Annotated in this window: 57 protein-coding genes and 1 tRNA gene (2 of these 58 only partly in view); 23 read left to right on the top strand and 35 right to left on the bottom strand. The window is 63.7% G+C overall.

Annotation, left to right across the window (positions count from 1 at the left end):
- The 9 genes from GEV01_RS17535 to GEV01_RS17495 all read right to left on the bottom strand — a co-directional run.
- Positions 1-525, bottom strand: the beginning of a protein-coding gene (locus GEV01_RS17535; RefSeq protein ID WP_152806713.1) for a hypothetical protein. It extends 603 nt beyond the left edge of the window; 525 of the gene's 1,128 nt are visible here — the first part of the coding sequence; the start codon lies at positions 523-525; its stop codon lies beyond the left edge, outside the window.
- A gap of 6 nt (positions 526-531) precedes the next feature.
- A complete protein-coding gene (locus GEV01_RS30935; protein ID WP_217428429.1) occupies positions 532-3,069 on the bottom strand; it encodes a hypothetical protein in 2,538 nt (845 codons plus the stop codon).
- Between the two features lie 118 nt (positions 3,070-3,187).
- Positions 3,188-4,135, bottom strand: a complete 948-nt coding sequence (locus GEV01_RS17525; RefSeq protein WP_328595540.1) for a M48 family metallopeptidase — start codon at positions 4,133-4,135, stop codon at positions 3,188-3,190.
- A 17-nt stretch (positions 4,136-4,152) separates the two neighbouring features.
- A complete protein-coding gene (locus GEV01_RS17520; protein ID WP_373994840.1) occupies positions 4,153-4,845 on the bottom strand; it encodes a lysophospholipid acyltransferase family protein in 693 nt (230 codons plus the stop codon).
- Positions 4,846-4,912: 67 nt separating this feature from the next.
- Complete coding sequence (gene gmhB / locus GEV01_RS17515) at positions 4,913-5,479, bottom strand: D-glycero-beta-D-manno-heptose 1,7-bisphosphate 7-phosphatase (RefSeq protein ID WP_008451987.1); 567 nt, start codon at positions 5,477-5,479, stop codon at positions 4,913-4,915.
- Positions 5,480-5,494: 15 nt separating this feature from the next.
- A complete protein-coding gene (gene glyS / locus GEV01_RS17510) occupies positions 5,495-7,603 on the bottom strand; it encodes a glycine--tRNA ligase subunit beta (protein ID WP_152806711.1) in 2,109 nt (702 codons plus the stop codon).
- 14 nt (positions 7,604-7,617) lie between these two features.
- Positions 7,618-8,532 carry a glycine--tRNA ligase subunit alpha gene (gene glyQ / locus GEV01_RS17505; RefSeq protein WP_152806709.1) on the bottom strand — a complete coding sequence of 305 codons (915 nt, stop codon included), beginning with the start codon at positions 8,530-8,532 and terminating at the stop codon, positions 7,618-7,620.
- 91 nt (positions 8,533-8,623) lie between these two features.
- Entirely contained in the window at positions 8,624-10,195 is a 1,572-nt protein-coding gene (gene lnt, locus GEV01_RS17500; RefSeq protein ID WP_152806707.1) for an apolipoprotein N-acyltransferase, read from the bottom strand.
- Positions 10,195-11,079 carry an HlyC/CorC family transporter gene (locus tag GEV01_RS17495; protein WP_008451979.1) on the bottom strand — a complete coding sequence of 295 codons (885 nt, stop codon included), beginning with the start codon at positions 11,077-11,079 and terminating at the stop codon, positions 10,195-10,197. Before GEV01_RS17495 ends, lnt begins: the two co-directional genes overlap by 1 nt.
- A gap of 215 nt (positions 11,080-11,294) precedes the next feature.
- On the opposite strand from GEV01_RS17495, the gene GEV01_RS31540 reads away from it, so the two are divergent.
- Positions 11,295-11,672 (top strand): toxin glutamine deamidase domain-containing protein, encoded by a 378-nt coding sequence (locus tag GEV01_RS31540; RefSeq protein ID WP_217428427.1) that lies wholly within the window; start codon positions 11,295-11,297, stop codon positions 11,670-11,672.
- Positions 11,672-11,974: a YrhB domain-containing protein gene (locus tag GEV01_RS17485; RefSeq protein ID WP_152806704.1), complete on the top strand. Its 303-nt coding sequence runs from the start codon at positions 11,672-11,674 to the stop codon at positions 11,972-11,974. Before GEV01_RS31540 ends, GEV01_RS17485 begins: the two co-directional genes overlap by 1 nt.
- Before the next feature lie 10 nt (positions 11,975-11,984).
- Here the strand turns inward: GEV01_RS17485 and GEV01_RS17480 are convergent, their stop codons facing one another.
- From GEV01_RS17480 to GEV01_RS17470, 3 genes are read right to left on the bottom strand one after another with little or no spacing between them, the layout of a single operon-like run.
- On the bottom strand, positions 11,985-12,725 hold the full coding sequence (locus tag GEV01_RS17480; RefSeq protein WP_152806702.1) for a hypothetical protein: 741 nt from the start codon (positions 12,723-12,725) through the stop codon (positions 11,985-11,987).
- On the bottom strand, positions 12,715-13,179 hold the full coding sequence (gene ybeY / locus GEV01_RS17475; RefSeq protein WP_152806700.1) for an rRNA maturation RNase YbeY: 465 nt from the start codon (positions 13,177-13,179) through the stop codon (positions 12,715-12,717). The genes GEV01_RS17480 and ybeY overlap by 11 nt, the downstream gene beginning before the upstream one ends.
- On the bottom strand, positions 13,163-14,242 hold the full coding sequence (locus tag GEV01_RS17470) for a PhoH family protein (protein ID WP_008451974.1): 1,080 nt from the start codon (positions 14,240-14,242) through the stop codon (positions 13,163-13,165). The genes ybeY and GEV01_RS17470 overlap by 17 nt, the downstream gene beginning before the upstream one ends.
- Positions 14,243-14,392: 150 nt before the next feature.
- On the opposite strand from GEV01_RS17470, the gene GEV01_RS17465 reads away from it, so the two are divergent.
- The gene (locus tag GEV01_RS17465) at positions 14,393-14,731 is read left to right on the top strand and encodes a hypothetical protein (RefSeq protein ID WP_152806698.1); all 339 of its coding nucleotides are present in this window, start codon (positions 14,393-14,395) and stop codon (positions 14,729-14,731) included.
- Positions 14,732-15,077: 346 nt separating this feature from the next.
- On the top strand, positions 15,078-15,410 hold the full coding sequence (locus tag GEV01_RS17460) for a hypothetical protein (protein ID WP_008451968.1): 333 nt from the start codon (positions 15,078-15,080) through the stop codon (positions 15,408-15,410).
- Between the two features lie 71 nt (positions 15,411-15,481).
- On the opposite strand, the gene GEV01_RS17455 is transcribed toward GEV01_RS17460, so the two are convergent.
- The gene (locus GEV01_RS17455) at positions 15,482-16,327 is read right to left on the bottom strand and encodes an HDOD domain-containing protein (RefSeq protein ID WP_152806696.1); all 846 of its coding nucleotides are present in this window, start codon (positions 16,325-16,327) and stop codon (positions 15,482-15,484) included.
- On the bottom strand, positions 16,320-16,667 hold the full coding sequence (locus GEV01_RS17450) for a hypothetical protein (protein ID WP_152806694.1): 348 nt from the start codon (positions 16,665-16,667) through the stop codon (positions 16,320-16,322). The genes GEV01_RS17455 and GEV01_RS17450 overlap by 8 nt, the downstream gene beginning before the upstream one ends.
- A gap of 155 nt (positions 16,668-16,822) precedes the next feature.
- Between GEV01_RS17450 and GEV01_RS17445 the strand changes: the two genes are divergently transcribed.
- The 3 genes from GEV01_RS17445 to GEV01_RS30770 are packed head-to-tail and all read left to right on the top strand — an operon-like array spanning position 16,823 to position 19,020.
- On the top strand, positions 16,823-18,406 hold the full coding sequence (locus tag GEV01_RS17445; protein ID WP_070270766.1) for a sensor histidine kinase: 1,584 nt from the start codon (positions 16,823-16,825) through the stop codon (positions 18,404-18,406).
- A gap of 10 nt (positions 18,407-18,416) precedes the next feature.
- Positions 18,417-18,821 carry a DUF3224 domain-containing protein gene (locus GEV01_RS17440; RefSeq protein WP_152806692.1) on the top strand — a complete coding sequence of 135 codons (405 nt, stop codon included), beginning with the start codon at positions 18,417-18,419 and terminating at the stop codon, positions 18,819-18,821.
- A 28-nt stretch (positions 18,822-18,849) separates the two neighbouring features.
- Complete coding sequence (locus GEV01_RS30770; RefSeq protein WP_175023097.1) at positions 18,850-19,020, top strand: hypothetical protein; 171 nt, start codon at positions 18,850-18,852, stop codon at positions 19,018-19,020.
- Positions 19,021-19,095: 75 nt separating this feature from the next.
- On the opposite strand, the gene GEV01_RS17435 is transcribed toward GEV01_RS30770, so the two are convergent.
- Positions 19,096-19,452: a PEP-CTERM sorting domain-containing protein gene (locus GEV01_RS17435; protein WP_328595539.1), complete on the bottom strand. Its 357-nt coding sequence runs from the start codon at positions 19,450-19,452 to the stop codon at positions 19,096-19,098.
- 256 nt (positions 19,453-19,708) lie between these two features.
- Between GEV01_RS17435 and GEV01_RS17430 the strand changes: the two genes are divergently transcribed.
- The 5 genes from GEV01_RS17430 to GEV01_RS17410 all read left to right on the top strand — a co-directional run bounded on the left by GEV01_RS17430 (position 19,709) and on the right by GEV01_RS17410 (position 24,947).
- Positions 19,709-20,569, top strand: a complete 861-nt coding sequence (locus tag GEV01_RS17430) for a ChaN family lipoprotein (RefSeq protein WP_152806688.1) — start codon at positions 19,709-19,711, stop codon at positions 20,567-20,569.
- 1 nt (position 20,570) lies between these two features.
- Complete coding sequence (locus tag GEV01_RS17425) at positions 20,571-20,891, top strand: thioredoxin family protein (protein WP_152806686.1); 321 nt, start codon at positions 20,571-20,573, stop codon at positions 20,889-20,891.
- A gap of 80 nt (positions 20,892-20,971) precedes the next feature.
- Positions 20,972-22,267: an MFS transporter gene (locus GEV01_RS17420; RefSeq protein WP_152806684.1), complete on the top strand. Its 1,296-nt coding sequence runs from the start codon at positions 20,972-20,974 to the stop codon at positions 22,265-22,267.
- 191 nt (positions 22,268-22,458) lie between these two features.
- Entirely contained in the window at positions 22,459-23,856 is a 1,398-nt protein-coding gene (locus GEV01_RS17415; RefSeq protein WP_152806682.1) for an MFS transporter, read from the top strand.
- A gap of 95 nt (positions 23,857-23,951) precedes the next feature.
- Entirely contained in the window at positions 23,952-24,947 is a 996-nt protein-coding gene (locus GEV01_RS17410) for a LacI family DNA-binding transcriptional regulator (protein WP_152806680.1), read from the top strand.
- On the opposite strand, the gene GEV01_RS17405 is transcribed toward GEV01_RS17410, so the two are convergent.
- From GEV01_RS17405 to GEV01_RS17385, 5 genes are read right to left on the bottom strand one after another with little or no spacing between them, the layout of a single operon-like run.
- Positions 24,944-25,855, bottom strand: coding sequence for a dihydrodipicolinate synthase family protein (locus GEV01_RS17405; RefSeq protein ID WP_008451949.1), 912 nt, complete (start codon positions 25,853-25,855; stop codon positions 24,944-24,946). The genes GEV01_RS17410 and GEV01_RS17405 overlap by 4 nt on opposite strands.
- A 33-nt stretch (positions 25,856-25,888) precedes the next feature.
- Positions 25,889-27,151, bottom strand: a complete 1,263-nt coding sequence (locus GEV01_RS17400) for an NAD(P)/FAD-dependent oxidoreductase (RefSeq protein WP_152806678.1) — start codon at positions 27,149-27,151, stop codon at positions 25,889-25,891.
- Positions 27,148-27,402 carry a 2Fe-2S iron-sulfur cluster-binding protein gene (locus GEV01_RS17395; protein ID WP_070360736.1) on the bottom strand — a complete coding sequence of 85 codons (255 nt, stop codon included), beginning with the start codon at positions 27,400-27,402 and terminating at the stop codon, positions 27,148-27,150. Before GEV01_RS17395 ends, GEV01_RS17400 begins: the two co-directional genes overlap by 4 nt.
- Positions 27,395-28,513 carry an NAD(P)/FAD-dependent oxidoreductase gene (locus GEV01_RS17390; protein ID WP_152806676.1) on the bottom strand — a complete coding sequence of 373 codons (1,119 nt, stop codon included), beginning with the start codon at positions 28,511-28,513 and terminating at the stop codon, positions 27,395-27,397. The genes GEV01_RS17395 and GEV01_RS17390 overlap by 8 nt, the downstream gene beginning before the upstream one ends.
- On the bottom strand, positions 28,498-29,430 hold the full coding sequence (locus GEV01_RS17385) for a 4-hydroxyproline epimerase (protein ID WP_152806674.1): 933 nt from the start codon (positions 29,428-29,430) through the stop codon (positions 28,498-28,500). Before GEV01_RS17385 ends, GEV01_RS17390 begins: the two co-directional genes overlap by 16 nt.
- A 48-nt stretch (positions 29,431-29,478) precedes the next feature.
- Between GEV01_RS17385 and GEV01_RS17380 the strand changes: the two genes are divergently transcribed.
- Positions 29,479-30,324, top strand: coding sequence for an AraC family transcriptional regulator (locus GEV01_RS17380; protein WP_152806672.1), 846 nt, complete (start codon positions 29,479-29,481; stop codon positions 30,322-30,324).
- On the opposite strand, the gene GEV01_RS17375 is transcribed toward GEV01_RS17380, so the two are convergent.
- Positions 30,321-31,385: an alkane 1-monooxygenase gene (locus GEV01_RS17375; protein WP_152806670.1), complete on the bottom strand. Its 1,065-nt coding sequence runs from the start codon at positions 31,383-31,385 to the stop codon at positions 30,321-30,323. The genes GEV01_RS17380 and GEV01_RS17375 overlap by 4 nt on opposite strands.
- A 124-nt stretch (positions 31,386-31,509) precedes the next feature.
- Here GEV01_RS17375 and GEV01_RS17370 point away from each other — a divergent pair, with 124 nt between their 5' ends.
- A complete protein-coding gene (locus GEV01_RS17370) occupies positions 31,510-32,508 on the top strand; it encodes an AraC family transcriptional regulator (RefSeq protein WP_152806668.1) in 999 nt (332 codons plus the stop codon).
- A gap of 44 nt (positions 32,509-32,552) precedes the next feature.
- A complete protein-coding gene (locus GEV01_RS17365) occupies positions 32,553-32,978 on the top strand; it encodes a PaaI family thioesterase (protein ID WP_152806666.1) in 426 nt (141 codons plus the stop codon).
- Between the two features lie 57 nt (positions 32,979-33,035).
- Here GEV01_RS17365 and GEV01_RS17360 read toward each other — a convergent pair.
- The 4 genes from GEV01_RS17360 to GEV01_RS17345 all read right to left on the bottom strand — a co-directional run bounded on the left by GEV01_RS17360 (position 33,036) and on the right by GEV01_RS17345 (position 37,100).
- A tRNA-Met gene (locus tag GEV01_RS17360) sits at positions 33,036-33,112 on the bottom strand.
- 101 nt (positions 33,113-33,213) lie between these two features.
- Positions 33,214-34,173, bottom strand: coding sequence for a tRNA (adenosine(37)-N6)-dimethylallyltransferase MiaA (gene miaA / locus GEV01_RS17355; protein ID WP_152806663.1), 960 nt, complete (start codon positions 34,171-34,173; stop codon positions 33,214-33,216).
- A 1-nt stretch (position 34,174) separates the two neighbouring features.
- The gene (gene mutL, locus GEV01_RS17350; RefSeq protein ID WP_152806661.1) at positions 34,175-36,130 is read right to left on the bottom strand and encodes a DNA mismatch repair endonuclease MutL; all 1,956 of its coding nucleotides are present in this window, start codon (positions 36,128-36,130) and stop codon (positions 34,175-34,177) included.
- A gap of 43 nt (positions 36,131-36,173) precedes the next feature.
- The gene (locus GEV01_RS17345; protein ID WP_152806658.1) at positions 36,174-37,100 is read right to left on the bottom strand and encodes a peptidylprolyl isomerase; all 927 of its coding nucleotides are present in this window, start codon (positions 37,098-37,100) and stop codon (positions 36,174-36,176) included.
- A gap of 136 nt (positions 37,101-37,236) precedes the next feature.
- On the opposite strand from GEV01_RS17345, the gene GEV01_RS17340 reads away from it, so the two are divergent.
- Together GEV01_RS17340 and GEV01_RS17335 are read left to right on the top strand one after the other, a co-directional pair.
- Complete coding sequence (locus GEV01_RS17340; RefSeq protein ID WP_152806656.1) at positions 37,237-37,881, top strand: VTT domain-containing protein; 645 nt, start codon at positions 37,237-37,239, stop codon at positions 37,879-37,881.
- A 104-nt stretch (positions 37,882-37,985) separates the two neighbouring features.
- Complete coding sequence (locus GEV01_RS17335) at positions 37,986-39,017, top strand: carbonic anhydrase (protein ID WP_152806654.1); 1,032 nt, start codon at positions 37,986-37,988, stop codon at positions 39,015-39,017.
- Here GEV01_RS17335 and GEV01_RS17330 read toward each other — a convergent pair.
- The 3 genes from GEV01_RS17330 to tsaE are packed head-to-tail and all read right to left on the bottom strand — an operon-like array spanning position 39,014 to position 41,781.
- On the bottom strand, positions 39,014-39,856 hold the full coding sequence (locus GEV01_RS17330; protein ID WP_152806652.1) for a D-hexose-6-phosphate mutarotase: 843 nt from the start codon (positions 39,854-39,856) through the stop codon (positions 39,014-39,016). The genes GEV01_RS17335 and GEV01_RS17330 overlap by 4 nt on opposite strands.
- A 15-nt stretch (positions 39,857-39,871) precedes the next feature.
- Complete coding sequence (locus tag GEV01_RS17325) at positions 39,872-41,332, bottom strand: N-acetylmuramoyl-L-alanine amidase (protein ID WP_152806650.1); 1,461 nt, start codon at positions 41,330-41,332, stop codon at positions 39,872-39,874.
- Positions 41,296-41,781: a tRNA (adenosine(37)-N6)-threonylcarbamoyltransferase complex ATPase subunit type 1 TsaE gene (gene tsaE, locus GEV01_RS17320; protein WP_008451921.1), complete on the bottom strand. Its 486-nt coding sequence runs from the start codon at positions 41,779-41,781 to the stop codon at positions 41,296-41,298. The genes GEV01_RS17325 and tsaE overlap by 37 nt, the downstream gene beginning before the upstream one ends.
- Positions 41,782-41,838: 57 nt before the next feature.
- Between tsaE and queG the strand changes: the two genes are divergently transcribed.
- The 3 genes from queG (at position 41,839) to GEV01_RS17305 (ending at position 45,649) form a co-directional block, all read left to right on the top strand.
- Positions 41,839-42,939 (top strand): tRNA epoxyqueuosine(34) reductase QueG, encoded by a 1,101-nt coding sequence (queG, locus tag GEV01_RS17315; RefSeq protein WP_152806648.1) that lies wholly within the window; start codon positions 41,839-41,841, stop codon positions 42,937-42,939.
- Positions 42,940-42,981: 42 nt separating this feature from the next.
- The gene (locus GEV01_RS17310) at positions 42,982-44,742 is read left to right on the top strand and encodes a DUF885 domain-containing protein (protein WP_152806646.1); all 1,761 of its coding nucleotides are present in this window, start codon (positions 42,982-42,984) and stop codon (positions 44,740-44,742) included.
- 139 nt (positions 44,743-44,881) lie between these two features.
- The gene (locus GEV01_RS17305; RefSeq protein ID WP_152806644.1) at positions 44,882-45,649 is read left to right on the top strand and encodes a hypothetical protein; all 768 of its coding nucleotides are present in this window, start codon (positions 44,882-44,884) and stop codon (positions 45,647-45,649) included.
- A 216-nt stretch (positions 45,650-45,865) separates the two neighbouring features.
- Here the strand turns inward: GEV01_RS17305 and GEV01_RS17300 are convergent, their stop codons facing one another.
- The 5 genes from GEV01_RS17300 to GEV01_RS17285 all read right to left on the bottom strand — a co-directional run bounded on the left by GEV01_RS17300 (position 45,866) and on the right by GEV01_RS17285 (position 49,424).
- The gene (locus tag GEV01_RS17300; RefSeq protein ID WP_152806642.1) at positions 45,866-46,234 is read right to left on the bottom strand and encodes a hypothetical protein; all 369 of its coding nucleotides are present in this window, start codon (positions 46,232-46,234) and stop codon (positions 45,866-45,868) included.
- A gap of 64 nt (positions 46,235-46,298) precedes the next feature.
- Entirely contained in the window at positions 46,299-46,505 is a 207-nt protein-coding gene (locus tag GEV01_RS30765) for a hypothetical protein (RefSeq protein ID WP_175023073.1), read from the bottom strand.
- Positions 46,468-46,740 (bottom strand): BrnT family toxin, encoded by a 273-nt coding sequence (locus GEV01_RS31535; RefSeq protein WP_152806640.1) that lies wholly within the window; start codon positions 46,738-46,740, stop codon positions 46,468-46,470. Before GEV01_RS31535 ends, GEV01_RS30765 begins: the two co-directional genes overlap by 38 nt.
- A gap of 65 nt (positions 46,741-46,805) precedes the next feature.
- Entirely contained in the window at positions 46,806-47,393 is a 588-nt protein-coding gene (locus GEV01_RS17290) for a response regulator transcription factor (RefSeq protein WP_152806638.1), read from the bottom strand.
- A 3-nt stretch (positions 47,394-47,396) separates the two neighbouring features.
- Positions 47,397-49,424: a PAS domain S-box protein gene (locus tag GEV01_RS17285; protein ID WP_152806636.1), complete on the bottom strand. Its 2,028-nt coding sequence runs from the start codon at positions 49,422-49,424 to the stop codon at positions 47,397-47,399.
- Positions 49,425-49,553: 129 nt separating this feature from the next.
- Here GEV01_RS17285 and GEV01_RS17280 point away from each other — a divergent pair, with 129 nt between their 5' ends.
- A complete protein-coding gene (locus GEV01_RS17280) occupies positions 49,554-50,540 on the top strand; it encodes a TRAP transporter substrate-binding protein (protein WP_008451911.1) in 987 nt (328 codons plus the stop codon).
- A gap of 51 nt (positions 50,541-50,591) precedes the next feature.
- Here the strand turns inward: GEV01_RS17280 and GEV01_RS17275 are convergent, their stop codons facing one another.
- Together GEV01_RS17275 and GEV01_RS17270 are read right to left on the bottom strand one after the other, a co-directional pair.
- The gene (locus GEV01_RS17275; protein WP_152806634.1) at positions 50,592-51,980 is read right to left on the bottom strand and encodes a TRAP transporter large permease; all 1,389 of its coding nucleotides are present in this window, start codon (positions 51,978-51,980) and stop codon (positions 50,592-50,594) included.
- Positions 51,977-52,630 carry a TRAP transporter small permease gene (locus GEV01_RS17270; protein ID WP_152806632.1) on the bottom strand — a complete coding sequence of 218 codons (654 nt, stop codon included), beginning with the start codon at positions 52,628-52,630 and terminating at the stop codon, positions 51,977-51,979. The genes GEV01_RS17275 and GEV01_RS17270 overlap by 4 nt, the downstream gene beginning before the upstream one ends.
- 594 nt (positions 52,631-53,224) lie before the next feature.
- Here GEV01_RS17270 and GEV01_RS17265 point away from each other — a divergent pair.
- Both GEV01_RS17265 and xerD read left to right on the top strand, forming a co-directional pair.
- Positions 53,225-53,746, top strand: a complete 522-nt coding sequence (locus GEV01_RS17265) for a methylated-DNA--[protein]-cysteine S-methyltransferase (RefSeq protein ID WP_070270712.1) — start codon at positions 53,225-53,227, stop codon at positions 53,744-53,746.
- A protein-coding gene (gene xerD / locus GEV01_RS17260; RefSeq protein ID WP_152806630.1) for a site-specific tyrosine recombinase XerD crosses the window boundary here: on the top strand, positions 53,722-54,043 show its beginning. 584 nt of this gene lie beyond the right edge of the window; 322 of the gene's 906 nt are visible here — the first part of the coding sequence; it begins with the start codon at positions 53,722-53,724; its stop codon lies beyond the right edge, outside the window. The genes GEV01_RS17265 and xerD overlap by 25 nt, the downstream gene beginning before the upstream one ends.

Raw genomic sequence — 54,043 nt, 5'->3', positions numbered from 1 at the left:
GGATGCGCTGCTGTCGTGATTGCGGGCGTGCCCGTACACGGCGGCCGACACCATCAGCAGGGGATCGCCCGCGCCGAGGTTGGGCAGGACGAAGGTGCGGCCTACGCGCGCGCCCGCCGCCGCCCATTGCTTCGAATGGGCGTCCGCGGCGAAATCGCGGGCCTTGTCGGGCGTCTTGTGGCTTTGGTAGACGTGGTACAGGTCGGTCGTGTCGCGGTTCGTCTCCAGCGACAGTTCCAGCCTGTACTCCGCACCGATGCGCCAGCCGTTTTTCTCCACGCCGAATTCCACGCGGTCCCGCTGCAGGAAGACGTTGCGGCCGTTGCGCGGGGCGTAGCTATTGCCCCAGTCGCGGCCCAGTTCGCGGATCGGCACGGCGTCGTAGGTCGCCCAGCCCTGCGCTTTGGCATACGGTTGCCAGGCGGCGCTGGGGGCGTGCAGTGCGATGTCGCTGTCGGCGACGGACGTTTGCGCGGCGGCCCCGCTTGCCGCAAGCAGGGCGCCCAGTAAGGAAATCAAACGCATGATGGATCAGTTCAGTGTCTCGAAGCTGCCATCGATGTAGTTGATCATCCTGGTGCTGGTGTTGATCAGTGCAGTCTTGCTGTTGTTCTTGTAGACGTCGAGGTACTTGGCGCCGTCCACCAGCGTGACCGTAACGCCGGTGGCGCTGGCGATATGGATTGTTCTGGGCAGGGAGTTGTTGCCGTCGAACGAGATGACGTTGGTGCCGTCGTTGTAGGTGGCGTTGTATTCGGAGGTCCGGTAGCCGGTGCTGCGGGCGGCTAACGTGACAGCCAGCACAGGACGGCTGACGATCTTCAGGCTGCCTTTGAACGATACATTGGCCAGCACGAAATTGGTCGCCGACAGCGTTACCGCGCTATCGTAGTTTTTAGAGTTCAACGCTTCGGCCGTGATGACGCCGTTGAAGTTCTCTCCGCGGCTGTTGGTGAAGCTGCCGGTGAACTGTGCGTAGTTGGGCAGGTAGCGATTGCCGCCTTTGTCGGTATCGAATTTGCTCAGCGACAGGGCGCCGTTGACGGTGCTGTTGGCCGTTGCGACTTCGATCGCCAGCTTGCCTTCGACGACGCGGTACACGCCGCCGTTGTTGGACGCGCGGACGAAGGACGTGTCGCCAATCTTGACGGTGCCGAGCGCCGCACCGTTCTTGACTGCGCCGATGGTGCCGGAGAGCGTATATTTGTTGATTCCGCCTGCTTCCGCCGTGGTGGTTGACTCGATGACCAAAGTTTCGTAGTCGGTGAGCTTAACGCCGCTGGCGTCAACGCGCGCGGGCATGGTGCCTCGAATCACTGCAGTGGCGACGGCGCTGCCGTTCATCGTATAGGAGAGGATGCCGCCTGCGAGGTCTCCGACGGGCATTTGGCCGTTCAAATTCCGGATGTTGTAGGGGCCATACTGATCCTTTTGGTACTCTTGAGAGATGCGCAGGGTCCGCGCGGAGTAGGTGAAAGCAATCGTTGAGAACCATCGGAGCGTGATGTCTCTGCCGATGAGGTCGCGGGTATATACGCCGTCTGCGTTGCGTTCCGATCCTGCGATAACCTTGTCGTTCAACTTGCACGACACGCTCTTTGGAGTGACTGAGGACACATCATTCCTGGTCATGGCGATGGTGGCGTCTATATCCTTGTAGAGCGCGCACGAACCCAGCGCCGACATTGCCGAGCCGTCACTGACGGTGATGTCGGTGGATTTTTTCTGGATAAAGTCGTTGTACAGCTTGATGCCGCGACCGGAGACGACGACCCAGTCGGCCAGGCTCTGATCCAATGGCGCGACGGCGTTGTCGAAATCGGCCTTCATCGCGTCCAGGCTGTTGCGCAGGCCGCCGCCGTCCTTGCCGGCGTCAGACCAGGCTTGCAGGTTGGTGCGCAAGCTGGCGAACAGGGCTTTCGTGTCGGCCACCGGATTGGACGGCGTTGGCGTAGGTGTTGGCGTCGGAGTCGGAGTTGGAGTTGGAGTTGGAGTTGGAGTCGGTACCGGCGTTGGCGTTGGGGTAGGCGTCGGCACAGGCGTCGGTGTCGGCACAGGCGTAGGTACCGGCGTTGGCGTCGGAGTAGGAGTCGGTGTTGGTGTTGGCGTCGGAGTCGGCGTTGGTGTCGGAGTGGGCGTCGGAGTTGGTGTCGGAGTCGGAGTCGGAGTCGGCGTTGGAGCAGGCGCTGGGCTATTGATAGCCGCGTCGGAGAACAGCTTCTGTCCATCCAGCGTTTTCAGCGTGGTCTTGTTGACGGTGGCGTCGTTGGCCACTGAGGCCAGCGCGGTGAGCAGGGCGGCCTTCGCGCCGCCGCCGATGCTGACGGCGCCATTCTTCATCGTCGCGGTGCCGGTCGTCGCGGTGACTGCGCATTTGACCTTTTCACCCGGCGTGCCGGCGCATCCCATGCCGCTGGCGTGGGCGATCTGCGAGATCGCGGCCAATGCCACGGACTGCAGTTTTTCCGACGCATCGGTCGTATTGGCGGCTGCGTCGCTATTGGCGTTGAGCGGCTTGGTGGTCAGCGGATTGAAGCCGAGAATCTTGGTCACTTCGGTCTGCGCCGATGCCACGTTTGCCGTGGTCAGGCTGTTGGCCGTGCCGGCGCTCATCGCCGCCGTCACCAGCATGTCGGTGAACGGCGTAACGTGGCCGGTCGCGTTGGTGTTGCTGCCGCCGTCGAGCTGGACCAGGCTGCGCATCGTCATCGTGGCAGGCATGGTAATCGTGCCGCTGTACTCGTCTTCCATGGTGGTGTTCGCGTCGGCGCTCACTTCCACGGTGAACAAGCCGGTGCGGTTGCCCAGGTTGACCGAGTAGCTGCCGTCGGTCTTGGACGTGCGGCCAGTGGCGACCGGCGCCGCAGAGCGGTTGCCGGCGGCATCGTAGGCATAGACGTTGACGATACCGTCCTTGATGAGGCCTTTGGCGGCCACGCCGCTGATGGTGCGGGATGGCGCGGCTACCGGGCCGGTATCAGGGGTGGAGGTGTTGCTTCCACCTCCACCACCGCAAGCGGCCAAGGTCGAAGTGAGTGCACAGGCGAGGGCGAGTTTCGTCAAATTCATTGCAGTAGTTAAATAATAGTTTTCTCACTATCAATTATAACATATGCAACTTGTTTGGAAATGAATTGAGTTATTGGCAGCCTTAATGAAGTACTAACCTATGCGGCCGGCCGATCGGCTAGGGGAACAGTACCGGCAGCTCCTGTGCGCGTTTGCGCAGCAGGTTCTTGGCTTCCTCGTATTCGGGGTAGATCAGGCCGACCGTGTTCCAGAACTGGGCGCTGTGGTTCATCTCCAGGATGTGCGACAGTTCGTGCGCGATCACGTAGTCGATCAGCGGCTGCGAAAAGTGGATCAGCTTCCAGTTCAGGCGGATTTTGCGGTCCACCGTGCACGAGCCCCAGCGCGTGCCGGCCGACGATAAACCGAACGAGTGATAACGCACCCCCAGCCGCTCCGCAAACACGTCCAGCCGCTGCTCGAACAGCACCTTGGCCTCCTGCTGATACCAGGCCTTCACGCGCTCCTTCAGCAGCGTCTCGGTGGCACCGGGCACCAGCACCATCGACAGCTCACGCGTGGCCGGGTTGTAGCTGCTGCGATTGCGGCCGCCCACCAGCAGCCGCAGCGTGATGTCGGCGCCCAGGTACGGCAGCTGCGCGCCGTCGATCCACTCCACCGGCGGCTTCTCCAGCCGCGCGGCGCGGCGCTCGCGGCGTTCTTTCAGCTTGCTCAGTATCCAGTGCTGCTTGGTGCGGATGGCGTTGTCGATTTCGGCGATGCTGATGCGCTTGGGCGCGGTTACGCGCAGGCCCTCGTCGTCGATCATGAAGCCGATCGAACGGCGGGTGGAACGGCGCAGCGAATATTCAAGCACGAAGTCGCCCACCATCAGCTGGCGCTTGGGCGGCTGGTCGGAAGGCGGAGGCGTCTGCGCGCGCGGCTTGACCGGCACTGCGGTCTGCGGCGGCGCGACGTAAGGCGAAACAGGGGGAGGCGTATTCGAGGTGGGCGAGGTCGGAATAGACCATACCGGTGCGGTGTACACCGGCTTGAGAGACGACTGCGCCTCCCGTCCAAACAGGTCCAGTTGGCTGGCGTCGTCTTTCGGCGACGCCGGCTTCACCAGCGTGGCTAGATCATCTAGCCAGCGTTGTAGGCGTGGGGCGAAATGACGCGCATTTCTGATTCTATCCAATTTTCCACCTGTTGCATCATGCCGTCCGGGGTGAGTCCTTCCGGAGAAATCGGTTTGCCTATCGATACTGTAACAAGCCCTGGGCGCTTGATGAAAGAATTTTTTGGCCAGCACTCGCCGGAGTTGTGGGCAATCGGCACCACCACCGCGCCGGTCTCGATGGCCAGGCGCGTGCCGCCGCTTTTATACTTGCCCGCTTTGCCGACCGGGATGCGCGTCCCTTCCGGGAACATGATGATCCACTGGCCGTCGGCCAGGCGGCGCTTGCCGTGGCGGACCACGTCCATGAAGGCGTTCTTGCCCTGCTTGCGGTCGATCGGGATCATGCGCAGCAGCGCCATCGCCCAGCCGAAGAAGGGAATGTACAGGATCTCCTTCTTGAACACGAACACCAGCGGGCGCGGCATGTTAGGCAGCAGGAAGATGGTCTCCCATGCCGACTGGTGCTTCGACAGCACGATGGCCGGCGCGTCCGGGAAGTTTTCGGCGCCCTTGATTTCGTAGCGGATGCCGCAGATAACCTTGAGGCACCAGATCATGAACACGTTCCAGCGCGCGGTGACGAAGAAGCGTTTGTTGTACGGCAGCGGCGCGGCCAGGAAGCACACGCAGGCCCAGACGATGGTCGATACCACCATGACGATGGTGAAAATCAGGGAACGCAAAAACAAGACGGGATGACCCAATGCAGACTCCAAAAACTGTTTAGCTAACGATGTGCAGCGCCGGCGGCGCGCTGGTTTTCAGCAGGTGATTGACCATCGCGGCCAGGTCGGCGAAAACCATTGTACCGGGTGGCAGGCCACCCGTGGCCTGGGTTTTCTCGCCCTTGCCGGTCAGGACCAGGTAGGGCACGCAGCCGCTGACGTAACCCGCTTGCAGGTCGCGCAGAGAATCGCCGACGGTCGGCACGCCTTTCAGGCTGATTTTATAGCGCTGCGAGATTTCCGTGAACATGCCCGGCTTCGGCTTGCGGCAATCGCAGCTGTCGGCCGCCGCGTGCGGGCAGAAGAAGATGGCGTCGATGCTGGCGCCGACCTGCTGCGCCAGGTTGTGCATCTTCTGGTGGATCGCGTTCAGGATCGTCATGTCGAAGAACTCGCGGGCGATGCCCGACTGGTTCGACGCCACCACCACGCGATAACCCGCCTGGTTCAGGCGGGCGATCGCTTCGAGCGAGCCGGGTACCGGTATCCACTCGGCCGGCGACTTGATGAAGTCCGGCGAATCGTGGTTGATGACGCCGTCGCGATCGAGGATGATCAGTTTCATGGACGGCGCACCCATTTAGGCCGCCAGTTTCGAAATGTCGGCCACGCGGTTCATCATGCCGTGCAGCGTCGACAACAGCGCCAGGCGGTTGTTGCGCAGCGCGACATCTTCGGCCATGACCATCACGTCGTTGAAGAAGGCGTCGACTTCCTCGCGCAGCTGCGCCAGGGTTTTCAGCGTGCCGGCGAAGTCGCCCTTGTTGAAGGCGGCGTCGATTTCCGGCAGCACGCGCACCACGGCGGCGTGCAGGTTCTTCTCGGCGGCGTCCTGCAGCAGCGCGGCGTTGACGCCGGTGTTGCCGGCAGCGGCCAGCGCTTCCTCGTTCTTCTTCAGGATGTTGGTGATGCGCTTGTTGGCGGCGGCCAGCGAGGCCGATTCCGGCAGCGCGGCGAAGGCCTGCACGGCTTCCAGGCGCTGCACGATGTCGTCCAGGCGGTCAGGGTTCTGGGCGACCACCGCTTCGATCTCGTTCGGCGAGAAGCCGCGCTCGCGCAGGATGCCGCGCAGACGGTCGATCATGAAGGTGTAGACGTCGGCGCTAGGATCCTTGAAGCCGGCCACGGAAGCGAACAGCCCCGCAGCGTGCGACAGCAGGCCGGCGATCGACAGCGGCAGGCGCTTCTCGATCAGCATGCGCAGCACGCCCAGCGCGTGGCGGCGCAGCGCGAACGGGTCTTTGTCGCCGGTCGGCGCCAGGCCGATGGCCCAGATGCCGACCAGGGTTTCCAGCTTGTCGGCCAGCGCGACGGCGGTGCCGGTGACGGTCGATGGCAGGGCGTCGCCGGCGAAGCGCGGCTGGTAGTGCTCGGACGCGGCCAGCGCCACGTCTTCCGGCTCGCCGTCGTTGCGGGCGTAGTAGGTGCCCATGATGCCTTGCAGCTCAGGGAATTCGCCGACCATCTCGGTGACCAGGTCGGCCTTCGACAGCTTGGCTGCGCGCGAGGCCAGTGCGGCGTCGCCGCCGATCTGGGTGGCGATGTAGCTTGCCAGCGCGGCTACGCGTTCGCCGCGTGCGGCTTGCGTGCCCAGCTTGTTGTGGTAGACGATTTTTTCCAGCAGCGGCAGGCGCGATTCCAGGGTCTTCTTCTTGTCCTGCTCGAAGAAGAACTTGGCGTCGGACAGGCGCGGGCGCACCACGCGCTCGTTGCCGTCGATGATGGCGGTCGGCGTGTCGGTGGCGATGTTGGAGACGATCAGGAAGCGCGAACGCAGCTTGCCGTTGGTGTCGGTCAGCGCGAAGTATTTCTGGTTGGTCTGCATGGTCAGGATCAGGCATTCCTGCGGCACGGCCAGGAACTCTTCCTCGAACTTGCATTCGTAGACGACTGGCCATTCGACCAGCGCGGCCACTTCATCCAGCAGCGCTTCAGGCATCAGCACCTGGTCGGCTCCGGCCTTGGCCAGCAGCTCGGCGCGGATTTTTTCTTTGCGGTCTTCGACGCTGGCCAGTACCTTGCCTTCGGTCGCCAGGGTGGCGGCGTAGCTGTCGGCGTTGGCGATGGTGATCATGCGCTGGCCCGGTGCGGTCAGGAAGCGGTGGCCTTCGCTGACGTTCGATGCGGTCAGGCCCAGCAGGGTCAGTGGCAGCACGGTGGCGCCATGCAGCGCGATCAGGCTATGCGCCGGACGCACGAACTGCACGGTGGCGCCGTCGGGACGCTGGTAGCTCATCACTTTAGGAATCGGCAGCTTGGCGACCGATTCTTCCAGCGCGGCTTGCAGGCCCGCTTGCAGCGCACTGCCGGTGGCGGTGTAGGTGTAGAAGAAGCTTTCGGCCTTGCCGTCCTGCGCGCGTTCCAGATCGGCCACGGTCAGGTTGGGGAAGCCCAGCGCGGCCAGTTTCTTGGCCAGCGGCGGCGTGCCGTTGCCGGCGGCGTCCAGCGCTACCGACACCGGCAGCACTTTTTCGCGGATCGCCTTGTCCGGCGAGGTGGCGCGCACCTTGGTGATGGAGACGGCCAGGCGGCGCGGCGAGGCAAACGAGGTGGCGACGCTGTCGGCTTCCAGGAAGTCGCGCGATTTCAGGCCGTTGACGATGCCGTCCGCGAAAGCCTTGCCCAGTTTGGCGAGCGCCTTCGGCGGCAGTTCTTCGGTCAGCAGTTCGATGAGCAGAGTTTGAGTCATATTATTTATATCGTTTATTCAGCAACGGCAGCGGCAGCGGGAGCCATAGGGAAGCCCAGGCGTTCGCGCGAATCGTAGTAGGCTTGGGCGACCAGGCGCGACAAGGCGCGCACGCGGCCGATATAGGCGGCGCGTTCGGTCACGGAGATGGCGCCGCGCGCGTCCAGCAGGTTGAAGCTGTGCGAGGCCTTCATGATCTGCTCATACGCAGGCAGGGTCAGTTGCAGCTCGATCAGGCGCTTGGCTTCCGATTCGTGGTTGTTGAACTGGGCGAACAGCAGCTCGGTGTTCGAGTGCTCGAAGTTGTAGGCCGACTGTTCCACTTCGTTCTGGTGGAACACGTCGCCGTACTTCAGCGTTTTCGTCACGCCGTTCTCTTCCCAGGTGGTCCACACCAGGTCGTACATATTCTCGACGCCTTGCAGATACATGGCCAGGCGTTCGATGCCGTAGGTGATCTCGCCCAGCACCGGCTTGCAATCGAGGCCGCCAACTTGCTGGAAGTAGGTGAACTGCGTCACTTCCATGCCGTTCAGCCAGACTTCCCAACCCAGGCCCCAGGCGCCCAGCGTCGGCGATTCCCAGTCGTCCTCGACGAAGCGGACATCGTTCTGCTTCAGGTCCAGGCCCAGCGCTTCCAGCGAACCCAGATACAGGTCCAGGATGTTTTCCGGGGCCGGCTTCATCACCACCTGGTACTGGTAGTAGTGCTGACCGCGGTTAGGATTCTCGCCGTAGCGGCCGTCCTTCGGGCGGCGCGATGGCTGCACGTAGGCCGCGCGCCAAGGCTCCGGGCCGATCGCGCGCAGGAAGGTGCCGGTGTGGAAGGTGCCGGCGCCGACTTCCATGTCGTAGGGCTGGAGCAGGGCGCAGCCTTGCTTGTCCCAGTAGGTTTGCAAGGTCAGGATAATTTGTTGAAATGTCAGCATCTTGTTTGGTCGGTGGCGCAGCCCAGAGGCGCGCGGTTGCAGTTTCGCTAAAGGGGCAATTTTAGCGGGTTTTACTGGGAGCCTGTAGAGATTAAGCGGCTTTAGGCTGGTTTTTTGCGCGCTTGGCCCCAAACCAGGCGCCCGCAAGCGACAGCGCGGCCAGCGCCAGGAACAGCTTGTTTCCCCACAGGATATACGGGGTGCTGCCGGCCATGCCCTGCACCGTGGCCGCCAGCGCGCCGTAGGTGTTCACAGGCAGCTGCTGCACCACTTTGCCTTCGCCATTGATGATGGCGGTGGCGCCGGTGTTGGTCGCCCGCAGCATCGGACGGCCGGTCTCCAGCGTGCGCATTTGCGAGATCTGCAAATGCTGGGGGATGGCGATGGTGTCGCCAAACCAGGCCAGGTTCGAGATGTTGAGCAGCATGGTGGCCGGTTTCTGGCCCTGCGCCGGGTTGTTCAGCTGGCCGGCGATTTCTTCGCCGAACAAGTCTTCGTAGCAGATGTTGGGCAGCACGCGCTGGTCCTTGATCGGGAACGAAGGCTGGATGTCGCGGCCGCTGGTCTGGTCGCCCAGCGGGATCGACATCAGGTTGACGAACCAGCGGAAGCCGAAGGGAATGAACTCGCCATACGGCACCAGGTGGTGCTTGTCGTAGCGGTAGTAGCTGGTGCCCAGCTTGGACGGGATGCCGATCGCGCTGTTGAAGTAGGCGGTCTGGCTGTCGGCCACCGGGATGCCGAGGATCAGGTTGCTGTTGGTCTTGTTGAGGAACTGGGCGATGCCCGGCAGGTAGTCCGGCGGCAGCTGCTGCGGCAGCATGACGATGGCGGTCTCCGGCGTGGCGATCAGGTCGGCCGGCGCGGCGGTGATGGCGTCCTGGTACAGCTTGAGCGCGGCCATGACGTGGGCGCCGTTGAATTTTTCGTCTTGCGGGATATTCCCTTGCAGCAGGCGCACCGAGATCGGCTTGCCTTCCGGGTAGGTCCAGTGCAGGTAGCTCAGTGCGACGCCGGCCACGGAAATGGCGACGATCAGCCCGGCCGCGCGCAGGCGCGTGCGGTGCAGCAGCAACAGCAGGGCGCCGGCGATCACCGCAGCCAGCCAGCCCAGGCCGTACATGCCGATCACCGGTGCGAAGCCGGCCAGCGGGCTGTGGTTGTGGGCGTAGCCGGCCGACAGCCACGGGAAGCCCGTGAACAACCAGCCGCGTATCCATTCGAACAGCGCCCACATGGCCGGCAGCACCAGCAGGTTGGCGGCCGGCAGCGGCAACGCCCAGCGCTTGCGCAGCCAGGCCGCGCCGCCCATCGCCAGCGCGACGTAGAAGCCCATGGCCCAGGCCAGCAGCAGCACGGCGGCGGCCGCCAGCGGCGCCGGCATGGCGCCGTAGTTGTGCATGGAAACGTAAAGCCAGTGGGTGCCGGCGGCGGTCCAGCCGAAGCCGAAGGCCCAGCCGATCAGGCCGGCGGCCTTGACGTCGCTGCTGCGCAGCACCTGGTAGAACAGCGTCGCCAGGCCGAGGATTTCCAGCGGCCACCAGCCGAACGGCGCGAAGGCGAACACGCACAACGCGCCGGCCACGGCGGTGATGGCCATGCGGCCACGGGTGGAGCGTTGCGGCTTGGGTGGATCGTTCGGATTGGCGCGGCGAAAACGCATTATGCGTCGTCGCCGGCTTCGGCGGCGGCAGGGAGTTTTTCCACCAGCAGCACGTGGATCTGGCGGGCATCGGCGCGCAGCACTTCGAAGCGCAAGCCTTCCATGTCGAACACGTCGCCCTTGTGCGGCATGCGCGCCAGGTGCTTGGCGACCAGGCCGCCGATGGTGTCGACGTCGTCGTCCGGCAGCGCGGTGTCGAGTTCTTCGTTGAATTGTTCGATCTCGGTCAGCGCCTTGATGCGCCAGCGCGGGCCGTGTACGCCTTCCTTGATCGACAGGATGTTGTCTTCTTCCTCGTCGAAATCGTATTCGTCCTCGATGTCGCCGACGATCTGTTCCAGCACGTCTTCGATGGTGATCAGGCCGGCCACGCCGCTGTATTCGTCCACCACGATGGCCATGTGATTGTGGTTGGCGCGGAAGTCGCGCAGCAGCACATTCAGGCGTTTCGATTCGGGGATGAAGATGGCGGGGCGCAGCATGTCGCGCACGTCGAACGATTCTTCGGCGTAGTAGCGCAGCAAGTCCTTGGCCAGCAGGATGCCGATCACCTTGTCGCGCTCGCCTTCGATGGCGGGGAAGCGCGAGTGGGCGGTCTGCAGCACCAGCGGCAACCATTCGTCGATAGGCTTGGAGATGTCGATGACGTCCATCTGCGAGCGCGGGATCATGATGTCGCGGGCAGACAGATCCGACACCTGGAACACGCCTTCGATCATCGACAGGGCGTCGGCGTCGATCAGGTTGCGTTCGTGGGCGTCGTGCAGAACTTCGAGCAGTTCCGCGCGGTTCTCTGGCTCGGGGGAAATCAGTGCGGTCAGGCGTTCAAACAGTGACCGATGGGGTTTGGCGTCAGTCTTGACGCCACTAGAGTGCTCTTGCATAGGAGGCGTGAGCCGTTGTTTCGAAGGGGTATAGGATACACGAAATGGGGAGACGGGGCCGATTTTGTCAAAAAGACAGCCTGCCTGTGCTTTTGGGCGATCTCAATATCCGATAATTTTCCAGGCCCATGCTGTACGGATTATTTGTTAGGAACCGATCCGTGATGAGCGTTTTTGACGGCGCCCTTTGCCAAGATGTAGCGCTATACTAGGATGTGACTGCGGGATCGATTCGCGCGATTAACGTCGGTGGTGGTACGAAAAATTGCATCAATTGCTCAATCGCAACTGATGCGACGCTGGCTGGCCACCGTGCGTCGGCCTTGCTTGGTGGACCCTGTCGGATCGACGTACTCGAAAAATTTTTTGGCGCGCAGTTTGGTGAGCCTGGCGCTATCAGCAAAGTGATCGAAGTGTTGACGTCGGCTGGTCCGGGGGCGCGAGGGATAGTGTTTGGTATGAGAGGCAGCGGGGTGGGGCATGTCTTTAATGCCGTCAATCAAAAGGGTGTAGTGCGTTTCCTTGATGGCCAAACGGGATATGCGGCAGTACTGGATGGATACATTCACTTCCGATTTTTGAGGACGAGTTAATGAGCCCGATTAATGACAGCAGCGCCTTGAAACTCGCGGAGGCTAAAGTCCGTGAGCTCGGGGCGGCTTGCGGGGATGAGTTTGAAATTTTTGGCGAAGAAACCCAGGAGATTGAGCAAGGCTGGGTGTTTTTCTATAACTCGGCGGATTATGTGCGTACCCGGAATCCGTTGTCTGCATTGGCAGGAAATGGTCCCTTACTTGTTCTGCGGGATGGTCGCATTGCTGTGCTGTCGACGTCGGTGTCGTGGCAGGAGGCTGTGATCCAGGTGCCGCATGCGGAAACCGGATGGGTGGCCTGAAGAGGTATTCTTATGGCTGCGGTGCGTCGTCGGCATATTCCAGTTCGATCAGCGCGTCGTCGGGATAGGCCGGGTTGCCGGTGGGGCTGGTGAAGGTCTTGCCGCCGTCACCCAGTTCCAGCGCCAGCCGCTGCCCATCGGCCACCAGCGTGGCTTGCCGCAGCGCGCGCGGGCTGCGGCCGATCCAGTTGAGCTTGTCCGATCCGCACCAGTGGTTGGTCAGCAGCATGGTGGTCACGGTGGCGTGTATCCACATCGGGATTTCCTTCTTGGCGACCGCCACCACCACTTCGCATTCCAGCCGCAGGTCGCCCAGGCGCCGCATGTTCGGCGGCACGCCGGCGCTGCGGACGTCGGCGTCCCAGCGGTAGTTGCCCTTGCGCTGGTTTAGCACCAGGTCGGCGTCCTCGTCGGCCAGCGCGGCGATGCGCGGCAGCGAGAACAGGCCGTCGCCCGCCAGCGGCACTGGCACCGAGCTTTGATCGCCGGCGATGCGCAGCGTCAGGTTGTCCAGCGTGACGCCTTCCTGCGCGCCGGAACGCACGCGCAGCCTGAAGTTGAGCGCGGGAGCTTTCGGCGCCAGAGCGTGGTATTCGTCGAAAGCGTCCAGCCCGGCCAGCATCACGCGGTAGCGTTTGAGCTCAGGATTGCGGGTGCCGTTGATTTCGATGGTCTTGGCGTCGTCGGCCATGGCCGGCGGCAGGCACAGGGCAAGCAGCAGGCCGGCGGCCAGCCCGCGCTTACTCGGCATAAGGATCGGCGTAGCCGAGGCCGGCCAGGATTTCCGTTTCGATGCCTTCCATCTCGGCGGCTTCCTCGTCGTCCATGTGGTCGTAGCCCTGGGCGTGCAGCACGCCGTGGACGATCAGGTGGGCGGTGTGTTCTTCCACGGTTTTCTTTTGCTCGGCCGCTTCCTGCTCCAGCACGTCGGTGCAGAGGATGATGTCTGCCTGGGTCGGCGCGTCGTCCGGGATGTCTTCGCCTTCGTTGTAGGCGAAGGTCAGCACGTTGGTGGCGTAGTCCTTCTCGCGGTACTCGCGGTTCAGGGTGCGGCCTTCCTCGGCGTCGACGAAGCGTATCGTCAGTTCGGCCGGCGCGAACAGCGTGGCCTGTACCCAGCGGCGGATCTTCGGCCGGGTGATGGATTCCTGCAGGCGGGCGTCGGGATATTGCACCGACAGCGTCAGTTTATTTTTTACGGACATTTTTCAGGGCTGTGGCTTTGAGTAAAGGGGCGATTTCCGCTTCGTGGTTGTGCGCAGTTTCGTAGGCGTCGACGATGCGCGCCACCAGCGGATGGCGCACCACGTCTTCGCTGTTGAAGTGGCTGAAGGCGATGCCGCGCACGTCCTTGAGCACCTGGATGGCGTCCACCAGGCCGCTCTTCTGGCTCTTGTGCAGGTCGACCTGGGTGACGTCGCCCGTGACCACGGCCTTGCTGCCGAAGCCTATGCGGGTCAGGAACATCTTCATCTGTTCGACGGTGGTGTTCTGCGCCTCGTCGAGGATGACGAAGGCGTGGTTCAGCGTGCGGCCGCGCATATAGGCCAGCGGGGCGATCTCGATCACCTGCTTCTCGAACATCTTCTGCGTGCGGTCGAAGCCGAGCAGGTCGTACAGCGCGTCGTACAGCGGACGCAGATACGGATCGACCTTCTGCGCCAAGTCGCCCGGCAGGAAGCCCAGGCGCTCGCCCGCTTCGACGGCGGGGCGGGTCAGGATGATGCGCTTGACGGCGTCGCGTTCCAGCGCATCGACCGCGCAGGCCACCGCCAGATAGGTCTTGCCGGTGCCGGCCGGGCCGACGCCGAAGCTGATGTCGTGCTCCAGGATGTTGCGCAGGTAGCGGATCTGGTGCGGCGTGCGGCCGCGCAGGTCGGCGCGGCGGGTTTTCAGGATCGGGCTGTTGATGTCCGGCTCGACGAAGGGCGCTTCGACCACGCGCGGCTGGTCCGGCGCCGAGGCGGCGGCGATGGCGGCGTTGGCCACGGCCAGGCCGGCGCGCTGTTCGACCAGCGCCAGTTGCACTTCCTCGATCGGCACGATCTTGTTGGCGACCGCGTAGAACTGTTCGAGGATCTGCACCGCCCGTTCGGCGTTGTGGCCGCTGACGATGAACTTTTCGCCGCGGCGGAAGATGGTGACGTCCAGCGCTGCGGAAATCTGGCGCAGGTTTTCGTCGAGAGGGCCGCACAGGTGGGCCAGGCGCGCGTTATCGAGCGGCTCCGGGACGAAGTAGTGCGGCTGGACTGGAGTTTTGGTTTTCAATGGGATGCTTTATGAGAGAGGCCGGCAGTGCCGGCACAGGCAATAGTTTAACGTAATTTGCCCGCCGCAGATGCGATAGGCCTTGATTTCGGCGCTGCGGCCTTCTACATTGAAAGAGTAGCCTGCCGGCAATTTCTATGGAGGTGAGTCATGGCGGCCAATTCGATTTCATCGTCGCGCATCAGCACTTCGCTCGATGGCGTGCAGGCGGCCAATCGGCGCGAAACCCGCGCCAACCGCGAGCAGCAGCGCACCCAGCAGGCCAGTTCGACCGAGCGCGCCGACCGCGAACAGCGCAGCGACGCCGCCGAACGCGCGGTGCAGAACCGCGTGGAAAAGAACACCGACACCCAGCGCGCCCGCGCCCAGGCCAACGACGACGCAGCGGCGCAGCAGCGCCGCCAGGCCCAGGCGGCCGACAAGCACACCGAGCAGGACCGCCGTCAGAGCGAGAAAACCCTGGGCCGCCATATCGACACCACCGCTTGATTTCCCCGCCGCCACGGCGGCTTTTATCCCCCGCCCCCGCCTGTGTAAAGACGCGCTTGCTTTGTGTAACAGTTTCCTACAAGTTCTTGCGTGCGACACCCTCCAGCCCCATGTGATGAAATAGCATTGTTGCTAAGGTTTCTAGCTCGTGATTGATGTCGAACAATCTTCGCTCGGCGTACAGCGGCGGAAACAGGCCCTTTTGAGCATAGAATAATATTGCACGAAAGGCAATCAGCATGGGCTGATTGAATCAGGAACTTAGTCAGGAACTTAGCCAAAGGAATCTAAGTTGCCCTTAAGTTCAAGCCCGCAAACTTCATTCACCCAACCAACGAGGAAAATCATGGCACACCACGCTCTCGCTTCACAGGAAAGCTACAACCCCAACCATCTGCTGGATATTTTGCTCGGCAAGATGCAACTGAAAAACGACGCCGCATTGTCGCGTCTGCTGGAAGTCGCGCCGCCGGTCATCAGCAAGATCCGCCACCACCGCCTGCCGGTTGGCGCCTCGCTGCTGATCCGCATGCACGAAGTGACCGGCATGAGCATCCGCGACCTGCGCGACCTGATGGGCGACCGCCGCACCAAGTACCGCCTGTCCGACGCCCAGGGCCGCCCGAAGCCAGAGGAACGCACCGAAAAGGCCGAGGCCGGAAACTACGCGCGTCACTAATGCGCCCGCACGCCTGCCCCTGCCGTTGCCGTGGTGTTGAGCCCGGCCGGCAGGGAGCCCGCTGCAACTGATCAGCTCAGCAGCACCATCGAAATTTCTTCATATTGCAGTTCCGTCTCGCGGAACAATTGCAGATAGATTTCCTCATCGAGGCCCAGCGCAGTCCAGGCCACGGTGGAAACCGGCGGCACCAGATCGTCCGGCGCCTGCGCCAGATCGAGCGCGTGCACGATAGCATCGGCCACATGGATGATGGCCGCCAGGAACCCTGCGCCCGGCGCTTCCGGGTCATGGTGGCCGCCGATGGCCAGCCGCATCGTATCGGAAAAATTCCAGTGTTCCGCCAGCGCCATGCCGGCGTCGACGTGGTCGACGCCCAGCACGCTGCGCTCCGCTTCCAGCAGGTAACAGTCGTGCTCGTCGCGGTAGGCGATGGTTTCCGAATACTGGTTCGGGAAGCACGAGACCAGCACCAGCCTGCCGATGTCGTGCAGCAGCCCGGCCGTGAAGGCGTAGTCCTGGTTGAAGCGCATCTGCCGCGCCAGCACCTTGGCGCAGGCGGCGGTGGCGATCGAGTGGCGCCAGAACGCCTTGTGGTCGAAGCCCGGGCAGTGGCCCTCGGCGAAGCAGCCGGTGACGGCGGCCGCCGTGATCAGGTTGCGCGTGGTCTGGAAGCCCAGGTAGGTGATGGCCTGCTGGATGGTGGTCACTTTGACCTGCAGTCCGTACAGCGAGGAGTTGGCCAGCCGCAGCGTCTTGGCGGTCAGCGCCTGGTCGTAGGACACCTTCTTGGCCAGCACCGAGATATCGACGTCGTCCTGGTCTATGCTGTTGAGCAGCTCCATCACCACCGCCGGCAGCGAGGGCAGGTCGTCCAGCGTGCGGACGACGTCGTCGTAAGTCAGCGTATTACTCATGCTCGGGCGCCTCCTCCATGCCCAGGCGGAAATCCGACACGAAGCGGCGCAGCAGAGCGGTGGCCCAGTCGCTGTCGCTGTCGGCGTCGTTTTTGCGGAACAGGCGGGCGATGCGCGCCTCGTGGTGGTTCAGCGCGGCCTGGGCCACTTCCGGCGATACTTCGTCTTTCAGGATGGGCAGCACGGCGATGCCGTGGCGCGGCATCAACGCCAGCATGGCCTCGGTCAACACCGTCCCCTGCGGCAGCAGCACATGGCCCTGCACGTCCAGCAGCACGTCCGACAGGACCATGCCCGGCCGTACCTCCGCCAGTGTCAGTTGATGATAATTACCTGCCATGATGCCCTCCCATTTTGCTACCTCGTCTACATTGCACGATCTTACCATTGCGTGCAAGCAAAGTCTGCCGTGCCCTGCCATAACTTGCCAAGTCGCATGCCATACCGTACATTGGGACGTTGCCGTCAATTCTATAAACGCAGGGAGGTTGGTCGATGTTCGGTATCCAAGGCCGCTTGACGCTGCTGTTCGTGGTCATCGTGACGCTGGTGCTGGGTATTTCCGGCACCTATGCCCAATACAGCCTGGGCCACGAGCTGGAAGTGAGCAGCCAGCGCCTGCGCCAGGGCGTGCTGACCCGTCTGCAAACCAGCCTGCCGTCGGCGCTGTGGGACCTGGACAAGGCCAAGGTCGACAACATCGTGGCCGCCGAAATGCTGCCGCCCGAGCTGGTTTCCATCCGCGTCTACGACACCTCGGTCGGCCTGTTCTCCGGCAAGCTGCGCAACGATAACGGCACCGTCACCTCGATCGAGAACGACGCCGCCGTCGGCGGTTCGCCGGTGGTGGCCGACCTGGCCTACCGCGATTCCGGCGCCGCCGGCGCCTCGCTCAAGCCGGTGGTGGTCGGCCGCGTGGTGGTCAACTTCAGCCGCGCCCAGATCGACGCCACGCTGGCCGCCGAAGTGCGCCGCAAAGTCACCGAGGTGCTGCTGCTGGACCTGATCCTGGTGGCGGCGTTGGCGCTATCGCTGCGCATCGTGTTCGATCCGCTCAAGCGCCTGCGCGACGGCCTGTTCGACCTGGCCACGCGCGGCAGCGACGAGGTGGAAGAGCTGCCGGACAGCCGCCACGACGAACTGGGCGAGGTGATCCGCGGCTTCAACGCCATCCAGCGCAAGGTGAAATCGAATATCCAGCGCATCCGCGAGGCCGAGGACGAGGCCCGCAAATCGGCCCAGACCACGGCCAAGGCGCTCGACGACCTGCGCCGCACGCAGGAATCGCTGCTGCAGGCCGAGCGGCTGGCCTCGCTGGGCGGGCTGGTGGCCGGCGTCGCGCACGAGATCAACACCCCGGTCGGCATCGCGCTGACCAGCGCCTCGGTGCTGATGGAAGCCACCGAGAAGGTGCACCAGTCTGTCGAGGACGGCAACATCAAGAAATCCGACATCATGCGCTACCTGGAAACGGCGGCCGAGAGCACGCGCCTGATCATGAACAACGCCTACCGCGCGGCCCACCTGATCCACAGCTTCAAGCAGATCGCGGTCGACCAGGTCAGCGAGGCGCGGCGCCGCTTCGAATTGCGCGACTACATCAACGAGGTGGTGTCCAGCCTGCAGCCCAAGCTGAAGAAGACCCACATCACCGTCAGCATCGCCTGCCCGCCGGACATCATGCTCGACAGCTATCCGGGCGCGCTGGCCCAGGTCATCACCAACCTGACGCTCAACTGCGTCGAGCACGCCTTCGACGCCGGCGACGAGGGCCGCATCACCATCGGCGTCGCCCAGCAGGCCGACTGGATCGAGATGCAGGTGGTCGACAACGGCAAGGGCATCCCGCCGGACATGCTGGACAAGGTGTTCGATCCCTTCGTCACCACGCGGCGCGGGCAGGGCGGCACCGGCCTCGGACTCAATATCGTATTCAACTTGATCGCCAAGCAGTTTGGCGGCACCATTACCGTCTCCAGCATCCTGGGCCAGGGCGCCAGTTTCGTGCTGCGCATGCCCTGCGTGACGCCGGTCGACGATCCCGCCGCGCTGCAGCCCGATGCCCGTCTCCACACTTGAAAGGTGAGCAATGCCCAAGATCAGCGGTGAATTCAACGTCAAGATGGCGCCCGAAAGCATGTCGGCCGTGGCGGCCGAGAGCGGCATCGGCCGCATGTCGCTGGACAAGCAATACCACGGCGCGCTGGATGCCGTCGGCAAGGGCGAGATGCTGGCCTTTATGGACCGCGCGCTGGGCTCGGGCGCTTATGTGGCGATGGAAAAAGTACAGGGCACGCTCGATGGCCGGCGCGGCAGCTTCCTGCTGTGCCACACCGGCACCATGGACCGCGGCGCGGCCGGACTGACGGTGGCGGTGGTCGCCGATTCCGGCCAGGAAGAGTTATCCGGCCTGGCCGGCGCTTTGCACATCCGCATCGAAGGCGGCAAGCACTACTACGATTTCGACTACACGCTGGCCGCCGCCGTTGCCTAGGCGTCCGGCGCCAAGCTAGAATGCCGCCATGGACAAGGACACACTCAAAGGCTTGGCGATACTGGTAGGCGTGGCGCTGGCGGTGGCGATATTCGCAGTGCTGGGCACCGAGAACGGCGTGCAAAAGCTGTACTGCATGGGCCGGGCCATCCTGCACGGCGTGGCCATCACCAACATCCATTCGGTGTGCGGCCTGTAGCGGTTGACGCCTTAATGAAAAAATCCCGCCGGCTGCAAGCCTTGCGGGATTTTTTCATGGGGCGACCGGTCGGCCTCAGTCGGTAAACTTCTCCGACGCGCCGCTGTTGCGGGTGGCAAAGCCCAGTACTACCAGGCCCAGCATCAACATGACGAAGGTTTGCGGTTCCGGTACTTCGGCAACAGGCTCGACGGCCTGCGGGTTTTTCGGGTCGTTCGTCGGCAGCGCCTCTGGATCGCGATCCGAGGCGGTCTTCTCCGTTGGAGCGGAGCTGTCGATGGCGCACGGTGCGGTGTTATGTTCATCGCAATGTGCGAGTACAATTGCTGCAGGTGCAACTTTGCTTTTTTCCGGGCTGACGGTCTGAGCTTGCACAGCTCCCGCCAGGCTCAGGGCCAGCAATATGGTCGTTATAAAAGTCGACTTCTTCACAATACTCTCCTGACTATGCTGCATAAGCAGGACGTTAAGGCTACATTAAAACATAAACATTAAGCTAAGATCGGACGAATCTCCAACCGTGCTCAAGTGTCTAGCATTAAACCACAATCAATAACATATTGCCATCTGTATTTTTCTTTAGGCAATCAAATCGTGCAACGCAACAACGCTTCTTACTTGCTAGCCAGTGGCGCAGACGATTTCAACTTTACAACTAATAATTCGATAGCATAGGACTCGGATACAGATGATTTCCACATATAGCCGCACCCCGGGATGGATGTTCGCCGCCGCCGCGCTGGCCCTGCTGGCCGGCTGCGCCAGCGGCGGCAAGAGCGCAGTCGGCAGCGCCGTGCCGGCGCCGGTGGGCGCCAATCCGCAGGTGCTGCTGCTGGGCGAAGTGCACGACAACGCGGCCGGCCACAAGCTGCGCTATGAGCTGCTGCGCCAGCGGGTGGAGGCGGGCTGGCGCCCGGCCATCGTCATGGAACAGTTCGACCGGGAAAACCAGGATGTGCTGAGCAAAGCCCAGAAAGGCTGCCTGGACGCGCAATGCGTGATCCGCGTGGTCGGCGGCCCGCGCTGGGACTGGCAGCTCTACTATCCGGTGATCCAGCTGGCGCTGACCTACCAGTTGCCGCTGATCGCCGGCAACCTGTCGCGCGCCGACGCCGCGCGCGCGGTGCGCGACGGCGTCACCGCCACCTTCGACCCGAAGAGCATCCGCGACTACCGCCTCGACCAGCCGCTGCCGGCCGACGTGCGCGGCGGCCAGCAGACGGAAATCGTCGCCGGCCACTGCAATATGCTGCCGGAGATGATGGTCGAGGGCATGGTCAACGCCCAGGTCTCGCGCGACATCTGGATGGCCAAGATCGTGCGCGACCAGCAGCCGCGCGACGTGGTGCTGATCGCCGGCAACGGCCACGTGCGCAAGGACATCGGCGTGGCGCGCTGGATCAATGCGGTGGCGCCGGTGCTGACGGTGCGCAGCGAAGGCTATGTCGAAGGCAAGGCCGACAGCGGCCGCTACGACGCCAGCTACACTGTGGCGCCGCAGCCGCGCCCCGATCCTTGCGCCGCGGTCCAACCCAAAGCCAAGTCCTGACATGGAAAAAGTCTACCTTCCCACCGCGCCCGACCGCGCCACCGTCGACGCCCTGGCCGGCGCCACGCTGCTGGAGTTCGGCGCCAACTGGTGCGGCCACTGCATGGCGGCGCAGGCGCCATTGGCGCAAGCCTATGCCGGCCACGAGGGCGTGCGCCACTACAAGGTCGAGGACGGCCCCGGCCGCGCCCTGGGCCGCTCCTACCGCGTCAAGCTGTGGCCGACGCTGATCTTCCTGCGCGACGGCCAGGAAGTGGCCCGCCTGGTGCGCCCGCTGAAGGCCGACGACATCGCCGCCGCCTTCGCCCAAATCGATACCTAGGGGGCAAACTTATCTGCTTGGCAGCAGGCAAGGGTGGTGTGTATGATGGATCGCACCACCCACTTGCAGGAGCGTCAAGTATGAGTCAGTCTCAGCCTCACCCCGGATCGCCCAAGGCCAATTCCCCGGCCACCGTGCTGTTTGCCAGCCTGATCGGCACCACGATCGAATTCTTCGACTTCTACATCTACGCCACCGCCGCCGTGCTGGTGTTCCCCAAACTGTTCTTCCCCGCCAGCGACCCCGCCGCCGCCACGCTGCAATCGCTGGCCACGTTCGCCATCGCCTTCTTCGCGCGCCCGGTGGGTTCGGCCGTGTTCGGCCACTTCGGCGACCGCATCGGCCGCAAGGCCACGCTGGTGGCGGCGCTGCTGACCATGGGTCTCTCGACCGTGGTGATCGGCGCGCTGCCGACCTATGCTGCTATCGGCACGCTGGCGCCGGCGCTGCTGGCGCTGTGCCGCTTCGGCCAGGGCCTGGGGCTGGGCGGCGAGTGGGGCGGCGCCGTGCTGCTGGCCACCGAGAACGCACCGCCGGGCAAGCGCGCCTGGTACGGAATGTTCCCGCAGCTGGGCGCGCCGATCGGCTTCTTCCTGTCGGGCGGCATCTTCCTGCTGCTGAGCCAAACGCTGAGCGACGCCGAATTCTTCAGCTACGGCTGGCGCATACCCTTCCTGGCCAGCTCGCTGCTGGTGATCGTCGGCCTGTACATCCGCCTGAAGATCCATGAAACGCCGGACTTCCAGAAGGTGCTGGACAAGAACGAACGCGTCAAAGTGCCGGTGGTGACGGTGTGGCGCGACCACCGCCGCGTGCTGGTGCTGGGCACGCTGATCGCGCTGGCCACCTTCGTGCTGTTCTACCTGATGACGGTGTTCGCGCTGAGCTGGGGCACCAGCGCGCTCAAGTTCACCCGCAAGGACTTCCTGATCCAGCAGCTGTTCGCCGTGATCTTCTTCGGCCTGACCATCCCCGTCGCCGCGCTGTGGGCCGACCGCTACGGCCGCCGCACCACGCTGATCTGGGTGTCGGCAGCGATCGCCCTGTTCGGCCTGACGATGGCGCCGATGTTCGGTTCCGGCAGCAGCCTGCAGGTGACGGTGTTCCTGTCGCTGGGCCTGGGCCTGATGGGCATGACCTACGGCCCGCTGGGCACCATGCTGTCCGAGCTGTTCCCGGCCGAGGTGCGCTACACCGGCGCCTCGCTGACATTCAACCTGGCCGGCATCCTGGGCGCCTCGCTGGCGCCGTACGCCGCCACCTGGCTGGCGACCAACTACGGCCTGCAATACGTCGGCTACTATCTGTCCGGCGCGGCGCTGATCAGCCTGGTGGCGCTGCTGCTGGCCAAGGGCAGCGGCGGCAAAACCGCATAGTTGCATTTAATGTCATCATACGACATTGCGGGGAAGGACCGCCTGCCGGCCCATCCCCGCGCCACAACTCCTCGGGAAAGCGCATCTTTCCGCTTGCTTAAGCTCTTTTATGGTTGTACGATGACATACGACTAGAGTGATCTCGTGGAGACCGAGAGATCATCACCAAAAACCAAAATAGAAGTGATGCCATGAACCTGAGCGAGCCTGTGAACGCGCAAGCGGTGGGACAAACCGTCGGTAAATACCGATGGACCATCTGTGCACTGTTGTTTTTTGCCACCACCGTCAACTACCTGGACCGCCAGGTGTTGAGCCTGCTGGCGCCGGATCTGTCCAAGGAATTCGGCTGGAGCAATACCGACTACGCCAACATCGCCGCCGCCTTCCAGTTCGTCTACGCCATCTCGATGCTGTTCGCCGGCCGCGTGGTCGACAAGATCGGCACCAAGGCCGCCTACGTGCTGGCCATCACGATCTGGTCGCTGGGCGCGCTGATGCACGCGTTCTCGGTGCCCATGGGCGAGGGCGCCGGCGTGCTGCTGGGTGCCTTCGGCATCGCCGCCGCGCCGTCCATCGTCGGCTTCATGATTTCGCGCGCCGTGCTGGCGGTCGGCGAGGCCGGCAACTTCCCGGCCGCGATCAAGGCCACCGCCGAATACTTCCCGAAGAAGGAACGCTCCTTCGCCACCGGCATCTTCAACTCCGGCGCCAACGTCGGCGCCATCCTGGCGCCGATCTGCGTGCCGCTGATCGCCGGCATCTGGGGCTGGCAGGCCGCGTTCATCATGATCGGCATGCTGGGCTTCATCTGGATGAGCGTATGGCTTACGCTGTACGACAAGCCGGACCGGCAGCCGCGCCTGTCCGCGCAGGAGCTGGCCTACATCCGCAGCGACCAGCCGGCGCCGGCCGGCGGCGCGGCCCCGGCCGCCGACGCGAAAAAAGTCTCGTGGTTCCAGCTGCTGAAGTACCGCCAGACCTGGGCCTTCGCCTTCGGCAAGTTCATGACCGACGGCGTGTGGTGGTTCTTCCTGTTCTGGCTGCCGACCTATCTGTCGGCGCAGTACGGCATGAAGGGCGACGCCATCGTCGTGCCGCTGGCCGTCCTGTACAGCATGACCATGATCGGTTCCATCGGCGGCGGCTGGTTCCCCAGCTACTTCATGGCGCGCGGCTACGCGCCGTACGACGGCCGCATGAAAGCCATGCTGGTGATCGCCTTCTTCCCGCTGGTGGTGCTGCTGGCGCAGCCGCTGGGCGCAATCAGCTTCTGGGTGCCGGTGCTGCTGATCGGCGTGGGCGCCTCGGCGCACCAGGCGTGGTCGGCCAACATCTTCACCACCGTGTCCGACATGTTCCCGCAAAAGTCGGTGGCCTCGGTGATCGGCATCGGCGGCATGGCCGGCGGCATCGGCGGCGTGCTGCTGACCAAGCTGGGTGGCTGGGTGTTCGACCACTACAAGGCGCTCAACGATATCCGCACCGGCTACATGATCATGTTCGGCATCTGCGCGCTGGCCTACCTGGTGGCGTGGTGCGTGATGAAGACGCTGGTCCCCCGCCACAAGGAAATTACCGACCTGTGATGCGACACTGCGGCAATCGATAGATGCCGACATGCTAAGATTGTCCTTTGGCGCTGCCGGCATACCGGCAGCCTAGCTACTCCGACAGTCAGAACATGAAAAAAAACGTAGCAACCATCCGTGACGTGGCCGCCGCTGCAGGCGTCTCGACCGCCACCGTCTCGAAGTTCGTCAACGGCGCGCAGCGCTTCTCGCCGGCGGTGGAGGCGACGATCAAGGAAGTCATCGCCAAACTGGGCTACCGTTCCAATCCGCTGGCCGCATCGATGATCACCGGCCGCACCAAGAGCATCGGCCTGTCGGTGCTCGACGTCGGCAATCCGCACTTCACCAGCATCGTCAAGGGCGCCAACCGCGTCGCGCTGGCGCACGGCTACACGCTGCTGCTGGTCGACACCGAAGAAAACCCGGATCGCGAACGTCCTCTGCTCGAAGCGCTGAGCCGCCGCGTGGACGGCATCATCATGTTCTCGCGCATGCTGGAATCGGAGATGGACTGGGTGATGGAGCTGGGCAAACCGCTGGTCTACTTCGGCCGCCTGTCGCGGCTGGAGATTCCGTGGGTGATCAGCGAAGACCATCGCGGCGCCTACATGCTGGCGCGGCACTTGGTCTCGCTGGGGCACAAGCGCATCGGCTACCTGCGCTTCCCGCGTTCGCGGCGCGACGAGGAACGCCTGGCCGGCATCCGCGCCTGCCTGGCCGCGCATGATCTGGAGCTGACGGTGTATGAAGCGGGAGCGCCGACGGCGGCCGAAGGCGAGCGCGTATGCTCGTCCATCATGCTGGGCGCCGAGCACCCGGATGCGCTGATCTGCTACAACGATCTGATCGCGCTGGGCTTCATGAAAGCCGCGCAGACGCTGGGCTTCAAGCTGCCGGAGCAGATGTCGGTGGCCGGCTTCGACAACATCGAGTACGGCCAGTACACGTCGCCGGCACTGACCACGGTGGACCTGCAGAGCGAACGCATGGGCGTGGCCGCGATGGAAAAGCTGATCGCCGCCATCGACGGCAAGCCAGCCACCAGCGCCACCACGATCGAGCCGCAACTGATCCTGCGCGGCTCGACCATCAAGCGCCAGGCTTAGAACAGCAGGCTGACGTCCGGACGGGTAGCCAGCGCCTGCTGGACCACGGCCGTGACGCGGGCGCGGTCGGCGCCTTGCAGCGGCTGGCGCGGACGGCGCACGTACTCGTTGCCGACGCCGGCCAGCGTTTCCACCAGCTTCAGGTTCTGTACCAGCTTGGTCGACACGTCCAGGTGCATCAGCGGCATGAACCACTGATACAGCTTGAGCGCTTCATCCCAGCGCTTCGCCTTCATCAGCTTGTACAGCGCCACGGTCTCTTTCGGGAAGGCCACCACCAGGCCGGCCAGCAGGCCGTCCGCGCCCACCGCCAGGCCTTCGAACGACAGATCGTCCACGCCCATGAACAGCTGGTAGCGATGGCCGACGGCGTTGCGCAGGTCGGTGATGCGGCGCACATTGTCGGTCGATTCCTTGATCGCGACGATCCACTCGCAATCGGCCAGTTCCTTGAAGTCCTCAGGCGTCAGGTCGACCTTGTACGACACCGGATTGTTGTAGACCATGATAGGCAGCTGCGCCGCCTTGGCGATCACGCGCAGATTGTCCATCGCTTCGCGCGAGTCGGCCGCGTACAGCACCGACGGCATCACCATCAGACCCTGCACGCCCATCTCATGCGCCTTCTCGACGAAGCGGCAGGCGGTGGCGGTGCGGGTTTCGCTGACGTTGACCAGCACCGGCACGCGGCCGGCGGCGACGTTCAGCGCGGTCTTGGTGACGGCCAGCTTTTCGTCGAACGACAGCGTGCTGGCTTCACCCAGCGAGCCGCAGGTCAGCAGCGCGTGCACGCCGCTGTCGATCTGGAAGTTAAAGTGCTTTTCCATCTCTGCGTGGTCGAGATCCTCGTTCTCTTTGAACTTGGTGGTTACTGCGGGGAAGACCCCTTCCCATTTTGCTGCTGCCATGCTGTTCTCCTTGTGATGAATCGGTGGGTGTTATTAATCGATGATGCTGGCCACGCGGGCCGGTGAAATCGGCATGCGCACCGCGTCCGGCCGCCAGCCGTACAGCAGTTCCGTGGCGCCGCCGCAGATGCGGCCCTGGCACGGCCCCATGCCGCAGCGCGTCTGCAGCTTGGCGCTGCGCCAGCTGGTGTGCGTGCGCAGCTCGCCGTGGCAGACGTCTTCGCAGCGGCAGACGATGGTGTCGTCGCCGGCCAGTGCCAGCAGCTCCGGCCGCAGCGCAAACGCGCGCTCCAGCCGAACCGCGAATTTTTTCCAGCGCGCGCGCTCGGCGTGCATTTCCTGCGCGGCGGTGTGCTGGCCGCTTGCCATCAGGCCGGCGATGCGGCCCTCGGCCAGCGCCAGGTCGACGCCGCCGACGCCCGTGCCCTCGCCGGCGCAGTACACGCCGGAGACGGAAGTGTGCTGTTCCTCGTCCACCTGCACGCTGGTCTGCCCGTTGCGCGACACGGTGGCGCAGCCCAGCGCCTGCGCCAGTTCGACGTTGGGCAGCAGGCCGTAGCCGCAGGCCAGGTAGTCGCATTGCAGCGCCTCCAGCTCGCGGGCGCCGCCGCGCTGTATCAGTATCGATTGCAGCGTGCCGTCGCCGTGCGCCGAATGCACATGGCTGTTGCGCAGGTAGGGGATGCCGCCCAGCTGCGCCGCCAGTTGCAGCGCCTGCGTGATTTTGGAAGGCGTCGCCAGCAGGCCGAATCCAAAGCGCGCCAATGCCTGCAAGGGTGCCTGCTCGACGATGGCGACGATCTCCGCGCCCTTGTCGCGCAGGGTCGCGGCCACCGCCAGCAGCAGCGGACCACTGCCCGCCACCACCACGCGCTTGCCCTGCACCGGATAGCCGCCCTTGGACAGCGCCTGCAAGCCGCCGGCGCCGGTAACGCCGGGCAGTGTCCAGCCGGGGAAGGGCAGCAGCCGCTCGCGCGCGCCGGTGGCCAGTATCAGTTTTTCGTAATGCAGCGTGGCGGCGGACGTCGGCGTCTGCACGCGCAGCTGGCCCGGCTCCGGCGCATACAGCACGCGCGTCTGCGGCAGGCGGATGACGTTGGGCGCGGCCAGCAGGTCGCTCCACATTCTTTGCGCGCGCCCATCCTTTTGTTGATCCGGGCCGCCGCGCCATATCTGGCCGCCGGCCAGCGGGTTGTCGTCGACGATGCCGACCCGCGCTCCGTGCGCAGCGGCTGCATGTGCGGCCGCCAGCCCGGCCGGTCCGGCGCCGACTACCAATACGTCGTAGCGGCTCATGGGCGCACCTCGCAGGTGGCAACGCGCATGCCGTCCGCGCACAGCGTCTGGCACGACAGTTGATGCATGCGGCCATCGATGGTGACGCGGCATTCCTGGCACACGCCCATGCCGCACAAGGGCGCGCGCGCCGCGCCGCCGACCGCGCGCCGGGTGACGGCGCTGCCGGCCATGGCGATGGCGGCGGCCACGCTGACGCCTTGCGCCACGCGGATATCGTGGCCGTTGATGTTGAGGACGACGTCAGGCATGGAAGCGTCCCGGCAGGTAAGGGCTGGCGGGGATGCGCGTGCTGTCGCCGTTCATCTGGGCGGCCAGCAGCTGCGCCGTCGCCAGCGAGGTGGTGATGCCCAGTCCTTCATGTCCCGTCGCCAGCCACAGTCCGCGCCGCGCGGCGTGGGGGCCGATCAGCGGCAGGCCGTCCGGCGTGGCGGCACGCAGGCCGGTCCAGCAGCGCAGCACGTTCAGTTGCGCCAGTGCGGGCGTGAACGCGGCGGCATGGCGCAGCATGCGTTGCAGCATGGCCGGCTCCACCGCCAGGTCGATCGTGTCGAACTGGCGGGAGGAGCCGATCAGTACTTGTCCGGTAGGACGGGGCTGCAAATTGAACGCGACCGAATCGCCGCTGGCGGCGTGGGCGCTTTTGATATAACCAAGTTCCACCAGCTGGTGGTGGACAAAACCGGGATAGCGGTCGGTGATGGCGATGTGGCCCTTCTTGGGCTGCACCGGCAGTTCCGGCAGCAGCGCGGTCGAGCGCGATCCTGCGGCCAGCACCACGTGCTGCGCCTGATAGCGCATACCGTCGGCCAGCAGCACGCCGTTGTCCTCGATGGCGGCGACGCTGCCGCGCAGCGTGGTGGCGCCACGGCGTATCGCCCGGTCCAGCAGGATGCGCGCGCTCTTGGGCGGGTACACCAGGCCGTCGCCGGAAACCAGCAGGCCACCGGCCAGGCCGGGACGCAGTTGCGGTTCACGCTCGTACAGCGCGGCAGGCGCCAGCAGCTCGCAGGCGATGCCGTAGGCGGACAGGGTGTCGGCCTTGGCGCGCGCCGCCGCCATTTCTTCTTCGTCTGCGGCCACCCAGATGGTGCCGCAGCGGCTGTACTCGTGGCGCTGCGGCAGGTCGCCGACCAGCGAATTCCACAGCGAGACCGAGTACGCCGACAACGCCAGCTCCGCCGGGTTGTCGTCCATGACCACCAGGTGGCCCATGCCGGCGGCGGTGGCGCCGCTGCCGGCCATGTCCTGCTCGATCACCTTTACCCGCATGCCGCGCTGGCTCAGCGCGTCCGCACAGGCCGCGCCGACAATGCCGGCGCCGATGACGATTACGTCGGTCTGTATCACCGTATGCCCCATACGAAGGGATCGGTCGGATCGAGTATCAGCTGCGCCTGCGAATTGACCCAGGCGCGGCCACGGATGCTCGGTATCAGCAGCTCGCCGCGATAGCTGTACGACGCTTCGAACACGCTGCCGATCACGCTTTCCTGCTTCCACAGCGCGCCCTCGGCCAGCTTGCCGTCGGCGGCCAGGCAGGCCAGCTTGGCGCTGGTGCCGGTGCCGCATGGCGAACGGTCGTAGGCCTTGCCGGGGCAGAGCACGAAGCTCTGGCTGTCGGCGCCGGTGCGCGATGGCGCGAACAGCTCGATATGGTCGATCAGCGCGCCGCCCTCGCCGGTGATGCCGGCCTTTTCCAGTGCCGCGCCCACGGCCACGCTGTAGGCGGTCAGCGCCTCCACGTTACCCACGCCCAGTTCCAGTCCATGACCGGAAACCAGGAAGAACCAGTTGCCGCCCCAGGCCACGTCACCCGTGACCGGACCATGGCCCGGCACCTCGACCGTCACCTGCGACTGCGTGCGGTAGGAGGCCACGTTGTCCACCGTGACGCTGCCGTCGGCATGCAGCTCCGCCTCGACCACGCCGACCGGCGTATCGATGCGGTGGCGGCCGGCGCCGATGCGGCCCATGAAGGCCAGCGAGGCGATCAGGCCGATGGTGCCGTGGCCGCACATGCCGAGGTAGCCGACATTGTTAAAGAAGATGACGCCTGCCGCACAATCGGGCGCGTGCGGTTCGCACAGCAGCGCGCCCACCAGCACGTCCGAGCCGCGTGGTTCGCAGACCACGGCGGAGCGGAAACGGTCGTGCTGGCGTTTCAGCAGGGCGAGCCGCTCGCTGAGCGGACCGTGGCCCAGTTCGGGGCCGCCGTCTATGACCAGGCGGGTCGGTTCGCCGCCGGTGTGGGAGTCGATGATGGAGATTGTTTTCATGCTCAAATCTTAGGCTTCCGGCGGCGCGCTGTCTTGCATCGCCTCCGCATGTTGGATGACGAAATCTGCACAATGACGATAAAACAGGAGACGCCGCCGCCGGCCGCTGGCACAATCGCCTTCATGCATAGAGAACCCCCTCATGATGACGCCCGCCGCGCGCTGGGCGCCGGCATCGCCGACCCCTTCTTTTCCGAAGCGCTGTTCGACGCGCTGCCGGATGTGGTGTTCTTCGTCAAGGACGTGGAATGCCGCTATGTCGTGGTCAATCAGACACTGGTACAGCGTTGCGGCCAGCGGCACAAGGCGGCGCTGATCGGACGCACGCCGGCCGAGGTATTCGCCCGTCCGTTTGGCCAGACCTACCTGGCGCAGGACATGGCGGTGCTGGCCGGCGGCAGCAATATCGAGGACCAGCTGGAGCTGCACCTGTATCCCAACCGCGACCCCGGCTGGTGCCTGACGCGCAAGACCGCGCTGCGCGACGCCCACGGCCGCATCGTCGGCCTGACCGGCGTCTCGCGCGACCTGGCGATGGCGGACAAGAAGAACCCGGCCTACCGCAAGGTGGCGGCGGCGGTCAACCTGATCCACCAGGAGTACGGCCAGACGCTGCAACTGGCCCAGCTGGCGCGCACGGCGAATATGTCGGTGGCGCAGATCGAGCGGTACTTCCTGCGCATCTTCCACCTGACGCCGCGCCAGATGATCATCCAGACCCGCGTGGAAGCGGCGTCGCGCCTGCTGAAGGGCTCCTCCAGCGTGGCGGAAATCGCCCAGGCCTGCGGCTACGGCGACCATTCCGCCTTCACGCGCCAGTTCAAGGCCACCACCGGCGTGACGCCGACGCAGTACCGTCAACTGGCAGTGGCGACGCCGGGAAAAACCAGCTAAACAGTTTCGCTCAATAGCTGGCGTTCCTCGTCGTTGGCGAGGTGCTGGTCCCATGCTTGCAGGCGCGGCGCCATCAGGTGATGCCACAGCGGCGGCACCAGCGCCACCAGCATGGTCGACAGATAACCGCCTATCATCTGCGGCGCGTCCGGGTAGGGATGCAGGTCGTGGTAAGGCACGCCGGCGCGGGCGTGGTGGTGCGAGTGGCGCGTCAGGTTGAACATGGTCCATGAGCTCAGGCGCCTGTTGGTGTTCCACGAATGGCGCGGCTGCACCGGCTTGGCCGGATTGCGCACCAGCCCATAGTGCTCCATGTAGTTGACCACCTCCAGCAGCGCCTTGCCCCACAGGGCGCAGACGGCGAAGAACAGTGTCGCCGCAGCGCCGCCCCAGTACCACGCGGCGGCCAGCAGCAGTACGCTCATCAGGTGGCCGCGTATCACCATGTTGTGACGGCTGTACTGGCGGTGGCCGCGCCGCTCCAGGCGCTTGCGTTCCAGCTTCCATGCGCTGATATTGCCCCTGACCGTGGAGCAGACGATGTGCCAGTAGACGTTGCGTCCGCGCGGCGCCGTGGCCGGGTCTTCGCCGGTGGAGACGTAGCGGTGGTGGCCGTACACATGCTCGATGGCGAAGCCGGTGTCGAAGCTGAAGGCCAGCAGCCAGCGGCCGATCAGCAGCGATGCCGGCTCCTTGGTGCGATGCACCAGTTCATGCGCGGTGATGGTGCCTATCATGCCTATCATCAGGCCTGTCAGCAGCACGGCGGCGGCCAGTTGCAGCGGCGTGGCGTAGCGGCCGGCGATGAAGCTGTCCATGGCCGCGCCGACGATCAGCATCAGCAGCGGCAACGCCAGCCACAGTTGGCCGGTCAGGATGGCGTGATGCCGCAGTGTGGGCGTACTCAGGTCGTCGCCGCCCAGCAGGTCGCCGATCACATAGAACAGCACCACGCCCAGCAGCGACAGCGCGGTCGTATCGCCGCCCGCGTACAGCGCGGCGGCGGCCAGCAGGCCCACCACATGGAACAGGCAAAACTTCAGGTAGTGCAGAACGTTCATCGGCGCGGTCTCCTTGTTGTTATTACGTCCATTGTAGGCAGCGCTACGGACTGCAAGGGAGGTGCCGGATTGACATGCAGGGGTTATTTATTGACAATCGATAGCACTCAATCCGGGGCTCCCCATGCAGGCTAACGACCACACGCTGGCAAGCAGTTACCTGCGCCAGATCGCCGAACAAATCAGCAGCATGGGCGGCGACGCAGGCGACTGGCTGGCGCGCAGCGGCCTGCGCGCGGAGCAGCTGGACGACGGCGAACTGGCGGTGTCGTTCCCCGTGTTCCGCCAACTGGTGCTCGATTCGGTCGAGCTGACCGGCGAGCCGGCCATGGGACTGCTGGTGGGCGACCGCATGCGCGAGCACACGCACGGCATCCTCGGTTACGCCGCCATGAACTGTGGCACGCTGCGTCAGGCTTTGGAGCTGCTGGAGCGCTTCTTCATGCTGCGTACGACGATGCTCGCCATCGACTTCGAACAGCGGGGCGACGAGTTCCGCGTGCGCCTGCACGAGCGCATACCGCTGGGCGATATCGCGCGGCCGGTGCTGGAGGCGGCGCTGCTGGCATTCAAAAATGTGTTGGACTGTATTCCGCGTGGACCGTCGCAATGCCGCAGCGTGGCCTTCAGCTTTGCCGCGTCGTCCGATGCGGCGCTGGCGCGGGAGCTGTTTCGCTGCGAGGTGCGCGAGGGCCAGGACTGGACCGGCATGGTGCTGCCGCTGGCGGCCATCGACGTGCCGCTGCGGATGGGCGATCCGGCCACGCTGGCGCACGCGGTGCAGATCTGCCAGCGGGAGCTGGACAAGCTGGCGGCGCAAGTGTCGCTGGGCGCGCGCGTACAGCGGCTGATGCTGGAGCAGCGCAGCAGCTTCCCGTCGCTGCAATTGACGGCGCGGCTGCTGTGCATGACGCCGCGCACGCTGCACCGTCGGCTGCTGGAAGAGGGCACTTCGTATAAACAGATACTGGAACAGGTGCGCCGCATGCTGGCGCTGGAATACCTGCGCGCCGGCCGGCTGAGCGTGCAGGAGGTCAGCTACGCGCTGGGCTACAGCGATGTCGCCAATTTCCGCCGTGCTTTCAAACGCTGGGAGTCGGTGCCGCCTTCGGCGCGGCGCTGACATCAACTGTCATTCCCCGATGCCGAGATTCGAAAGGAGTTTGCATGACGAACGCAACCCCGATGCTTGCATCGGTTGAGCAGTTGAACGTGGTCCTGGCGGAATCGGCCTTCCTGGCGCCGTATGGGTTTTCCGTGCGCTCGTGCGAGCCGGGGCAGTGCACGCTGATCGTTCCCTTCAGCGCCAGCCTGGAACGGCCGGGCGGCATCGTCAGCGGCATGACCATCATGGGCGCTGCCGACGTTTCGATGTGGCTGGCCATCATGACCCAGCGCGGCACCGGCGAGCATTGGGTGACGACGGACATGAAGACGGCATTCCTGCGCAGCGCGCGGCAAGAGGATGTGGTGTGTGTGGCGCGGATTCTGAAGCTTGGCAAGCGCACCGTCTACGGCACGGCCGAATGTTCCAACGAGCGGGGAGAGCTGCTGGCGCATCACGTTATCAGCTATGCGCGTGTCGGAGACTAGAAACACAAAAGGCCGGACTCGGTGTGAGTCTGGCCTTTGATTATGTGTAGAATTCTTTGGTGGTGATAGGTGGACTTGAACCACCGACCCCAGCATTATGAATGCTGTGCTCTAACCAACTGAGCTATATCACCTGCAACGCCCAGCATTATGGGGGTTGGAGCCTAAGCTGTCAACGCTCGATCCAAACTTTTTTTAAAAATTTGAAGCGCAGCACCAAAAGCTTGGCATATTTTTAACGACGGCGCTTGTCTGCGATCTGCGCCAGCATGGCGCTGGCCGGGTCGCCGCCCAGGCAGTCGAGCACTACGCGTTCCGGCATCGAGCGCAGCCACGTCAGTTGGCGCTTGGCCAGCTGGCGGGTGGCGATGATGCCGGTCTCGCGCATGGTCTTGTAGTCGATGGTGCCGTCCAGGTATTCCCACGCCTGCCGGTAGCCGACGCAGCGCATCGACGGCAGGCCGGGATGCAGGTCGCCACGGCGGCGCAGCACTTCCACTTCGGTGATCAGATTCCCGTCCGGCGTTTCTTCGAGCATGATGTCGAAACGGCGCGCGATGCGCTCATGCAGCACGGCGCGATCCGACGGCTCCAGCGCGAACGACAGCAGCTCGAACGGCAGCTCGGTCTTTTCCTTCAAGGCCAGCAGCTCGGACATGGGCTTGCCGCTCAGCGTGCAGATCTCCAGCGCGCGCTGGATGCGCTGCGCATCCGCCGGCGCCAGGCGGGCGGCGGTTTCGGGATCGAGCAATGCCAGCTTGGCGTGCATGGCCGGCCAGCCGATGCGGGCCGCTTCATCTTCCAGTTCGGCGCGCAATGCGGGATCGGCGCCGGGCAGGTCGTCCAGGCCGTCGGCCAGTCCCTTGAAGTACAACATGGTGCCGCCCACCAGCAGCGGCAGTTTGCCGCGCGCGACGATGTCGTTCACCAGCCGCAGCGTATCGGTGCGGAACTGCGCCACCGAGTACGAGTCCAGCGGATCGATGATGTCTATCAGGTGGTGCGGCGCGGCGGCGCGCTCTTCGCGTGTGGGCTTGGCGGTGCCGATGTCCATGCCGCGATACACCAGCGCGGAATCGACCGAGATGATCTCCGACGGAATGCGCTGCGCGATCGCCAGCGCGGATGCGGTCTTGCCCGATGCCGTCGGTCCCATGATGGCGACCGCCAGCGGTTTTGAAGCGTGAGTACTCATCTTATTGGCCACGCAGGAACAGCTTGTCGAGCGCGCCGATTTCCACCTGCACCCAGGTCGGGCGGCCGTGGTTGCACTGGTCGGCGCGTTCGGTGATTTCCATCTGGCGCAGCAGGGCGTTCATCTCCTGTGTCGACAGGATGCGGTTGGCGCGCACCGCCGTGTGGCAGGCCAGTGTGCCGAGCAGCTCGTTCTGGCGCTCGATCAGCACCCGCGAGCCGCCGAATTCGCGCACGTCGCGCAGCACGTCGCGCGCCAGCGTCTGGGCGTCGGCGTTCTTCAGCAGCACCGGCACCGAGCGTACCGCCAGCGTGGTCGGCGACAGCGTGGCGATGTCGAAGCCCAATGCCTGCAAGGTCTCCTGGTGTTCTGAGGCGGTGCCGACTTCGATCGCGTCGGCGTAGAAGGTGACGGGGATCAGCAGCGGCTGTACCTGCATCTCTTCGCCGGCGACGCGGCTGTCCAGGGCGGTCTTCAATTGTTCGTACAGGATGCGCTCGTGCGCGGCGTGCATGTCCACCAGCACCAGGCCCTTGTTGTTCTGCGCCAGGATGTAGATGCCGTGCAGTTGCGCCAGCGCGAAGCCGAGCGGGAATTCTTCCTGCGCCATCGCCGCCGCCGAGACGGTGAACGGGCTGGCCTGCGGCAGTGCCATGTCCGATTCTGCGCGGTAGCCGGTGACGGGGCCGGAGCCGCCGAACAGGGCGCCGTATCGTTCGGTGCTCTGCGCGACGCCGCCTTCGCTGCCGCCGAAGCGCGGTGCGCCGAAACCTGCGCCTGTGCCGCTTGCGCCACCATCACGCGAGCCGAATGGCGACGGCGAGAAAGTCGGAGCATAGTCTGGCGCCAGCAATGGGCCGAACGAGGTCTGCTCGCCGCGCCAGGTCGAGCTGCCCAGGCTTTCGGCCGCAGGCAGCGGCGACGGCACGCTGCCGTGCGACGTGGCCGAAGTCTGCGCCAGCGCGCGCTGCACCGCGTGGAACACAAACTGGTGCACGGCGCGGCTGTCGCGGAAGCGCACTTCGATCTTCGACGGGTGCACGTTGACGTCCACCAGCGCCGGATCGAGATCGAGCGCCAGCACATAAGAAGGGAAGCGGTCGCCGTGCAGCACGTCCTGGTAGGCCGCCTTGACGGCATGCACCAGCACCTTGTCGCGCACGAAGCGGCCGTTCACGTAGAAGAACTGGCCGTCGGCGCGCGCCTTGGAGGCGGTCGGCAGGCCAACGTAGCCGTGCAGGCGCAGCGGGCCGGCGCTTTCGTCGATCGGCAGGCGCGCTTCGGCGAAACCGTCGCCGAGGATGTGGGCGCTGCGCTTGGCCATCTCGCTGACGTTCCAGTGGTCGATGGTGCGGCCGTTGTGGCTCAGCGAGAACGACACATCCGGCCGCGCCAGCGCGATGCGGCGCACGACTTCGGCGCAGTGGCCGAATTCGGTCTGCTCGGATTTGAGGAACTTGCGGCGGGCCGGCGTGTTGAAGTACAGATCCTGCACGTCGACCGTGGTGCCCTGGGCGCCGGAAGACGGCACCACCGCGCCGTTGTGCGAGCCGACGATTTCCCAAGCATGGGCGGCGTCTGCGGTGCGCGAGGTCAGCGTGACGGCTGCCACCGAGGCGATCGATGCCAGCGCCTCGCCACGGAAGCCCAGCGTGCCGACGTTTTCCAGGTCGTCCAGCGAGGCGATCTTGGAGGTGGCGTGGCGGGCCAGTGCGAGCGGCATCTGCTCGGGCGGGATGCCACGGCCGTTGTCGGTGATGGCGATGCGTTTGACGCCGCCTTCCTCCAGCCGCACGGTGATCTGCGTGGAGCCGGCGTCGAGCGCGTTCTCCAGCAGTTCCTTGACCACGGCGGACGGCCGTTCGACCACCTCGCCGGCGGCGATCTGCGAAATCAGCTGGTCAGGCAGGGCCTGGATGGGGCGGGGAGTGCGGGGGGAAGTGTCGGGCGCGTTCATCACGAGATTATAACTGTTCGCCGCGCCCGATCCCCCGCCGGGCTTAGTCTTTCGGATGCACGCGCACGGGAATCTGTGCGTTGCACAGTTCAACGTACTTGGGCGTGAATTTGTTCCACGGACCGCCACGGTTGCGCGACGCGTCGATCACGGCCTGATAAATAGGCGCTTCGCTGCGCATCACTTCCAGGTGGCTGCGTTCCGCCTCCGGCACGTCCGCCTCCAGCCGCACCGATTTGATCTGCATGCGCGACTCGCCGGTGCCATAGAAGCCCATGGTCTCGCCGCCGCGCGGCAGGGTAGCCAGCAGCGGCATGCCCCACACCACCCGGCCCACTACCGTGATATTGCGGTCCAGATGGCGCGGCGCGTGGCCGTTGACGGCATACAGCTCGGCGCCGTTGCCGCTGTCGGTATCGTTGTTGCGGCCCACGCCGACCATGCCGTAGCAGTGCGTCAGCCAGGTGGTGCCGGCCTTGGGATCGCGCCCCACCGGGAAACCGTTGGAATGGCCGATCTGCGGGGCATAGCCGTCGATGTCGAGCTGGCGCACGAAGTGCTTGTCGTTCTTCATCGGCACCGTGAACTCGCCCACCACCTTGGCCTTGGCCGAACCCTGCGGCTTGGGCGATGCGCCCTCGGCGTCCGGATCGCCCCATTGCGCCACATAGTTATCCTGCGAGCGCAGCATGGACAGGCCGTCGAAATAGCGCTCCTTGACCAGGGTCTTGATGTTGGCGATATTCTGCGGCGCGAAGTCCGGCGCCAGCTCGATCACCACGCGGCCGGTCGGCAGCTCCATGTACAGGGTGTTGTTCGGGTCCAGCGGGCGCCAGTCGGAGGGCTTGGACTGCTTGACGACTTCGCCGGCGCTGGGGCGCACCGGCAGGTCGCCGGCTTGCGCCAGCGTGGCCAGGCTGATCGCCAGGGCGGAGAGGGGAAGAGCGCGGAACAGGTGGGTCTGGGACATCCATTATCTCCTTGGTTGGTCGCATCCGCTTGTTGCGGGCGGTCGGGCGATTGTAAATGGTTATCGGAGGTCTGGAAACTTCTGCCACCGGGGCCGGGGTGGTGTATGATTCCGGCGCAGACTTTATGGGAAGAATATGGATTTTATGCAATTTTTTGACATGATCCTTCATGTCGACAAAACACTGGAAGTGCTGATTCAGCAATACGGAACCTTGGTCTACGCCGTGCTGTTCGCGATCATCTTCTGCGAAACCGGCCTGGTGGTGCTGTTCTTCTTCCCTGGCGACACGCTGCTGTTCATTGCCGGCGCCCTGTGCGCGCTGGGCGAAATGAATCTGGCCCTGCTGATGCTGCTGCTGATTACGGCCGCCGTCACGGGCAACACGCTCAACTATTGGATAGGCGAGGCCATCGGGCAGCGCGTGTTCACCCACGACTACCGCTGGCTCAACAAGGACGCGCTGCGCCGCACCCACGAATTCTTTGAAAAACACGGCGGCAAGACCATCGTGCTGGCGCGCTTCGTGCCGGTGGTGCGTACCTTCGCCCCGTTCGTGGCCGGCGTGTCGGACATGACCCATGCCCGCTTCCAGATGTACAACATCACCGGCGCCGTGCTGTGGGTGGTACTGCTGACCACGGCTGGCTACTTCTTCGGCAATATCGCCATCGTCCGCGAACACCTGACCGAGATCGTCCTGGTCGGCGTCGGCGTGGCCGTGGTGCCGATGGCGCTGGGCGGCATGTGGAAGCTGTCGCGCCGCATGCTGGGCCGCTAAGAGTGCTGAAACGCAAATAAATACCGTCTGCGAGGCCGAGTCCGCTCAAGTTTTGCCCAAATGCATCCGTATACCAGTATGTAATTCTTACCTTCTGGATATCCATGCGTACTCTCCTCACCCTCATTGCCTGCTGCTGCGCCATCACGGCCGCCAGCGCTGCAAACGACCCGCTGATTTCGCCATCGACGAAATCGGCGGTGGCGGGTGCTGGCACGGGGTCGATCGCGTCCATCCGTCCGAGCAGCCCTGGTTCTTCCAGCGCTTCGGCATCCGCTTCTTCCTCCTCCCCGACCCGCAAGCTGACCGAGCGCGAACGCGAAGCCGAGGCGGAAGCCGACCTGTCGGCCAAGATCGCGGCCCGCCTGGCCATCATGCGGGCCAACCAGCAGGCCCGCGCGGCCGCTGCGGCCAAGGCCAAGAAGGTCGCCGCCGCCACGCCGCCTGCGCCCAAGGTGTACAGCAACCACTGGTCGTACGAGGGCGAGAACGGCCCGGCCAACTGGGGCAAGATCAATCCTGAATGGTCCAAGTGCAGCACCGGCAACCGCCAGTCGCCGATCGATATCCGCGACGGCATGAAGGTGGAGCTGGAGCAGATCACCTTCGACTATCACCCATCCTCGTTCAACGTCACCGACAACGGCCACACGGTGCAGGTCATGCTCAGCGGCGGCAATTTCCTGACGGTGAACAACCGGATGTATGAGCTGATCCAGTTCCACTTCCACCGTCCGTCGGAAGAGCGCGTCAACGGCAAGGGTTATGAGATGGTGGTGCACCTGGTGCACAAGGACGGCGAAGGCAAGCTGGCCGTGCTGGCGCTGCTGCTGGAGCGAGGCAAGCCGCAGCCGGTGATCCAGACGGTGTGGAACAACCTGCCGCTGGAGAAGCTGGAAACGCTGGCGCCATCGACCGTGCTCGATCCGCTGGACCTGATCCCGGCGCGCCGCGACTACTTCACCTTCATGGGCTCCCTGACCACGCCGCCGTGCACCGAGGGCGTGCTGTGGCTGGTGATGAAAGAGCCGGTGCAAGCCTCGCCGGCGCAGATGGCGCTGTTCAGCCGCCTCTATCCACTGAACGCGCGGCCGATCCAGCCGGGTTCCGGCCGGATCGTCAAAGAATCTAACTAGTCCGCTGTGATGCGGTGGCTGCCGGTCCAGGTGGCGCCGGCATCCAGCTGCTGCTGGTCGATGCGCGCCGGTTCGATGCAGACGAAGCGCAGATACTCCTCATCCGCCAGGTCCACCAGCGCCTTGGCATCATCCTCGCCCGGATTCCACACCACCCAGTTATCGTAGCCATGCTGCTCCAGGCGCAGCGTGGCATTGGCCGTGTTCAGCGTCAGCGCCGGCGTGGACTGGTACATGCGGTCGTGCTTTTCGGTGAAGTGCAGCGCCGGATGTTCCTGCTCCCGCGTGTTCTGGTGATGATCGGTGTAGCGCACGTGCTGCAGGCCGCTGATGCTGGTCGCGGCCAGGTGACCCACATCGTAGTAGGTGTGCAGCGCCACGCCGAACGGGAAGGCTTGCGCTCCGGTGTTATGCACGGTGAAGCGCGCGTCGATCGAGTCGCCGTGCAGCGTGAAGCGCAGCGTCAGTTCGAAGGCGTGCGGCCAGGCTTGCGCGTGGTCCGGCGCCAGGTCGTTTTGATTCAGGCTGAATTCGAGGAAGGACTGGCCGCCGTCGCCGCCGCTGGCGGTCAGGTGCCAGGTACTGACGCGGGCGAAGCCGTGGCGCAGGCCGGGGCCGCGCACATTAAACTGCGGGAAGATCACCGGCACGCCGCCGCGTATGGCCTTGCTGCCGTCCAGCGGCGTCTGCGCGCTGACGAACATGCGCTCCTTGCCGTCGCCGGTCTTCCACGATAGCAGGTGGGCGCCGAACAGCGATACCGTCGCCTGGCTGCCGTCGGCCGCCGTGATTTGAATTGCCGGCAGTGCGCCGTATTCCGTCGTCGTTACTACAGCCATGTCTCTCCCGTTTGTTTAAGTCAGCCGGTTCTTTGCCAGCGGTGGGTTTTTTGCGAAATAACGCCGTATGCCTTTGACGATGGCATCGGCCAATTGGTTCTGGTAGCCGTCGTCGAGCAGCTTGGCTTCCTCTTCCGGGTTGGAGATGAAGGCGGTTTCGATCAGGATCGACGGAATGTCCGGCGCCTTTAGCACCGCGAAGCCGGCCTGCTCGACCGAGCCTTTGTGCAGGCGGTTGATGCCGCCGATCTCGCCCAGCACCGACTTGCCCAGCCTGAGGGAATCGTTGATCTGCGCGGTGGTTGACAGGTCCAGCAGCACGCTGGCCAGTTGCCGGTCCTGGGTCTTGACGTTGACGCCGCCGATGGTGTCGGCCAGGTTTTCCTTGTCCGCCAGCCAGCGCGCCGCCGTCGAGCTGGCGCCTTTTTCCGACAGCACGAACACCGACGAGCCGCGCGCGGTGGGCTGCACGAAGGCGTCGGCGTGGATGGAGACGAACAGGTCGGCCTGCACCTTGCGGGCTTTTTCCACGCGGGTGCCGAGCGGTACGAAGTAGTCGCCGTCACGCGTGAGCATCACGCGCATATTCGGGAATTCCTCGATCCTGGCCTTCAGGCGCTTGGCGATGGAGAGCACGATATCCTTCTCGCGGCTGCCGTTCTTGCCCGATGCGCCGGGGTCTTCGCCGCCGTGGCCGGGGTCCAGCACCACGGTCAGCATGCGTACCAGCTTGCCGTTCTTGTCGACCTTTTCGGCGGCGCGGGTCTGGGCCTCGGCCGTTTTCAGTTCGTTCTTCAGTTCCGCGCGCGGATCGGCCTTGGTGTCCGGCTTGAGCGCTTCCAGCTGCGCCTGCGGCGTTTGCGGGGCTTGTGCCGCCGCCTGCGCCTCGCCCGGTTTGAGCGGCGGCATATCGCCTTTCGGCGCGCTGCCGGCGGCGGCCGCGCTGGACGGCGGCGTCTTGCCGTCGCCCGACCAGTCGCCTTTTTCGATCATCGCGGCGATCGGATCGGCCGCCTTGACCGGATACAGGTCGAAGATCAAACGGTGTTTGTAGTTGCCGGCCGGGGCCAGCGTGAACACCTGCGGCTTGATTTCTTCCTTCAGGTCGAACACCAGGCGCACCACGTTGGGCCGGTTCTGGCCCACGCGCACCTGCTTGATGTACGGATCGTTGGACTGGATCTTGGCGACCAGGCTTTTGAGCGTGGGATTCAGCTCCAGGCCTTCGATGTCGACCACCATGCGTTCCGGGTCCTTGACGATGAAGTGCGTGGCCTTGAGCGCGGCGTCGTTTTCCAGCGTGACGCGGGTGTAGTCCTCCGCCGGCCATACCCGCACCGCCAGGATTTGCGCGGCGTAGGCGCGCACCGGGGCCAGCACGGAAAGCAGCAGTGTGGCGCCGGCCTTGAGGACGGTGCGGCGCGAGACAGCACCCTTGTTCACATGTTGGGGGCGAATTTGAGGCGTTGAAGACATGAGTTACCCAGGGCGGTGGACGCCTGCAATTCTACATCACGGCCGTTGCCGGCCACGGTCAGGAACAGGTTGATATCGGCGGCAGGCAGCACGCGGTCGGCCTTTTCGGGCCATTCGACGATGCAGATGTTGTCGCCGTTGAAGTCCTCACGGAAGCCGGCGTCGAGGAATTCCTCCGGGCTGCCCATGCGGTACAAGTCGAAATGGATCACGCTGACGCTGCGGCCGTCGAGCTGGATCGCATACGGTTCGGACAAGGTGTAGGTCGGGCTTTTGACCGTGCCCACATGGCCGGCGGCGTGCAGCAGGGCGCGGGTGAGGGCGGTTTTGCCGGCCCCCAGGTCGCCGTGCAGGTAGATCACCAGGCCGGGCGAGATGGCGCGCGCCAGGGCCGCGCCCAGGGCGGCGGTGCCGGCTTCGTCGTGGAGATGGGCTTGGAAGTGCTGCATCAATTAGAATGTCGTGTTGGTTGGATCGCCAGCCATTGTAACCGCCACCTGCTACCGATGTCCCTGTCAGAAACCAATTTAGCCGAACTTGCCCTCAGCATCAAGCGCTGGGGTGTGGAGCTGGGCTTCGCCGAAATCCGCATTACCGACATCGACCTCAGTCACGCCGAGGCCGGCCTGCAGGCGTGGCTGGACGCCGGCATGCACGGTGAAATGGACTATATGGCCACCCACGGCATGATGCGCGCCCGTCCGGCAGAGCTGGTGCCGGGCACCATCCGCGTGGTCAGCGCCCGCATGAACTATCTGCCGAGGGACACGGAAACCGGCGGCGACAACGATTGGCGCGAGCGCGAGGCGGCGCGGCTGGCCGATCCCGGCGCGGCCGTCATCTCGGTCTATGCGCGGGGCAGGGACTATCACAAGGTGCTGCGCGCCCGCCTGCAGCAGCTGGCCGACAAGGTCAAGGCGGAGATTGGCGACTTCGGCTACCGCGTCTTCACCGACTCGGCGCCGGTGATGGAGCTGCCGCTGGCGGAGAAGGCCGGCCTGGGATGGCGCGGCAAGCACACCTTGCTGCTGTCGCGTACCGCCGGCTCGATGTTCTTCATGGGCGAGTTCCTGGTCGACCTGCCGCTGCCGGTGGACGAGCCGACCGGCCGCCATTGCGGCCAGTGCTCGGCGTGCATCGACATCTGCCCGACCCAGGCCATCCTCGGGCCGGGCAAGCTGGATGCGCGGCGTTGCGTGTCCTACCTGACCATCGAATTGAAAAGCGCGATCCCGCTGGAGATGCGGCCGCTGATCGGCAACCGCGTCTACGGCTGCGACGACTGCCAGACTGCCTGCCCATGGAACAAGTTCGCGCAGCGCGCGGTGCTGCCGGACTTCGACGAACGCCATGGCCTGGGCAGCGCCTCGATGGTCGAACTGTTCGCGTGGACCGAGGAAGAATTCAACCGCAAGATGGAAGGCAGTCCGATACGCCGTATAGGCCATGAGCGATGGCTGCGCAATATCGCGGTAGGCCTGGGCAATGCGGCGGCGGCCGGCGCCAAGGGCGATGCGGCGATCGTGGCGGCGTTGATGGCGCGTCGCGAGCATCCGTCGGAACTGGTGCGCGAGCACGTCGAATGGGCGCTGGCCTGCCACGCTTGAACTGCGCTACACTCGTGCGGTTCTTCCACGAGGCCCACGTCCATGCATACTTCAACCAGATTCATTTCGCTGCTTGCCGGCGCGTCGTTCACCCTTGCTGCGCATGGCGTCAGCTTCGATAGCTGGGCCGACAAGGTCGCCAACGCCAAGGTGCGCAACGATCCTGAGCAGGCCACGCAGAAGCAGTATTTCAGCGGCAAGGAGCAGGACCAGTTAGACCGCAAGCTCACGCCCAACACCATCGTCCACCGCGCCGGCGAAGTGGCCGCGGCCAAGACCGCATTGGCGCAGTTGGCGAAGATCGACCAGCAGGCATTGACGCCGCAGCAGCGCGCCAGCGCCGCCAGCATAGGCTGGAACTTGCAGGGGACGGTGGATGCGTGGCCCTACATGGACTACAACTTCGTCTTCAACCAGTTCGGCGGCCTGCATGTGCAGCTGGTGAACTTCCTGACGCAGGCGCACCCGATCCGTAACCGGCGCGATGTCGAGAACTACTTGGTGCGGCTGAAGGCGGTGGCCGGCAAGATGGACACCGGCATCATGCAGGCGCGTGGCGCGGCAGGCCGTGGCATCCTGATGCCGACCTTTTTGACGCAGTCCTCGATCGGGCAGCTGGACCGCTTCCTTGATGGCACGCCGGAGAGCAATGTGTTTGTCGCCACGCTGAAGCAGCGCATGAGCAGTTTGCAGGACGTGTCGCCGGAACAGCAGGCGAAGTTTGCGGCGGCGGCCGAGGTGATCGTCGGCCAGTCCATCATCCCGGTATTCCAGCGCGCCCGCGCGATGCTGCAGGAGCAGCTACCGCGTACCACCAACGACGCCGGCCTGTGGCGCCTGCCCAATGGCGACAAGGCCTACGCGCTGCTGCTCAAGCAGATGACGTCCAGCGATTACACGCCGGAGCAGATCCACAACATCGGCTTGCAGGAAGTGGCGCGCATCGAGAAGGAGATGGATGGTTTGCTGGCGTCGCTGGGCTATAGCACCGGCACGATCAAGGAGCGCATGGCGCAACTGGAGAAGGATTCGCAGCCGAAGGAAGCCGATCCGCGTCCGGCGCTGTTGGCGCGCTACGACAGCGTCCTGCGCGATGCAGAGGCGCGCGCGAAGGAGCTGTTCGATGTGGTGCCGAAGGCGCCGGTGGTGGTCAAGCGCGAGCCTTCGTTCACCGAGAAGACGGCTGCGGCCCATTACACGGGGCCGGCCAAGGATGGCACGCGGCCGGGCATCTTCTGGGCGCCGATGCCGGGGCCTGAGTTCCGCATCGTCGGCATGCGTACGCTGGTGTATCACGAGGGCGTGCCGGGCCACCACTTCCAGGTCGCGCTGCAGCAGGAGAACGACAAGCTGCCGCGCTATCGCAGGGACCGTGTATTCGCTGTGGGCTCGGCGTATGGCGAGGGCTGGGCCTTGTATGCGGAGCAGCTGGCGGCGGAGAACAACTGGTATGAAGGCGACGTGGTCGGCCATCTGGGCCAACTGGATGCGGAACTGTTCCGCGCTCGCCGGCTGGTGGTGGACACGGGCCTGCACGCGATGAAGTGGACGCGCCAGCAGGGCATCGACTACGGCATCGCGGCGTCGGAAGTGGAGCGGTATGTCGCCATGCCGGGCCAAGCCTGCGCGTACAAGATCGGCATGATGCGCATCCTCGACCTGCGCGCCAAGGCGCAGAAAGCGCTGGGCGACAAGTTCTCGATCAAAGCCTTCCACAATGTGGTGCTAGAAACCGGCAACGTGCCGCTGCCGGTGCTGGAGCAGGTGGTGGACGAATGGATCGCGGCGCAGAAGGCAGTTTAATTTGTGTTCGCTAGCCGGAATTGTGGAGTTGTCTGTAGTAGTCAAGAACTGATGGCGGCAGCAATGTGAGTTATAGTTTTCCTTGGTCCTGCGCCAACAGCGGGTATTGAAAGAGCAATCAGAACAATGAACGGAAACCATGACAATACCAATCGATCCTGATGCAGACCGAGGCTTTAGGACCTACATTCCGGATGCAGTCTGGGATGACTACTTCCTGTCGCTAGGTAAGTTCTTTCATGAATATGCACGAATGGAAAACGTCCTGAATATTCTTCTTTCAAACTTGTTAGAGGAGGCTGTTTTTCCAAGCAAATACTATACGCCCCCTATATCCGACGAAGAACGCATCAAGTGGTTTCACGACTCAGCGGCCCAGCGCCGGGGGCAGGAGGATGCTGCAATGTCTCTCCAGCGCAAGGCAGCAGTTCGTGCTGTGCTTGGTTCTATGCGCTTCAAGTCAATGAGGGATTCATTCAAAAGACTCTTAAACGTCACAAATGCAGATCCCAAAGTAACTGGAGAGTTAGAGCGTATTTTTTCTCATCTAGGAGAAATTCAATTTCTCCGCGATAGACTTGCGCACAATGGCGCAACGCCTGACATGACAAATAAGGAGAACTGGTTTTCGACGTCTGACTCGCATACGCAAAATTTGCAAGAAAAGACCAGCACGATTTATTTCAAGGCCGGCGATCTTCTCGATATGGCTAGAGACCTACACGTAATTCCAGATCTAATTTTTGAGGTGTTTAACCCAGAAATCAAACAAGCTATCGATGCAGATCCCCTTATGCAAACGCAGGAAATGAAAGCCCATCTCGACGATAAGCGTGGTCCATTTAGATATAAACCCTCTCAAATCCGACGGGTAAGCCATAAACAGACGACAGCGGATGGTAAGTGATTGTGAGAATGAAAGAGTGCGAAGTCAGTCTGAATTTCCTACACAGTTCTCAGCTGTCATGCATCCCAATGTTCGGTCATCAGACTCCCTGATGCTGGGGCTGGCGCAAGATGAGGAGAGTGCAGGATGGGGGCAGTTTCGGTAACCCACCAAATGGCACGTTGCCGAAGCTGACTCCCAAGCCCACAAGTTTGTTGCCATGCCTAGGGACAGTCCTCAACTACGTTTCTTGTCCTTGTTTTGCTGAAACTGGTGCTCGCCCGGCATGACAAGCTTTGCTTTTGACCAGTACGCTATCACCTCAGCCTCGTTGGTCTGGTCGTAAGGGCAATCCGGATCATCAACGTAGTCAGGCGCCGCTGCGACGATTGTCTCTATTTCTTCGGGGCTAAAAGGTGGCCCCTTTTGGCGCGGATGATTATCAGGAAATGTCATTGTAGCCTTTGACCAAAAGGTCCTAACCTCCGCTTCGTTGTTCGGATCACAGGGGCAATCAGGATCGTCCACATGGTCCGGAGTTGCAGCGATCGCGACATCAACTTGCTCTTGAGTGAAGTACGGCTTTGAAATATTTTCGTGTTTCATATCGATCACCATATCTGCAAGGAAGCGAGGTGATGAGTGATTCATTCGGGAGTTGGCTGCATGACTAGCGGTTTTGCTTACGCTTTCTTTGGAATTCGTGCTGACCAGGAAGAATCATTTTCGCTTTAGCCCAGTATGCTTCAAACGCGACCGGATCGTCGGTGTCATAGGGACAATCCGGGTCGTCAACATGCTCCGGAGCTGCAGCGATCATGGCCTCGATCTGCTCTGGGCTAAAAGGGGGCATTTTGTATATAGGATCGCGTTTCACGTCTGTCACCGTATCGACAAGAAATTAGTCTTATATCGTCATCTTTTGAAGTCCAGATCAGGACTACAACTCTGTCTTTAAACAAGCAAAAACTGCGGAATCGCCTTTCCGAATACGCCGCCGACCGGTCCTCGGTTGTGTACATGGGCAAATCAAACACCGAATCCAGATCGGCGAAGTCAATGCCGTGATCTTTTAAATTCTTGCGCCGCTTGTTTTCATCCCAGGTAAGCATGGGACGATCTTGTCACTTCATGTTAGGCGCTCGCTTGAGGGGAATCAAGCAGGGTGAGGCGGCGTTTATTTCAGCAGGCCCGCCAGCTCAACGGCGGTCTTGACCTGCATCTTGTCGAAGATGTGGGCGCGGTGGACTTCTACTGTACGCATGCTGATGCCCAACTGGTCGGCCACCACCTTGTTCATCTTCCCCGCCAGGATCAGGTCCAGCACCTCGCGCTCGCGCGCCGACAGCGTGGCCAGGCGCGCGTGCACCGCCGCCATGGCGCCGGCCTGGCGCGAGTTGGCCAGCGCTTCCTGCACCCGGTCCATCAACTGGTTGTCGTTGAACGGCTTCTCGCAGAAATCGAAAGCGCCGCGCTTGAGCGCATCCACCGCCATCGGCACGTCGCCGTGGCCGGTCAGGAAGATCACCGGCATGCGCTGCGTCAGGCCGCGTGCGGACAGCTGGTCGAAGGCCGCCACGCCGTTCATGTCCGGCATGCGCACGTCGAGCAGCACGCAGTCGCCGTCGGTGTCGAAGTGGCCGGCGTCGGTGTAGGCCAGCAGCTGCGGCGCGGAGTCGTAGGCGCGCGACGGAATGCCGCGCGAAGTGGCGAGCCAGGTCAGCGAGTCGCGTACGACTGCTTCATCATCGACGATATGCAGCATGGTTCAAGTCTCCTGTTCCGCGACCGCCAGCACCGCCGGCAGCACGAACGTAAATATGGTGCCACCTTGCGGGTTGGCGCTGTAGGTCAGCGAGCCGCCGTGGAATTCTATCGCGGTGCGGCAGATGTTGAGCCCCATGCCCATGCCTTCCGCCTTGGTCGAGAAGAACGGCGAGAACAGCCGCTGCGCCACGTCCTCCTGGATGCCGTGCCCCTGGTCGATCACCGCCACGCTGACCTGCGCGCTGGCCGCATCATACGCCGCCACCACGTTGAGCATGCGCCGCTGCGGCGGTATGTGCGCCATCGCTTCGATGGCGTTGCGGGTCAGGTTGAGCAGCACCTGCTCGATCATCACGCGGTCGGCGCGCACCGGCGGCAGGTCGGCGGGGATGCTGGCGTTGAAGGAGACGTAGGCTTGCCGCGCCTGCAGTTCGATCAGCGCGCGGATGCCGTCCAGCAGCGAGGCGATGGCGATCTCCTGCCGCTGAGGTTCGCTCTTCTTGACGAATTCGTGCACGCTGCGGATGATCTGGCCGGCCCGCTGCGCCTGCGCGCTGGCCTGTTCCAGCGCCGGCTTGAGGATGCCGCAATCGATCGTCGCACCGCTGCTCTCGGCGCGGCCCAGCACATTGAGCGCGCCGGTGGTGTAGCTGGAGATCGCGGCCAGCGGCTGGTTTAATTCATGCGCCAGCATCGAGGCGATTTCGCCCATGGTCGCCAGGCGCGCGCTGGCCTGCAGCTTTTCGTGCTGCTGGCGGTTCAGTTCCTCGATGCGCTTGCGGTCCGAGATGTCGAGAATGGAGCCCATCCAGCCGGTCTGCTTGCCGTCCTTGTCGACCAGCGGCGCTTCGAAGATCAGCACCGGCACACGTTCGCCGTCGGGGCGCTGGAAGATGGTTTCGAACTGCGGCGTGACCTTGCCCGCCAGGACCGAGGCGAAGCGGGTCTGGTATTCGGCCATCTCCTCGGGCGCCCAGTAGGGCATGGGCGGCAGCAGGCCGACGATCTCCTCGGCCGGGTAGCCGACGATCTGGCAGAAGGCCGGATTGACGTAGGTGACGCGGCCTTCGAGGTCGCGCGCGCGCAGGCCTGTCACCAGCGAGTTCTCCATCGCGGTGCGGAACGACATCTGCTGGCGCAAGGCGCCTTCGGCTTCCAGCCGCCGCGAGATGTGGCCCCATAACGCCAGCAGGCTCCATAACAATCCCAGCGACAGCACGATCACCGAGCCGACCAGCAAATTAGGCAGTAGCTGCGGTTCGCTCTTGACGCTATCCGTCACCAGCGTGATCGAGGCGCCCGGCAGGTCCAGCGCGCGCTTGTGGGTGTAGACGCCGTGGCCCGGGCCGGCGGCGGCGCGGCGGGCCAGCACCTTGTCGTCGCGGTCGATCAGCGAGACCTGGTTGTCCTGCGCGAACCACCACGGCACCATCTCTTCCAGCAGCGCGCTGGTTTGATAGGTGGCGACCAGGTCGCCGATGTATTCGTCGCCGCGGAACAGCGGCACGTGGTAGTCCATCAGCACGGCGGCGGGGGCGGCCGACTGGTTGGGCGTCTGCGCTTCCGGCTGCGTGTACATCGGATGGCGGGTCTTGCGGGTCAGCTCCATCGTGGCTTGGGAGGCGGCCGACAGCTCCACCGGCGCCGCCTGCGGATCGCTGCTGGCGGCCAGCTTGCCGTCCGGCCGCAGCCAGATCACGCGCAGCAGTTCATGGCCGTTCTTCAGCAAGCGCGCCAGCCGTTCGTGCGCCTGCTCCGGCGGCAGGCGGCCGGCGGCGATGTCGGCGCCCAGGCCGCGCAGGCTTTCCTCGTCGCGGCCCAGCTGGAAGCGGATGGTCTGTTCGACCCACAGCGTGTCGGCGATCAGCTGCTCCTGGCGCTCGTTGCTCTCCATCTGGCGGGCCTGCCACGGCAGCCAGATCAGGATCGCCAGGAAGAACAGCACCAGCATGATGGGCAGCAGCCAGCGCAGCGGAGAGCTGTACGGCGTGCGGCGCGCGGCGGTGGGCGGGGAGGGCGTGACGGTCATGGGAGGTCAGGTTAAAGCCTTGGAGGGCTGGCACCATTGTGGTTTTCCACAGTAGCCGTACTTGCTACTTTTGGTGAGAATCGGTCAAACTAGAACAATACCGTATTTTAAATCCCTTCTGGAGACTCCATGAAACTGAAAATCGCCCTGCTGGCCGTTACTGCGGCACTGAGCATCAATGCCTACGCCCAGGCCCCTATCGTCATCAAATTCAGCCACGTAGTCGCCACTGACACGCCGAAAGGCCAGGCCGCAGAGCGCTTCAAGCAGCTGGCCGAGAAGGCCACCAACGGCCGCGTGAAGGTCGAAGTCTATCCGAACAGCCAGCTGTACAAGGACAAGGAAGAACTGGAAGCGCTGCAGCTGGGCGCCGTGCAGATGCTGGCGCCGTCGCTGGCCAAATTCGGCCCGCTGGGCGTGAAGGAATTCGAAGCGTTCGACCTGCCGTACATCTTCCCGTCGAAGACCGCGCTGTATAACGTCACCGAAGGCGAAATCGGCAAGAGCCTGATGAAGAAGCTGGAACCTAAGGGCATCACCGGCCTGGCGTTCTGGGACAATGGCTTCAAGGTCATGTCGGCCAACAAGCCGCTGCACAACGTGGCCGATTTCAAAGGCCTGAAGATGCGCATCCAGTCGTCGAAGGTGCTGGACGCGCAGATGCGCGCGCTGGGCGCCAACCCGCAGGTGCTGGCCTTCTCCGAGGTGTACCAGGCGCTGCAAACCGGCGTGGTGGACGGCACCGAGAACCCGCCATCGAATATGTACACCCAGAAGATGCACGAGGTGCAGAAGCATGTGACGGTGTCCAACCACGGCTACCTGGGTTATGCGGTTATCGTCAACAAGAAGTTCTGGGACGGCCTGCCGGCCGACATCCGCACCGCGCTGGACAAGGCGATGAAGGATGCCACCACGTTTGAAAAAGCCATCGCCCAGCGCGACAACGACCTGGCGCTGGAAGCGATCAAAAAGACCGGCAAGACCGAGATCTACACGCCTAGCGTGAAAGAGCAGGCCGACTGGCGCAAGGCGCTGCTGCCGGTGCAGAAGGATATGGAAGGCCGTATCGGCAAGGATCTGATCTCGGCGATCAACAAGGAAGCAGCTAAATAATTTAGCTCGTTTTTCAAATGAGAAGGGAGGCCATCTGGCCTCCTTTTTTTATTACATCAAGCCCATCGCCTTGGGCAGCCATAACGACAGCCCCGGCCAGTAGGTCACGATCACCAGGAACACCAGCATCGTCAGCAGCCACGGCATCACGGCCACGGTCAGCTCGGAGATGCTCATCTTCGAGATGCCGCTGGCCACGTACAGGTTCAGGCCGACCGGAGGGTGGCACAGGCCCACTTCCATATTCGCGTCGATCATGATGCCGAAGTGGACGGCGTCGATGCCCAGGCGGATCGCGGCAGGGTGCAGGATCGGCGCCATCACCAGGATGATCGACGACGGCTCCATCACGTTACCGGCCAACAGCAGCAGGATGTTGGTGAAGAACAGGAAGCCGGCCTGGCCCAGGTCCTTGGCCAGAATCCAGTCCGCCATCGCTTGCGGGATGTTCTCGTGCGCCATCAGGAAGGAGAACAGCACGGCGTTGGTGATGATGTACAGCAGCATCGCGCTCAGGCTGGCCGACTTCTTCAGCACTTCCGGCGTCTTCTTCAGCGGCATGTCCTTGTAGACGAACACCGAGATGAGGAAGGCGTACACCGCGCTCATCGCCGCCGCTTCGGTCGGCGTGAAGATGCCCTTGGTGATACCGCCGATGATGATCACCACCAGCATCAGGCCCCACACGCTGTCCTTGAAGGCCTTGGCGCGTTCGCCCCAGGTGGCTTTGCGCATGCGCGGGTAGCCGTTCTTCTTGGCCAGCACCCAGGTGGTGGTGCACAGCATCACGGTCAGCAGAATGCCGGGGAACAGGCCGGCCAGGAACAGCGCGCCGATCGAGGTGTTGGTGGAAATCGCGTAGATCACTTTCGGGATCGACGGCAGCATCAAAATGCCCAGCGAGCCGGCGGTGATGATGACGCCGGCGCCGAAGCGCTTCGGATAGCCTTGCTTGACCATGGCCGGCAGGATGATCGAACCGATCGCCACCACCGTCGCCACCGACGAGCCGCACACCAGCGCGAACATGGCGCAGGCGATGATGCCGGCCAGCGCCAGGCCGCCGTGCCAGTGGCCGATCAGGCTGGTGGCGAACTTGATCATGCGCTTGGCCACGCCGCCGTGGGTCAGGAAGTTACCGGCCAGGATGAACAGCGGGATGGCCATGATCTCGAACTTCTCGATGCCGCTGAACAGCTTGAGCGCCACCGCTTCGACCGGCACGTGGGTCAGCAGGTACATAAACATCAGCACCGTCAGGCCGAGCGCGATGGAGACCGGGATGCCGGTCAACATCAGCGCCAGCAACAGCGCGAACACGATGCCGACCTTGCCGCCGATGACGCACACGGCCAGCAGGATGGCGGCGATGCCGATCAGCCAGGTGGCGGCGCGTTTCTTGGACATCACATTGACTTGATTGATCGCTGCGCCGCTCATTTGGCACCTCCGTGGGCTGGGGCTGGGTGGGCGACGGCAAACATGTCGTCATCTTCGGCATCGTCCAGGCCTTCGACGTGCGATTCGTCCTGGTGCGGCATCTCGCCGGTGCGCCAGTAGACCAGCGATACCTGGATGAAGCGGAAGCACATCAGGTAGGAACCCATCGGCACCACCGAATAGATGAACCAGGTCGGCCATTCCAGGTCGGGCGTGGTCGGGCCTTCGGTCAGCGCGCTGATATCCATGCCCAGCTTGTTGAACAGGGCGTAGTGCAGGCCGTTTTCCCACACGAAGGTCAGGCCCAGCGTGCCGATGATGCCGGTGAACAGCATGCCGCAAGCCAGCGCGACGTAGGTGGCGCGGCGGCGCCAGGCGTCCGGCAGGCGGCTGACCAGCACGTCGACGCCGACGTGCACACCCATGCGCACGCCGTAGGCGGCGCCGAACTTGGCCATCCACACGAACATGATGATGGCCAGTTCCTGCGCCCACTCGAAGTGCAGCGACAGCAGGTAATCCTGGACGCCCGGGATCGGCAGGCCGGTGCCGTAGCGGTGCGCCACGGACAGGAAAATGATCAGGGTGGCCCCTGCCATCAGGAAGGTGATGATCCACTCCTCCAGATGGTCCAGTAGTTTTGTGAACATGGTTTGTCTCTAGGGTTTATTGATGCCAGGAAATCCGGCATTTTCGCCTAAATTATCGGTTTGCGGGGAGACTAGCAATGAGGGGTACTACTAGGTCTTTTGCCAACAACATGCGCAATACCACAACTCTCTTGAGATGCGTCAAATTTGTTTCACGTTTAAAGCAAGGGGTCCGGCTGGCCGAAAAAAAAAGAGAAAAAGCCAAATAGATACGTTATGATTGCGTCGCTCTCAGGGAGAAGTGCATATCGATATGCGACCCGGTAGCAAGAGCCCAGAATTGTAGGTGGGGAGTGTGTAGAGAAACGGTACTGAATACCGGCAATAGATCGAGGAGACGCACGTTTTACAGAATGTCGTTGTTATAGTCGCTGAAGGCCGCCACAAGCGTGCTACGGGGACAGGCAAACGACCGGGAACGTGAAGCAGGATTTGGAAACGCACCGCGAGGTGCGTTTTTTTTTGCCTGCCGTATCGCTGCCTCTTCCGGCGCGGACTTACAATGCAATCGTGTGGTTTTTTTAATGTAGTTCGAATGCAACAAAATGGTGCATTTCGACAACTTCAGCCGGTCTTTTTGGTGCGTAGGGTGTGATGAAAATACAACAGCAGCATGAATTGTTCGCAGCCGTCTTGGACTTGCCGCTTGGAAAATTGGGCGTGCGCACGGCAGGTGGTCTGATAACCGAACTCTGTTACCTGCCGCCCCATTTTGATGCAAAAGCGCCGCAGGACGCGGTCGCGGAACTGGCGGCTGAGCAGCTGGGCAAGTATTGCGAGGATGCCGACTTCGTCTTCGACCTGCCGTTGAAGCGCGCCGGCACCGAGTTCCAGCACAAGGTCTGGGACGCCATCCGTTCGATCCCGCGCGGCAGCGTGCGCACCTACGGCGAGCTGGCCAAACACATCGGCTCGGCGCCGCGCGCGGTGGGCCAGGCTTGCGGCGCCAACTGGTTTCCGGTGGTGATACCCTGCCACCGCGTGACGTCCTCGTCCGGCCTGGGCGGCTTCGCCAACAGCGACGACCCGAACGGCTACCTGCTGGGCATCAAGCGCTGGCTGCTGGCGCACGAAGGGTCGAGCGAATACGCATGGCAACAGACAACACTGCTCTGATCGACGAGTTCTGCGACAGCCTGTGGCTGGAGGACGGCCTGTCGAAGAACACGCTGGAAGCTTACCGGCGCGACATGCGCCTGTTCGCCACCTGGCTGGAGAAGAAGCGGCCGGACGTGGCCGGGCTGGCGGCCGTCGCCGCCCACGATATCGAGGGCTATATCGCGGCCCGCCACCAGGACAGCGGCAAGGCCACCTCGTCCAACCGGCGGTTGTCGGTGCTGCGGCGTTTTTACCAGATGCTGCTGCGCCAGCGCCGCATCGCCGACGATCCGACGCTCAAATTGGTATCCGCCA

Origin of the sequence: Rugamonas rivuli, assembly GCF_009380165.1 — a bacterium.
In the GTDB taxonomy this organism is placed as follows: domain Bacteria; phylum Pseudomonadota; class Gammaproteobacteria; order Burkholderiales; family Burkholderiaceae_D; genus Rugamonas; species Rugamonas rivuli.
The sequence above is the reverse complement of the archived record's forward strand: the minus strand, read 5'-3'. Positions and strand labels throughout refer to the sequence as shown.

What these genes read in the sequence shown, in the direction of transcription:
- GEV01_RS30935 (WP_217428429.1), bottom strand. Translation starts at nt 3,069, where the DNA reads ATGAATTTGACGAAACTCGCCCTCGCCTGTGCACTCACTTCGACCTTG.
- GEV01_RS17520 (WP_373994840.1), bottom strand. Translation starts at nt 4,845, where the DNA reads ATGGTGGTATCGACCATCGTCTGGGCCTGCGTGTGCTTCCTGGCCGCG.
- gmhB (WP_008451987.1), bottom strand. Translation starts at nt 5,479, where the DNA reads ATGAAACTGATCATCCTCGATCGCGACGGCGTCATCAACCACGATTCG.
- glyS (WP_152806711.1), bottom strand. Translation starts at nt 7,603, where the DNA reads ATGACTCAAACTCTGCTCATCGAACTGCTGACCGAAGAACTGCCGCCG.
- glyQ (WP_152806709.1), bottom strand. Translation starts at nt 8,532, where the DNA reads ATGCTGACATTTCAACAAATTATCCTGACCTTGCAAACCTACTGGGAC.
- lnt (WP_152806707.1), bottom strand. Translation starts at nt 10,195, where the DNA reads ATGCGTTTTCGCCGCGCCAATCCGAACGATCCACCCAAGCCGCAACGC.
- GEV01_RS17495 (WP_008451979.1), bottom strand. Translation starts at nt 11,079, where the DNA reads ATGCAAGAGCACTCTAGTGGCGTCAAGACTGACGCCAAACCCCATCGG.
- GEV01_RS17485 (WP_152806704.1), top strand. Translation starts at nt 11,672, where the DNA reads ATGAGCCCGATTAATGACAGCAGCGCCTTGAAACTCGCGGAGGCTAAA.
- GEV01_RS17480 (WP_152806702.1), bottom strand. Translation starts at nt 12,725, where the DNA reads ATGCCGAGTAAGCGCGGGCTGGCCGCCGGCCTGCTGCTTGCCCTGTGC.
- ybeY (WP_152806700.1), bottom strand. Translation starts at nt 13,179, where the DNA reads ATGTCCGTAAAAAATAAACTGACGCTGTCGGTGCAATATCCCGACGCC.
- GEV01_RS17465 (WP_152806698.1), top strand. Translation starts at nt 14,393, where the DNA reads ATGGCGGCCAATTCGATTTCATCGTCGCGCATCAGCACTTCGCTCGAT.
- GEV01_RS17460 (WP_008451968.1), top strand. Translation starts at nt 15,078, where the DNA reads ATGGCACACCACGCTCTCGCTTCACAGGAAAGCTACAACCCCAACCAT.
- GEV01_RS17455 (WP_152806696.1), bottom strand. Translation starts at nt 16,327, where the DNA reads ATGAGTAATACGCTGACTTACGACGACGTCGTCCGCACGCTGGACGAC.
- GEV01_RS17450 (WP_152806694.1), bottom strand. Translation starts at nt 16,667, where the DNA reads ATGGCAGGTAATTATCATCAACTGACACTGGCGGAGGTACGGCCGGGC.
- GEV01_RS17445 (WP_070270766.1), top strand. Translation starts at nt 16,823, where the DNA reads ATGTTCGGTATCCAAGGCCGCTTGACGCTGCTGTTCGTGGTCATCGTG.
- GEV01_RS17440 (WP_152806692.1), top strand. Translation starts at nt 18,417, where the DNA reads ATGCCCAAGATCAGCGGTGAATTCAACGTCAAGATGGCGCCCGAAAGC.
- GEV01_RS30770 (WP_175023097.1), top strand. Translation starts at nt 18,850, where the DNA reads ATGGACAAGGACACACTCAAAGGCTTGGCGATACTGGTAGGCGTGGCG.
- GEV01_RS17430 (WP_152806688.1), top strand. Translation starts at nt 19,709, where the DNA reads ATGATTTCCACATATAGCCGCACCCCGGGATGGATGTTCGCCGCCGCC.
- GEV01_RS17425 (WP_152806686.1), top strand. Translation starts at nt 20,571, where the DNA reads ATGGAAAAAGTCTACCTTCCCACCGCGCCCGACCGCGCCACCGTCGAC.
- GEV01_RS17420 (WP_152806684.1), top strand. Translation starts at nt 20,972, where the DNA reads ATGAGTCAGTCTCAGCCTCACCCCGGATCGCCCAAGGCCAATTCCCCG.
- GEV01_RS17415 (WP_152806682.1), top strand. Translation starts at nt 22,459, where the DNA reads ATGAACCTGAGCGAGCCTGTGAACGCGCAAGCGGTGGGACAAACCGTC.
- GEV01_RS17410 (WP_152806680.1), top strand. Translation starts at nt 23,952, where the DNA reads ATGAAAAAAAACGTAGCAACCATCCGTGACGTGGCCGCCGCTGCAGGC.
- GEV01_RS17405 (WP_008451949.1), bottom strand. Translation starts at nt 25,855, where the DNA reads ATGGCAGCAGCAAAATGGGAAGGGGTCTTCCCCGCAGTAACCACCAAG.
- GEV01_RS17400 (WP_152806678.1), bottom strand. Translation starts at nt 27,151, where the DNA reads ATGAGCCGCTACGACGTATTGGTAGTCGGCGCCGGACCGGCCGGGCTG.
- GEV01_RS17395 (WP_070360736.1), bottom strand. Translation starts at nt 27,402, where the DNA reads ATGCCTGACGTCGTCCTCAACATCAACGGCCACGATATCCGCGTGGCG.
- GEV01_RS17390 (WP_152806676.1), bottom strand. Translation starts at nt 28,513, where the DNA reads ATGGGGCATACGGTGATACAGACCGACGTAATCGTCATCGGCGCCGGC.
- GEV01_RS17385 (WP_152806674.1), bottom strand. Translation starts at nt 29,430, where the DNA reads ATGAAAACAATCTCCATCATCGACTCCCACACCGGCGGCGAACCGACC.
- GEV01_RS17380 (WP_152806672.1), top strand. Translation starts at nt 29,479, where the DNA reads ATGTTGGATGACGAAATCTGCACAATGACGATAAAACAGGAGACGCCG.
- GEV01_RS17375 (WP_152806670.1), bottom strand. Translation starts at nt 31,385, where the DNA reads ATGAACGTTCTGCACTACCTGAAGTTTTGCCTGTTCCATGTGGTGGGC.
- GEV01_RS17370 (WP_152806668.1), top strand. Translation starts at nt 31,510, where the DNA reads ATGCAGGCTAACGACCACACGCTGGCAAGCAGTTACCTGCGCCAGATC.
- GEV01_RS17365 (WP_152806666.1), top strand. Translation starts at nt 32,553, where the DNA reads ATGACGAACGCAACCCCGATGCTTGCATCGGTTGAGCAGTTGAACGTG.
- miaA (WP_152806663.1), bottom strand. Translation starts at nt 34,173, where the DNA reads ATGAGTACTCACGCTTCAAAACCGCTGGCGGTCGCCATCATGGGACCG.
- mutL (WP_152806661.1), bottom strand. Translation starts at nt 36,130, where the DNA reads ATGAACGCGCCCGACACTTCCCCCCGCACTCCCCGCCCCATCCAGGCC.
- GEV01_RS17345 (WP_152806658.1), bottom strand. Translation starts at nt 37,100, where the DNA reads ATGTCCCAGACCCACCTGTTCCGCGCTCTTCCCCTCTCCGCCCTGGCG.
- GEV01_RS17340 (WP_152806656.1), top strand. Translation starts at nt 37,237, where the DNA reads ATGGATTTTATGCAATTTTTTGACATGATCCTTCATGTCGACAAAACA.
- GEV01_RS17335 (WP_152806654.1), top strand. Translation starts at nt 37,986, where the DNA reads ATGCGTACTCTCCTCACCCTCATTGCCTGCTGCTGCGCCATCACGGCC.
- GEV01_RS17330 (WP_152806652.1), bottom strand. Translation starts at nt 39,856, where the DNA reads ATGGCTGTAGTAACGACGACGGAATACGGCGCACTGCCGGCAATTCAA.
- GEV01_RS17325 (WP_152806650.1), bottom strand. Translation starts at nt 41,332, where the DNA reads ATGTCTTCAACGCCTCAAATTCGCCCCCAACATGTGAACAAGGGTGCT.
- tsaE (WP_008451921.1), bottom strand. Translation starts at nt 41,781, where the DNA reads ATGCAGCACTTCCAAGCCCATCTCCACGACGAAGCCGGCACCGCCGCC.
- queG (WP_152806648.1), top strand. Translation starts at nt 41,839, where the DNA reads ATGTCCCTGTCAGAAACCAATTTAGCCGAACTTGCCCTCAGCATCAAG.
- GEV01_RS17310 (WP_152806646.1), top strand. Translation starts at nt 42,982, where the DNA reads ATGCATACTTCAACCAGATTCATTTCGCTGCTTGCCGGCGCGTCGTTC.
- GEV01_RS17305 (WP_152806644.1), top strand. Translation starts at nt 44,882, where the DNA reads ATGACAATACCAATCGATCCTGATGCAGACCGAGGCTTTAGGACCTAC.
- GEV01_RS17300 (WP_152806642.1), bottom strand. Translation starts at nt 46,234, where the DNA reads ATGAAACACGAAAATATTTCAAAGCCGTACTTCACTCAAGAGCAAGTT.
- GEV01_RS31535 (WP_152806640.1), bottom strand. Translation starts at nt 46,740, where the DNA reads ATGCTTACCTGGGATGAAAACAAGCGGCGCAAGAATTTAAAAGATCAC.
- GEV01_RS17290 (WP_152806638.1), bottom strand. Translation starts at nt 47,393, where the DNA reads ATGCTGCATATCGTCGATGATGAAGCAGTCGTACGCGACTCGCTGACC.
- GEV01_RS17285 (WP_152806636.1), bottom strand. Translation starts at nt 49,424, where the DNA reads ATGACCGTCACGCCCTCCCCGCCCACCGCCGCGCGCCGCACGCCGTAC.
- GEV01_RS17280 (WP_008451911.1), top strand. Translation starts at nt 49,554, where the DNA reads ATGAAACTGAAAATCGCCCTGCTGGCCGTTACTGCGGCACTGAGCATC.
- GEV01_RS17275 (WP_152806634.1), bottom strand. Translation starts at nt 51,980, where the DNA reads ATGAGCGGCGCAGCGATCAATCAAGTCAATGTGATGTCCAAGAAACGC.
- GEV01_RS17270 (WP_152806632.1), bottom strand. Translation starts at nt 52,630, where the DNA reads ATGTTCACAAAACTACTGGACCATCTGGAGGAGTGGATCATCACCTTC.
- GEV01_RS17265 (WP_070270712.1), top strand. Translation starts at nt 53,225, where the DNA reads ATGAAAATACAACAGCAGCATGAATTGTTCGCAGCCGTCTTGGACTTG.